At 70.1% G+C, this 44,541-nt stretch carries 47 protein-coding genes (1 of these 47 running past the window's edge); 7 read left to right on the forward strand and 40 right to left on the reverse strand.

From position 1 onward, the window contains the following. Positions 1-463: the 5' portion of an RNA polymerase sigma factor gene (locus tag AAIL17_RS09085; RefSeq protein WP_424682504.1), read on the reverse strand. It extends 119 nt beyond the left edge of the window; only the first 463 of its 582 coding nucleotides appear in the window; the start codon lies at positions 461-463; the stop codon falls past the left edge of the window. Between the two features lie 110 nt (positions 464-573). On the opposite strand from AAIL17_RS09085, the gene AAIL17_RS09090 reads away from it, so the two are divergent. Continuing rightward, the gene (locus AAIL17_RS09090; protein WP_424682505.1) at positions 574-900 is read left to right on the forward strand and encodes a DUF6249 domain-containing protein; all 327 of its coding nucleotides are present in this window, start codon (positions 574-576) and stop codon (positions 898-900) included. Positions 901-902: 2 nt separating this feature from the next. Continuing rightward, on the forward strand, positions 903-1,859 hold the full coding sequence (locus tag AAIL17_RS09095) for an aspartyl protease family protein (RefSeq protein ID WP_424682506.1): 957 nt from the start codon (positions 903-905) through the stop codon (positions 1,857-1,859). Positions 1,860-1,870: 11 nt separating this feature from the next. On the opposite strand, the gene AAIL17_RS09100 is transcribed toward AAIL17_RS09095, so the two are convergent. The 12 genes from AAIL17_RS09100 to AAIL17_RS09155 form a co-directional block, all read right to left on the reverse strand. Further along, on the reverse strand, positions 1,871-2,170 hold the full coding sequence (locus AAIL17_RS09100) for an STAS domain-containing protein (protein WP_424682551.1): 300 nt from the start codon (positions 2,168-2,170) through the stop codon (positions 1,871-1,873). Positions 2,171-2,188: 18 nt separating this feature from the next. Beyond that, positions 2,189-3,361, reverse strand: a complete 1,173-nt coding sequence (locus AAIL17_RS09105; RefSeq protein ID WP_424682507.1) for a methyl-accepting chemotaxis protein — start codon at positions 3,359-3,361, stop codon at positions 2,189-2,191. Between the two features lie 16 nt (positions 3,362-3,377). Next, on the reverse strand, positions 3,378-4,478 hold the full coding sequence (locus AAIL17_RS09110; RefSeq protein WP_424682508.1) for a protein-glutamate methylesterase/protein-glutamine glutaminase: 1,101 nt from the start codon (positions 4,476-4,478) through the stop codon (positions 3,378-3,380). 135 nt (positions 4,479-4,613) lie between these two features. Then, positions 4,614-5,264 (reverse strand): chemoreceptor glutamine deamidase CheD, encoded by a 651-nt coding sequence (gene cheD, locus AAIL17_RS09115; protein WP_424682509.1) that lies wholly within the window; start codon positions 5,262-5,264, stop codon positions 4,614-4,616. Continuing rightward, entirely contained in the window at positions 5,261-6,136 is an 876-nt protein-coding gene (locus AAIL17_RS09120) for a CheR family methyltransferase (RefSeq protein WP_424682510.1), read from the reverse strand. Before AAIL17_RS09120 ends, cheD begins: the two co-directional genes overlap by 4 nt. 2 nt (positions 6,137-6,138) lie before the next feature. After that, a complete protein-coding gene (locus AAIL17_RS09125; protein ID WP_424682511.1) occupies positions 6,139-7,872 on the reverse strand; it encodes a methyl-accepting chemotaxis protein in 1,734 nt (577 codons plus the stop codon). A gap of 13 nt (positions 7,873-7,885) precedes the next feature. After that, positions 7,886-8,389 carry a chemotaxis protein CheW gene (locus AAIL17_RS09130; protein WP_424682512.1) on the reverse strand — a complete coding sequence of 168 codons (504 nt, stop codon included), beginning with the start codon at positions 8,387-8,389 and terminating at the stop codon, positions 7,886-7,888. 103 nt (positions 8,390-8,492) lie between these two features. Beyond that, positions 8,493-9,509 carry a hypothetical protein gene (locus AAIL17_RS09135; RefSeq protein ID WP_424682513.1) on the reverse strand — a complete coding sequence of 339 codons (1,017 nt, stop codon included), beginning with the start codon at positions 9,507-9,509 and terminating at the stop codon, positions 8,493-8,495. Between the two features lie 62 nt (positions 9,510-9,571). Continuing rightward, a complete protein-coding gene (locus tag AAIL17_RS09140) occupies positions 9,572-11,263 on the reverse strand; it encodes a methyl-accepting chemotaxis protein (protein WP_424682514.1) in 1,692 nt (563 codons plus the stop codon). 164 nt (positions 11,264-11,427) lie between these two features. Further along, positions 11,428-13,398 (reverse strand): chemotaxis protein CheA, encoded by a 1,971-nt coding sequence (locus AAIL17_RS09145; RefSeq protein ID WP_424682515.1) that lies wholly within the window; start codon positions 13,396-13,398, stop codon positions 11,428-11,430. A gap of 20 nt (positions 13,399-13,418) precedes the next feature. Beyond that, positions 13,419-13,781, reverse strand: a complete 363-nt coding sequence (locus AAIL17_RS09150) for a response regulator (protein WP_424682516.1) — start codon at positions 13,779-13,781, stop codon at positions 13,419-13,421. Positions 13,782-13,798: 17 nt separating this feature from the next. After that, positions 13,799-14,113, reverse strand: coding sequence for an STAS domain-containing protein (locus AAIL17_RS09155; protein WP_424682517.1), 315 nt, complete (start codon positions 14,111-14,113; stop codon positions 13,799-13,801). A gap of 175 nt (positions 14,114-14,288) precedes the next feature. Here AAIL17_RS09155 and AAIL17_RS09160 point away from each other — a divergent pair, with 175 nt between their 5' ends. The 5 genes from AAIL17_RS09160 (at position 14,289) to AAIL17_RS09180 (ending at position 18,301) form a co-directional block, all read left to right on the forward strand. Then, positions 14,289-15,446, forward strand: a complete 1,158-nt coding sequence (locus AAIL17_RS09160; RefSeq protein ID WP_424682518.1) for a flagellar hook-length control protein FliK — start codon at positions 14,289-14,291, stop codon at positions 15,444-15,446. Further along, positions 15,443-15,709: a flagellar biosynthesis protein gene (locus AAIL17_RS09165; RefSeq protein ID WP_424682519.1), complete on the forward strand. Its 267-nt coding sequence runs from the start codon at positions 15,443-15,445 to the stop codon at positions 15,707-15,709. The genes AAIL17_RS09160 and AAIL17_RS09165 overlap by 4 nt, the downstream gene beginning before the upstream one ends. Positions 15,710-15,950: 241 nt before the next feature. Then, positions 15,951-16,613, forward strand: coding sequence for a c-type cytochrome (locus tag AAIL17_RS09170; protein WP_424682520.1), 663 nt, complete (start codon positions 15,951-15,953; stop codon positions 16,611-16,613). Further along, positions 16,610-17,530 (forward strand): c-type cytochrome, encoded by a 921-nt coding sequence (locus AAIL17_RS09175; RefSeq protein ID WP_424682521.1) that lies wholly within the window; start codon positions 16,610-16,612, stop codon positions 17,528-17,530. Before AAIL17_RS09170 ends, AAIL17_RS09175 begins: the two co-directional genes overlap by 4 nt. Positions 17,531-17,665: 135 nt before the next feature. After that, on the forward strand, positions 17,666-18,301 hold the full coding sequence (locus AAIL17_RS09180) for a DsrE family protein (protein ID WP_424682522.1): 636 nt from the start codon (positions 17,666-17,668) through the stop codon (positions 18,299-18,301). A gap of 35 nt (positions 18,302-18,336) precedes the next feature. Here the strand turns inward: AAIL17_RS09180 and AAIL17_RS09185 are convergent, their stop codons facing one another. From AAIL17_RS09185 to AAIL17_RS09315, 27 genes are all read right to left on the reverse strand, one after another. After that, positions 18,337-18,798, reverse strand: a complete 462-nt coding sequence (locus AAIL17_RS09185) for a chemotaxis protein CheW (RefSeq protein ID WP_424682523.1) — start codon at positions 18,796-18,798, stop codon at positions 18,337-18,339. Between the two features lie 28 nt (positions 18,799-18,826). Beyond that, positions 18,827-19,876: a flagellar motor protein MotD gene (gene motD / locus AAIL17_RS09190; RefSeq protein WP_424682524.1), complete on the reverse strand. Its 1,050-nt coding sequence runs from the start codon at positions 19,874-19,876 to the stop codon at positions 18,827-18,829. Then, complete coding sequence (locus AAIL17_RS09195) at positions 19,873-20,613, reverse strand: flagellar motor protein (RefSeq protein ID WP_424682525.1); 741 nt, start codon at positions 20,611-20,613, stop codon at positions 19,873-19,875. The genes motD and AAIL17_RS09195 overlap by 4 nt, the downstream gene beginning before the upstream one ends. A gap of 2 nt (positions 20,614-20,615) precedes the next feature. Continuing rightward, positions 20,616-22,550 carry a chemotaxis protein CheA gene (locus AAIL17_RS09200; RefSeq protein ID WP_424682526.1) on the reverse strand — a complete coding sequence of 645 codons (1,935 nt, stop codon included), beginning with the start codon at positions 22,548-22,550 and terminating at the stop codon, positions 20,616-20,618. A gap of 2 nt (positions 22,551-22,552) precedes the next feature. Then, positions 22,553-23,194, reverse strand: a complete 642-nt coding sequence (locus tag AAIL17_RS09205) for a protein phosphatase CheZ (RefSeq protein WP_424682527.1) — start codon at positions 23,192-23,194, stop codon at positions 22,553-22,555. After that, positions 23,191-23,598, reverse strand: coding sequence for a chemotaxis response regulator CheY (locus AAIL17_RS09210; RefSeq protein ID WP_327478884.1), 408 nt, complete (start codon positions 23,596-23,598; stop codon positions 23,191-23,193). Before AAIL17_RS09210 ends, AAIL17_RS09205 begins: the two co-directional genes overlap by 4 nt. A gap of 102 nt (positions 23,599-23,700) precedes the next feature. Beyond that, on the reverse strand, positions 23,701-24,471 hold the full coding sequence (locus AAIL17_RS09215) for an RNA polymerase sigma factor FliA (protein WP_424682528.1): 771 nt from the start codon (positions 24,469-24,471) through the stop codon (positions 23,701-23,703). Between the two features lies 1 nt (position 24,472). After that, complete coding sequence (locus AAIL17_RS09220; RefSeq protein ID WP_424682529.1) at positions 24,473-25,417, reverse strand: P-loop NTPase; 945 nt, start codon at positions 25,415-25,417, stop codon at positions 24,473-24,475. Beyond that, positions 25,414-26,826 carry a flagellar biosynthesis protein FlhF gene (flhF, locus tag AAIL17_RS09225; RefSeq protein WP_424682530.1) on the reverse strand — a complete coding sequence of 471 codons (1,413 nt, stop codon included), beginning with the start codon at positions 26,824-26,826 and terminating at the stop codon, positions 25,414-25,416. The genes AAIL17_RS09220 and flhF overlap by 4 nt, the downstream gene beginning before the upstream one ends. Before the next feature lie 120 nt (positions 26,827-26,946). Next, complete coding sequence (gene flhA / locus AAIL17_RS09230; protein WP_424682531.1) at positions 26,947-29,043, reverse strand: flagellar biosynthesis protein FlhA; 2,097 nt, start codon at positions 29,041-29,043, stop codon at positions 26,947-26,949. 12 nt (positions 29,044-29,055) lie between these two features. Further along, positions 29,056-30,192: a flagellar biosynthesis protein FlhB gene (flhB, locus tag AAIL17_RS09235; protein WP_424682532.1), complete on the reverse strand. Its 1,137-nt coding sequence runs from the start codon at positions 30,190-30,192 to the stop codon at positions 29,056-29,058. A gap of 7 nt (positions 30,193-30,199) precedes the next feature. After that, on the reverse strand, positions 30,200-30,982 hold the full coding sequence (fliR, locus tag AAIL17_RS09240) for a flagellar biosynthetic protein FliR (protein ID WP_424682533.1): 783 nt from the start codon (positions 30,980-30,982) through the stop codon (positions 30,200-30,202). A gap of 15 nt (positions 30,983-30,997) precedes the next feature. Continuing rightward, positions 30,998-31,267: a flagellar biosynthesis protein FliQ gene (gene fliQ / locus AAIL17_RS09245; RefSeq protein WP_231350878.1), complete on the reverse strand. Its 270-nt coding sequence runs from the start codon at positions 31,265-31,267 to the stop codon at positions 30,998-31,000. A gap of 64 nt (positions 31,268-31,331) precedes the next feature. Further along, complete coding sequence (gene fliP / locus AAIL17_RS09250; protein WP_424682552.1) at positions 31,332-32,096, reverse strand: flagellar type III secretion system pore protein FliP; 765 nt, start codon at positions 32,094-32,096, stop codon at positions 31,332-31,334. A gap of 47 nt (positions 32,097-32,143) precedes the next feature. Further along, on the reverse strand, positions 32,144-32,524 hold the full coding sequence (gene fliO, locus AAIL17_RS09255; RefSeq protein WP_424682534.1) for a flagellar biosynthetic protein FliO: 381 nt from the start codon (positions 32,522-32,524) through the stop codon (positions 32,144-32,146). Between the two features lie 4 nt (positions 32,525-32,528). Continuing rightward, positions 32,529-32,861, reverse strand: a complete 333-nt coding sequence (gene fliN / locus AAIL17_RS09260; RefSeq protein ID WP_424682535.1) for a flagellar motor switch protein FliN — start codon at positions 32,859-32,861, stop codon at positions 32,529-32,531. Then, on the reverse strand, positions 32,858-33,871 hold the full coding sequence (fliM, locus tag AAIL17_RS09265; protein WP_424682536.1) for a flagellar motor switch protein FliM: 1,014 nt from the start codon (positions 33,869-33,871) through the stop codon (positions 32,858-32,860). The genes fliN and fliM overlap by 4 nt, the downstream gene beginning before the upstream one ends. A 13-nt stretch (positions 33,872-33,884) precedes the next feature. Continuing rightward, positions 33,885-34,400: a flagellar basal body-associated FliL family protein gene (locus tag AAIL17_RS09270; protein WP_424682537.1), complete on the reverse strand. Its 516-nt coding sequence runs from the start codon at positions 34,398-34,400 to the stop codon at positions 33,885-33,887. Between the two features lie 595 nt (positions 34,401-34,995). Then, positions 34,996-36,006, reverse strand: a complete 1,011-nt coding sequence (locus AAIL17_RS09275) for a flagellar hook-length control protein FliK (RefSeq protein ID WP_424682538.1) — start codon at positions 36,004-36,006, stop codon at positions 34,996-34,998. A gap of 66 nt (positions 36,007-36,072) precedes the next feature. Further along, positions 36,073-36,513, reverse strand: a complete 441-nt coding sequence (gene fliJ, locus AAIL17_RS09280; protein WP_424682539.1) for a flagellar export protein FliJ — start codon at positions 36,511-36,513, stop codon at positions 36,073-36,075. Further along, positions 36,510-37,853 (reverse strand): flagellar protein export ATPase FliI, encoded by a 1,344-nt coding sequence (gene fliI, locus AAIL17_RS09285; protein ID WP_424682540.1) that lies wholly within the window; start codon positions 37,851-37,853, stop codon positions 36,510-36,512. The genes fliJ and fliI overlap by 4 nt, the downstream gene beginning before the upstream one ends. Positions 37,854-38,094: 241 nt before the next feature. Beyond that, positions 38,095-38,709 carry a flagellar assembly protein FliH gene (locus AAIL17_RS09290; RefSeq protein ID WP_424682541.1) on the reverse strand — a complete coding sequence of 205 codons (615 nt, stop codon included), beginning with the start codon at positions 38,707-38,709 and terminating at the stop codon, positions 38,095-38,097. After that, positions 38,709-39,719, reverse strand: coding sequence for a flagellar motor switch protein FliG (fliG, locus tag AAIL17_RS09295; RefSeq protein ID WP_424682542.1), 1,011 nt, complete (start codon positions 39,717-39,719; stop codon positions 38,709-38,711). Before fliG ends, AAIL17_RS09290 begins: the two co-directional genes overlap by 1 nt. Further along, positions 39,719-41,407 carry a flagellar basal-body MS-ring/collar protein FliF gene (gene fliF, locus AAIL17_RS09300; protein WP_424682543.1) on the reverse strand — a complete coding sequence of 563 codons (1,689 nt, stop codon included), beginning with the start codon at positions 41,405-41,407 and terminating at the stop codon, positions 39,719-39,721. The genes fliG and fliF overlap by 1 nt, the downstream gene beginning before the upstream one ends. A 39-nt stretch (positions 41,408-41,446) precedes the next feature. After that, the gene (gene fliE, locus AAIL17_RS09305; RefSeq protein WP_424682544.1) at positions 41,447-41,770 is read right to left on the reverse strand and encodes a flagellar hook-basal body complex protein FliE; all 324 of its coding nucleotides are present in this window, start codon (positions 41,768-41,770) and stop codon (positions 41,447-41,449) included. Positions 41,771-41,890: 120 nt separating this feature from the next. Next, positions 41,891-43,318: a sigma-54 dependent transcriptional regulator gene (locus AAIL17_RS09310; RefSeq protein ID WP_424682545.1), complete on the reverse strand. Its 1,428-nt coding sequence runs from the start codon at positions 43,316-43,318 to the stop codon at positions 41,891-41,893. 375 nt (positions 43,319-43,693) lie between these two features. Beyond that, on the reverse strand, positions 43,694-44,248 hold the full coding sequence (locus AAIL17_RS09315) for a PilZ domain-containing protein (RefSeq protein ID WP_424682546.1): 555 nt from the start codon (positions 44,246-44,248) through the stop codon (positions 43,694-43,696). Positions 44,249-44,541 lie beyond the last annotated feature (293 nt).

Below are 44,541 nucleotides of genomic sequence, written 5' to 3' on the forward strand. Positions count from 1 at the left end.
TGGCCTCCTCCAGATGGTAGAGCGTCAGCACGGTGCGCTGCACCGGCGGCAGCGCGTCGATGGCGCCATGCAGGCGGCGCGCAACCTGGGCGTCGCCGAAGGCCTGCTCCAGGTCGAACTCGTCGCCCAGGTTTTCCAACGGCGAAGGAATGTCCTCGTCGGCGGCCGGCTCGAGCAGCGGTATGCGCTTGCGCTGCAGGTGGCGCAACGCGATCGAGTAGGCCACCTGCCCGATCCAGGACTTCAGCGCGCTCTCGTAGCGGTACTGGTGCAGGCACTGGTGCACGCGCAGGAAGGTTTCCTGGCACAGCTCCCGCGCGTCCTCCGGATGGCGGACCATGCGGTAGATGATGTGCCAGCACAGGCCCTGGTAATCGCGCACCAGGCGCTCGAACGCGCCAGGCGCGCCGCGCAGCACGGCGTCGACCAGTTCACGGTCCGGGTTGGTGGGGCGCTCGTCCATCGCCCATGGGATACGCGCCAGGGGCAAACGGTTGCAAGTGTCTGCGGATGCAACCGCCAGGCCGTCCATCGTCTCTCTTGGCCCGAACCCTCAACACAGGAGCAGGACCCATGAACTTCGGCGATCTCATTCCCATCACCCTCTTCATCTGCATCACCTACGCGATCAAGGTCGTCGTCGACGCCCGCGTGCGCCGGCAGATGGTCAGCGTCGGCGGCTCGGAAGAACTGGTGCGCTCGGTGCTGCAAAGCGAGGAACTGCGCCGGCGGCATTCCTCGCTGCACTGGGGCGTGGTGCTGGTGGCGCTGGGGATCGGTTTCGCGCTGATCCAGGCGTTCGGCTGGCAGGACCTGACGCCCGGACTGGTGGCGGTGCTGGCGGTGGCGACCGGTGTCGGCAACCTGGTGTTCTACGGGATTGCGCGGCGGCTGGGTTGAACATGGACGTCGCATCGGGCCCGGACGGCCGCGGCAATACCGGCGGGCCCGTGCGGAAGACGCACAGGCGGATACCTCGCCTGGCCGGCATCGCGCTCGCCGCGCTCACCCTGCCGGTGGGCGCCCAAAGCCCGCCAGCGGCCCCGACCGGCGCATGCAGGCTCGCCGCGCTGCCCGCCGCCGACCTGCTCGTGCGCGTGCCCTTCGACGTCGTGGACGGACGCGTGTACGTGCAGGCCCGCGCCAACGGCCAGGGCCCGTTCCGGTTCGCGGTGGACACGGGCGCCAGCGGCACGGGCAGGCTCGATGCCAGCCTGGCCTCGGCGCTGCGCCTCCCCGCAGCCGCAGCGGTCGAGAACTCCGATGGCGTGCAGACGCAGGCGGCCGGTACGACGCATCTGGATATGCTGGCCCTGGGCGGGCTGGTCAGGCGCGACGTCGACCTGATCACCCGGGACTACGCCGGCAAGATGGCCCCGAAGGCCAGGTTTGCCGGCATTCTTGGCCGCGACTTCTTCGCGGACGGCCTGTTGGTGATCGACTACCCGCGCAGGACACTCTCCTTCACGCGCTCACACCGCCTGTCGCCGAGGGACGCTGGCGCGGTCACCTACCAGCGTCCGTTCCGCGTCGCGGCGAGCATCGGTCCGCTGCAGACCGAGGCCAACCTCGATACAGGCGCCAACGCGTCGCTGGTGTTGCCGGCAGCGCTCTATCCGAAGGTGGAGGCCAGCGGCCTGATGCAGGGTCCCGAGGGCAGGCTCACCAACACCGTGATCGACACCGAGCGGACCCGCCTGAAAGATCCCGTCCGCATCGGTGCGATCGCGCTGACCGGCGTCGATGCGCTCGTTTCCCGGCGCTTTCCCGAACTGCTGGTCGGCAGCCGGATCCTGAGCCGGTTCGTGCTGGTCATCGACCAGCGCAGCCGGAGCGTCGCGCTCTGCCCCGGCGACTGACCCCAAGCGGGTCAGTGCAGCACGAACAGCTTGTCGAAGCCGGCCACGCGCAGCGTGCCGCGCAGTTCGTCGCGGGCGTTGACGATGCGGATCTCGGCGCGGTCGGCGCCCGCATGCTCGCGCAACAGCAGCAGCATGCCCAACGCGGAGCTATCCATGCGGGTCACTTCGCCCAGGTCGATCACGTAGCTGCGCGCCTTGACCCCGGAGCCCAGGCAGGCGTCGTGGAAGTCGCGGTGCATGCTGAAGTCGAAGTGCTCGCCCAGATGCAGGGTCAGGCAATCGGTGTCGCTGTCGTGGTGGACATTGATGCTCATGGCGCAGGTTCCTTAAAAGAGTTCGATCTCGCCGGCGTCCATCGAGCTCTGCAGCGCGGGGCCGCGCGACCGCAGGCGGGCCTTCTCGCGCTGGATCGCCAGGCGGGCGCGCACGCGCTGGGCGCGCGCTTCCAGCGCCTCGGCGTCGATCCGGCTGCAGGCCAGCTCCTCGATGTCGCGGGTGCAGTCGGCGGTGATCTCCTGCAGCTCGACCAGGCGCGTGCGGGTCTGCTGCAGGAGCTGGCTCAGGATGTCCTCGAACTGCAGCGAGCGGATCGTGGTGGAGACGTCGCTGCCCAGGCCGCGGTTGATCTCCACCACCTGGTCGGCGACCGCGCTGGTGCGCGCGTCCGACTCGGTGACGTGGGCCATCATCGCGTCGATGCCGCCCTTGGCCGACAGCGCGACGTTGAGATCCTGCGAGGCCATCGTGCCGACCAGCCCGCGCAGTTGCTCCATCGCGGCGCGCGCACGCTCGACGTGGCTGCCGATCTGCTCGTTGAACTGGTTGGAGTTGCTGGCCAGGTTGCGGATCTCGCCGGCCACCACCGCGAAGCCGCGGCCGGATTCGCCCGCGCGCGCCGCCTCGATCGAGGCGTTCAGCGCCAGCAGGTTGGTCTCCTCGGCGATGGTGTTGACGTTCTTCAGCAGGCCGAACACCGCGTCCATTTCCTTGGCCATGCCGTCGATGCGGTAGACGATGCGCAGGCTCTCGCGCGACATCTGCACGATCATGCCGACGAAATGCTCCAGCAGGTCGCCGGTCCGCGCGGCGAAGTCCTGCACCGAGACGCCGCCGTTCTGCACGTCGATGATCTGCTTGAGCAGCGACTGCTGCAGGCCGGTCTTCTGCGACAGGCCGTCGAAGCCGCCGCCCAGTTCCTGCACCGCGTCGCGCAGCAGGTCCAGGCCCTGGTGCAGTTCGCGCGTGGCGTGACCGAGTTCGTCGACCAGCGCGCTGCGCACGTCTTCGAGCGCCTCGCGTACCGGCGTGCTGTCGACCTCGACCGGCACCTCGACCGGCGCGGTGCGGCGCGCCTCGACGATCCACGCGGCGGCCAGCGCAATCACCAGCAGCGGCGCGAGCCAGGCCGGATGCCACAGCAGGCTGACCAGCAGCGCCAGGGCGCTTGCCGAAAACCCGATCAGGTGGCGGGTGTGGAAGAAGGAGAGGATGGCGTTCATGGAATTGCTTCCGCGATCAAAGGGCGGCGGCGCGGGGTGCGCTGTCGAGGGGTTGGCGCGCCAGCCGGAGCAGGCGCGCGGCAATCTGGTCCAGCGGCAGCGCTTCGCGCGCGGCGCCGAGCTTGTAGGCGGCACCGGGCATGCCCCAAACCACCGAGGAATCTTCGTCCTGCACCAGCGTGGCGGCGCCGGCCTGGTGCAGCTCGAGCAGGCCGCGCGCGCCATCGTCGCCCATGCCGGTGAGCAGCGCGGCGACGGTGGCCTTGCCGACGCTGGCCGCCATCGAGCGGAACAGCACGTCGACCGACGGCTTGTGGCGGTTCACCGGCGGGCCGTCGTGCAGGCGGCAGACGTGCTTGGCGCCGTCCCACATCACCAGCAGGTGCTGGCTGCCGGGCGCAATGTAGGCGTGGCCCTGCTGGATCGGCTGGCCGTCGTGCGCCTCGCACACGCGCATCGCCGAGCAGTTGTCCATGCGCGTGGCGAACGGGCCGCTGAAGGCGGCGGGAATGTGCTGGGTGATCACGATCGGCGGTGCGTCCGGCGGCATCGCCTCGAGCACCACGCGGATCGCCTCGGTGCCGCCGGTGGAGGCCCCGATGGCGATGATCGGACTGCCGCCGCGCGTGCCGGCCGACTGCGACAGCGGCAACACGGCATCGGCGGACAGCCGCGGCGCCACGTCGAGCTTGCGTACCGCGGTGCGGGCGCGCGGCTTCGAGCGCGCCGCCGTCACCACCTTGGCGCAGATCTCCTGCGCACTGCCGGCGAACGTGCCGGCCAGGTCGCTGGCGGGCTTGGCGAAGAAATCCACCGCGCCCAGTTCCAGCGCGCGCAGGGTGACCTCGGCGCCCTGCTCGGTCAGCGACGACACCATCACCACTGGCATCGGCCGCAGCCGCATCAGGTTTTCCAGGAAGGTCAGCCCATCCATGCGCGGCATCTCGACGTCGAGCGTGAGCACGTCGGGGTTCAGCTGCTTGATCTTGTCGCGCGCGATCAGCGGATCGGCCGCGGTGCCGACCACCTCGATGCGCGGATCGGAGGCAAGCATGGTCGACAGGAGCTTGCGCACCAGTGCGGAATCGTCGACTACCAGTACTCGCACTTTGTCCATGCCGTTATCTCGAGCTTGCCTTGTTTTGGGTGGAGCGATGGCGCTGGGTCGTGAGGGCGTTGATCCGTCTGCACCACGGCAGGGCCGCCGCTGGACGGCGGATGCCGCGCCCCCACGGCCCAGCGCCACCCTTCGTCAGAAGAGCTCCACCTCTCCCTTTATCGGATCGTTTGCCAAACGCTTGAGGTAGAACCGCTCGCCGTCCACCAACTGGGCGTCGCGCGTGCCGCGCAACTGGCGCACGCGCACCTTGCCGCTGGCCGGGAAGTACTGGACCTGGCGCGGGTACACGTCGCCAAGGTCCGACGCCGCCACGGCCAGCTTCTCGGTGGCCAGGTAGCGCTGCACGAACTCGATGTTGCGCCGGCCCACGTCGGTCATTTGCGCCAGCACGCGGCCGCCGCCGAAGACCTTCACTTCCAGGTCCTCGCGCTGGCCGCCGGCTTTCAGGATGGCGTTGATGAGTTGCTCCATCGCATCGGAGCCGTAGCGCGCCGCGCGGCCGACCGCGGCCGACCAGGCGTCGCGCTCGCCGACCGGCTCGGGCAGCATGAAGTGGTTCATGCCACCCACGCGCCGACGCCTGTCGCGGATGCACGCGGCGATGCAGGAACCGAGCACGGTGGAGATCATCTCCTCCTGCGCGCTCACGTAGAACTCGCCCGGCAGCACCTTGGCGGTGACGCACTGGTGGGTCGGGTCCCAGAACCTGCGCAGGTGCTCGAAACCGGGTAGAGCGGGTGCGATCGCCTGGCCTCGCGGCAGGCTCGCGGCAACCTGGGTCATGCAGTCTTCTTCCGATAGATGGTGCGGCCGATCAGTTCGAACTCTTCGGAAAGACCGTGCATGGATTCGGAGTGGCCCAGGAACAGCGGCGCACCCGTGGGCAGCAGACGGGCGAAGCGGCGGAACAGCTTCTGCTTGGTCGGCTGGTCGAAATAGATCACTACGTTGCGGCAGAAGATCGCGTCGAACGGTCCCTGCATCGGCCATTCGTGCAGCAGGTTGAGCGGCAGGATGGTGGTCAGCTCGCGCAGCTTCGGGTGCACGCAGGCCAGGCCCGCGTACTCGCCCTCGCCGCGCAGGAACCAGCGCTTGCGCCGCTCGGCGTTGACGCCTTCCAGCCGTTCGACCGGATAGACGCCCTTCTGCGCCGCGGCCAGCGCCGCCGGCGAGAGATCGGTGGCGAGGATCTTCGCGTCGACGTTGCGGCCGCAGCGCTCCAGCGCCTCGGCCAGCACCATCGCCAGCGAGTAGGGTTCCTCGCCACTGGAGCAGCCGGCCGACCAGATGCGCAGGCGATCGCCCTCGCGACGTTTCTGCTCGAGCCACTGCGGCAGCATCTCGTTGGCCAGCGCCTCGAAGTGGTGCACCTCGCGGAAGAAGGCCGTGACGTTGGTGCTGATCGCGCTGGCCAGCTCCCCCAGCTCGCGCTCCGGGTCGGTGCGCAACAGTTCGCAGTAGGCGCCGAAGTCCTTCAGGCCCAGCGCACGCAGGCGCCGCGCCAGGCGACCCTGCACCAACTGGTGTTTCTGTTCGCTCAGCGCGATGCCGCAGTGCTGGTAGACGAACGTGCGCAGGAACTGGAAGTCGCGGTCGCCGAGCAACGGACCGGCGAGGCCGGCCGCAGGGTTGTCGTGGTCGACCACCGCGCTCATGCTCAGAACTCCTTCCACACGCCCGCATCGGCCACCGCGGCAGCCGGCTCGGCCACGCGCACCACGCGCGGCGCCGGAGCGCTGCGCACGGCGGCGAACACCGCCTCGGCCTCAGCCACCACGGCCGACGCGGTCGGCTTGGCGGCCGGCGCCGGCGCGGCGGCGGCATCGCTGTCCAGGCGGAAGAACGCCACCTGGCGGGCCAGCTCGTTGGCCTGCTCCTGCATCGCGCGGGCAGCGGCGGCAGCCTCCTCGACCAGCGCGGCGTTCTGCTGGGTCATCTCGTCCATCTGCGACACGGCGTGGTTGACCTGGTCGATGCCGGCCGACTGCTCCTGGCTGGCCGCGGCGATCTCGGCCACGATGTCGGTGACCTTCTTGACGCTGTCGACGATTTCCGAAAGGGCCTTGCCCGACTGGTCGACCAGTTCCGTACCGGTGCGCACCTTCTCCGCGCTGTCGTTGATCAGCGCCTTGATCTCCTTGGCCGCGCCGGCCGAGCGCTGCGCCAGGTTGCGCACCTCGGTGGCGACCACCGCGAAACCGCGGCCCTGCTCGCCGGCCCGCGCCGCTTCCACGGCCGCGTTGAGCGAGAGCAGGTTGGTCTGGAAGGCGATCTCGTCGATCAGGCTGACGATGTCGGAAATCTTGCGGCTGGAGGCGTTGATCTCCTTCATCGCCACCACCGCCTGCGAAGCCACCTCGCCGCCGCGCTCGGCCTGCTCGCGGGCGCCGCGGGCCAGCTGGTTGGCGTGGCTGGCGTTCTCGGCGTTCTGCTTGACGGTGGAGGTCATCTCCTCCATCGAGGAGGCGGTTTCCTCCAGGCTGGAGGCCTGTTCCTGCGTACGCTGGGAAAGGTCGTCGTTGCCGCGGGCGATCTGCTGCGCGGCGGTGCTCACCGCGCCGGAGCCGTGGCGCACCTCGCCGACGATCGCCGACAGGCGCTCGTCCATGCTGCGGAACGCTTCCAGCAGCTGGCCAAGCTCGTCCTTGCGGTTGCACTGGATCGCATGGCCGAGCTTGCCCTGCGCGATCTCGCGGGCGACACGGCCGGCATAGGTGAGCGTGCTGATGATCGAGCGGCTCAGCGACAGCGCCATCCAGATGGCCAGCAGCAGGCCGGCAGCCAGCGCGCCGATGCTGATGGCGCGGATCAGCCTGAAGCGCGAGACCTGGCCCTGGTAGGCGGCGAAGGCCTCGTCCCGCTGCATGGAGACGAGTTTGTCCAGCACCTCCAGGCGCATCATCATCAGCGGGCGCACTTCCATGTCGAGCACGTCGCCGGCGGCCTCGTCGTGCTGGTTCAGCGCGTCGGTCATGTCCTTCAGGCCGCTGATGTAGTCACCCTCGTCGGCCAGGTATTTCTTGTACTGCGCGGCGACCGCGTCGCTCTTGGGAGCGGCGTCGAACTCCTTCTTCTCGGCAAGGAACTTCTTTTCCAGTGCCGCGTATTCGTCCATCTTCTGCTTGAGCTGCGGCGGCTGCTTGACCAGCCGGGCCGCCTCGCCGAGCACGATGAACTGCATCAGCGAATCGGCGCGCATGCGGGAGACGGTCTGCGCCGTCACCAGCTCGTCCTGGTACATCGAGCGCATGCCCTCGTTCTGCAGCTGCATCGAGCCGATGCCGATCACGGCGCCGGCCACCAGCATCAGCATCAGCATGCCGAGCACCAGGCGCAGGCGGCCGCGCACGGTCAGGGCGGGAATCTTGAACTTGAGTTTCGGCATTTTCATCGGTCGGTCCTGGTCAGGCCACGGCTTTGACTTCGGTGGCCGCGGGCAAGGCGGCTTCGAGCATCTGCGCGTCCTGCGGCTGCAACAGCTTGTCCACGTCGAGCAGCAGCACCATGCGCTCCTCGATGGAGGTCAATCCCTTCAGGTATTCGGTATCCACCGCGGTACCCATGTCCGGCACCGGGCGCACCTTGTCGGCCTGCACGTCCAGCACGTCGGAGACGGCATCGACCACGACGCCGAACAGGCGCCCGGCCACCGTCACCACCACGGTCACCGTGGTGGCGGTGTATTCCTCGCGCGCGAGCCCGAAACGCAGGCGCAGGTCCAGCACGGGCACGATGGCGCCGCGCAGGTTGAGCACGCCCAGCACGTAGTGCGGCGCCTGCGGGATGCGGGTAACCGGCGTCCAGCCGCGGATCTCGCGCACGGCCAGGATGTCGATGCCGTACTCCTCGGGACCGAGGCTGAAGGTAAGTTGCTGTACGACCGACGCGGCCTGGGGTTCTTCTTGCATGGGACGGGTACCTGGTGTCGTGGCGGACGCTTCGCGGACGTCCTGCTTCATTCAGGATGTCGGCGCCGCGGGACGGAACTTGAGCGGCGCGCCGGGGGGCCGCTCAGAAGCTGAGTTCGCTCCAGAGCCCGACCTCGTCGGAGCTGCGCACCTCGCGCCCCTGCCGGCGCAGGGCGTTGTGCTTGGCCACCAGCGCCAGCCGCACGCGCTTGACCGGCTGCCACTCGATGCCGGCGTCGGCATAGCGGCTGCGCTGGTCCGGCGCCTGCAGGCGGCTCGGCTGCAGGCGGTCGTAGCGGGCGAACAGGCTCCAGTGCGGCGCCACGCGTACGCTGGCCCAGGCCGACCAGCTGCGGCCGCGGTCGCTGGCCGGATCGTGCAGGGAGGCCCAGTTGCTGGCGTAGGCGTAGCGCACGCCCAGGCGCCAGGTGTCGTCCGCGTAGGCGGCGAGCAGGTCGATGCGCCGGGCGGTGTGGTACAGCTCGGTCAGGTCGCCATCCTCGGCGCGCTGCCCGTCGTAGCCGCCCAGCGCCAGCACCGTATGGGCGCTGGGGTGGTAGGAGAACTGCGCCTCCACGTCGGCGCGGTTGCCCACGCTGGGCCGCTTGTAGCCGCCCCCGGTCACCACGGACAGCGCGTAGTCGAACTTCGGCGCCAGCGCGCCGCGGACGTGCACGCCCCAGTCGGCGGCGGAGTCGATCTTCTGCAGCGAGGTGGCCAGCGCATCGATGTAGCGGTAGCCGTACCACTGACTGACCAGCGCGGTCCAGGGAAGGTCGTCCGCGCCCACGCGCACCACCCCTGACTGGCCGTAGCGGCGCTGCACGTAGGCCCGCTTGAGCCACAGGTCCGGGTCGCGTTCGCCGCGTAGCCAGTTCACGTCGGCAGTGGCATGCACCGACCAGGCCGGGTCGATCGCGTAGTCCGCGTCCAGGTAGAGCCGCTTGAGATCGGCATCCACGTCGCTGCTGCGGGTGCCGGCGACGCGGTCGTGCCGGTCCAGCTGGCTGACGTCGGCGAAGGCCTTGCCGCCGAAGGTGAACTCGCCTGCATGCGCCACCGGGGCAAGCAGGGCCAGGCCCAGCGCGAGGCGCCGGGCGGTGCGGGTTGCAAGATGCATGATCGTGGGGTCCTGCGGGATGGCGCGGGACCCGCGCCATCTGTCGAAAGGGAATGCCGGGCTCAGAACTCGGTCCAGGCACCGGCAGCGGCAGCGACGGCGCGCATGGGTTCCGCCCGACGCGCGGCGGCGCGCGGCAGCACGACCTCGGCTTGCTGTTGCGCGTGCACACCGGCGGAACCGCCGTCCAGCCGGAAGAACAGCATCTGCTGGCGCAGCCCGGCCGCCTGGTCCTGCATCGCGCGCGCGGCGGCGGAGGCCTCCTCCACCAGCGCGGCATTCTGCTGGGTCACCTCGTCCATCTGGGTCACGGCACGATTGACCTGGTCGATGCCGGCCGACTGCTCCTGGCTGGCGGCGGCGATCTCGGCCACGATGTCGGTGACCTTCCTGACGCTCTCGACGATGCCCTTGAGCGCCGTTCCCGACTGGTCGACCAGCCGGCTGCCGGCCTGCACGCGCTCCACGCTCTCGCCGATCAGCGCCTTGATCTCACGGGCCGCCGCGGCGCTGCGCTGGGACAGGCTGCGTACCTCGCCGGCCACCACCGCGAAGCCGCGGCCCTGCTCGCCGGCACGCGCCGCTTCCACGGCCGCGTTGAGCGAGAGCAGGTTGGTCTGGAAGGCGATCTCGTCGATCAGGCCCACAATGTCCACCACTTTGCGGCTGGAGGCGCTGATCTCGCCCATCGCCAGCACCGCCTGCGCCACCACGGCGCCGCCGCGCTCGGCCTCTTCGCGCGCGCCGGAGGCGAGCTGGTTGGCGACGCTGGCGTTCTGCGCGTTCTGCTTGACCGTGGAGGTCATCTCCTCCATCGAGGCGGCGGTCTCCTCCAGGCTCGAGGCCTGCTCCTGCGTGCGCTGGGACAGGTCGTCGTTGCCCTTGGCGATCTGCTGGGCCGCCGTGCTCACCGCCTGGGCGCCGTGCTGCACCTCGCCGACGATCGCCGTCAGCCGTTCGCGCATGCGCACCAGTGCGCCGAGCAGGCTGCCGGACGGGAATGCCGGTTCGCCGTCCGCCACCGCCAGGTCGCCCTCGGCGATGCGTCCGGCCATGGCCACCGCGAAATCGGGCTCGCCGCCGATGCTCTGCCGGATGCTGCGCATGGACAGCCATACCACCAGGATCACCAGCAACCCGACCAGGCCCGCCTCGGACAACTGGACGGCCAGCGTGTGGCGGAAATCGGCGTCGATGTCCTCGAAGTAGTCGCCGGCCGCGAAGTTGATGTTCCACGGCTTGAACAACTGCGTGTAGGTGATCTTGTCCTTGCCGCTGCCGTCGGGCATTTTCTGCGTGTAGCGGGTCAGCGCGTGGCCGTCGCGCAGGTCGGCGTCGCGCATGATCCGGTAGTGCGGCTTGCCCTTGAAATCGGTTTCGCCGGCGATGCTCTTGCCGACCAGTTCGGGCTTGAGCGGGTGCTCGCGCATCACCAGCCCGGAATCGAAGGCGAAGATGTAGCCCTTGCCGCCCTTCCACTGCATGTCGTGGATCTGCGCCAGCGCCTGGCGCTGGGCCTCGGCTTCGCTGAGCTCGCCCTTCTGTGCGCGATCGTGGAAGCGCTGCGCGACGGAGACGGCCGACTCGATCTGGCTCTGCAGGTTGTGGGCCAGGGCCGTCATCTGCCGGTCGCGGCTGGAAAAGGCGTTGAGCACGGTCAGACCGGCCAGGCCGACCACCATCATCACCACTACCACGCCGACGCGTGCATTGAGGCTCAGCCGGCCGAGCGACCAGCGTTGGAACACGGACATGAAAAAAACCTCGTCATTCGCCTACGCGCGACCGCCGGCTCGCAGCCCGTCGCGTTGCCGCCGGCGGGATCCTGCCGGCAGGCCGTTGAAAGGAAGCCCGCGCGCTCCTGCCGCAGGGTCCAATGATTGCTTTCGTGACTGCCGCGTGCCGGCTCGCGCCGTGCTCAGGCCGCCTTGCGCCGCCCGTGCAGCCGGACCAGGCCGGCGATGTCGGTAATCAACGCCACCGAGCCGTCGGCCAGGATGGTCGCCCCGGACACGCCCTGCACGCGGCGGTAGTTGTCTTCGAGCGACTTGACCACCGCCTGCTGCTGGCCGACCAGGCCGTCGACGAACAGGCCCACGCGGGAACCGTCGCCCTCGACCACGATGACCAGGCCCTCCTCGATCGCGCGCCTGGCGCCGGCGCAGCCGAACAGCTCGTGCAGACGCAGTACCGGCAGGTACTCGCCGCGGAAGCGGAACAGCTCGCCGCCGCCGGCCACGGTCTTGAGCGATTCGGGCTTGAGCTGCACCGACTCGACGATCGACACCAGCGGCACGATGTAGCGCTCCTCGCCCACCGCGGCGGTGAGGCCGTCGATGATCGCGAGGGTGAGCGGCAAGGTGATGGTGAACACGCTGCCCTGGCCCGGCTTGCTGCGGATGGTGACCGTGCCGCCGAGGTCCGAGACGTTCCTGCGCACTACGTCCATGCCCACGCCGCGGCCGGACAGGTCGGTGGTGACCGCTGCGGTGGAGAAGCCGGGCTGGAAGATCAGCTCGCCCACCGCCTCTTCGCTCAGGCCCTCGCCGCTGGCGATCAGGCCGCGCTCGATCGCCTTGCGCACGATCGCGTCGCGGTTGAGTCCGGCGCCGTCGTCGGACACTTCCACTACGATGTTGCCGCCGCGGTGGTAGGCGTCGAGCTTGAGCGTGCCGGTGTCGTTCTTGCCGGCGGCACGGCGCTTGTCGGGCGTCTCCAGGCCGTGGTCGATGGCGTTGCGCACCAGGTGCACCATCGGGTCGCCGATCTTCTCCAGCACCGTCTTGTCCAGTTCCGTCTGCTCGCCGTGCAGCTCCAGCTTCACCTGCTTGCCGAGCTTCTGGCTCAAGTCGCGCACCAGTCGGGGGAAGCGGTTGAACACCGAGGCGATCGGCAGCATGCGGATGCCCATCACGCTTTCCTGCAGCTCGCGCGCATGGCGGGCGAGCTGGGTCAGGCCGTGCTGCAGCAAGGCCAGGCGCGAAGGGTCGAATTCCTCGCGGAAGGTGTCGAGCATGGCCTGGGTGATGACCAGTTCGCCGACCAGGTTGATCATGCCGTCGATCTTGTCGATCGACACGCGCACCGAGCCCGAATCGGCATTGGCCTCGCGCGTGCCGCGCGCGGCTGCCTCGGCGATGCTGGCCGGCGCCGGCGGCGCGGCCGGCGTCACCACGGCGCTGGGCTTGGGTTCGATGGCCAGGTCGCATTCGTCCTCGACCCAGTCGAACACCGCCTTGATGTCCTCGCGCTTGACCGGCGCCTTCAGCTCGATCGACCAGCCCAGGTGGCACTGCTCCGGATCGAGCTTGGCCAGTGCCGGCAGCCGCGACAGGTCGGCCTCGACGGCGAGTTCGCCCAGCCCGGCCAGTTCGCGGATCAGCCGCAGCGGGTCGTTGCCGCCGGCGAGCATGCCGGCGTGCGGGTGGAAATGGATGATCCAGGCCTCGGCCTGGTCGCCGGCGCGGCGGCCCTGGACGACGGATGCGGCCGGCGCGGCGCGCCCCATCATCGCCGCCAGCTCGCCGCGCACGCCGTCGGAGGTGGCGTCGTTGAGCGGCTGGCCGGCCTTGGCGCGATCGAACATGCCGCGCAGGCAGTCCACCGAGCGCAGCAGCAGCTCGATGATCGGCTTGTCGATCGCGCGCTTGCCGCCGCGGACTTCGTCCAGCAGCGACTCGGCTTCGTGGGTGAACGAGGCCATCTCCGGGAAACCGAAGGTGGCCGCGCCGCCCTTGATCGAGTGCGCGGCGCGGAAGATGGTGTGCACCAGCTCCCCGTCGCCACCCTCGTCCAGCGCGAGCAGCGAGGATTCCATCGTGTCGAGCCCTTCCAGGCTCTCCTCGATGAATACTTGTTGGAACTGCGCCAGGCCGCCCGCACTGCTCATCGGATCGCTCTCTTTGCGGCTTAGCCGAGCACGCGCTTGACGGTGGCCAGCAACTGTTCCGGATCGAACGGCTTGACCAGCCAGCCGGTGGCACCGGCCGCCTTGCCTTCCATCTTCTTGTCCGTGTGCGACTCGGTGGTCAGCATCAGGATCGGCACGCCCTTGTAGCTGGGCCGCGTGCGCAGCTCGCGCACCATGCTGATGCCGTCCATCACCGGCATGTTGACGTCCGCCAGCACCAGGTCGAACGTGCCGGCATTGGCCGCGTCCAGCGCCAGTTGGCCGTTCTCGGCCTCGGTCACCTCGTGGCCGGCGCCGCGCAGGGTGTAGGCCACCATGCCGCGCATCGACGCCGAATCGTCCACTGCAAGAATCTTCGCCATTTCATCAACCTCGTTTTTTACGCCGGCACGCTTGCCGGCAGATCCAGTGCCTTGACCAGGCCCAGCGTTTCCGCCGCCTCGCACAACGTGGTGCTCGCGCCGCGCCAGCTCACCGCGCAGCCGCGCGAGAGCGCCTCGCGGCGGAACAGCGTCAGCAGCTGCAGCGCGGCGGTGTCCACGCGCTCGACCGCGCGGCCGTCGATCTGCGTCGCCGGCGCGTCCAGCGCGCCGAGCAGATCGGCCAGCAGCGCCGACTGCGCGGCCATCCGGCAATCCGCCGGCAGGCCGATCTCGACCGCGGCCGGTGCGCCGTGTTCTCGTTTGCTGCCCATTGCTTGCCTCCGCTCGTACCGGGCCCCTGCCCAAGCCTTATCGGCGGTTCCGGTGGAGGCTTTAGTGCCGGAAAGTGACCGCCGTCACCGTCGCTCAAGTTATCGTCCGCCCGGCCGATTCCTGTACCGACTGCACGGAACCGACCACTGCCCGGCCGGCAGGCAGGAGACCCGCGTGATCATCCAACCCACCAGCCTCGCCGCGATGACCTGGGCGGGTGCCGCCTCCGGCACCGCGGCCGAGAGCTGGCGCGTGGGCACCGTGCTGGACGCCCGTCCGCTGGGCATGGGCGAGCAGGGGCGCATGGTGCTGCAGATCGGCGCGCTCACGGTGGAGGCCGACCCGCTCGGCACCCCGCTGCCCTCGCAGTTCCAGGTGCGCGTGCTGGCGATGGGCAACCCGCCGCTGCTGGAGATCCTCGCCGGCGCCGCCGCCGACCCGCGCGTGCAACAGGCCTTGCGCGAACGCCTGCCGCAGCAGAACGGCTACGCGCCGCTGCTCGCCACGCTGGGCGCGCTGGCGCAGCGCCCGGTGGTGCGCCAGTTGCCGCCGGAGGTGCGCGCCGCGCTGGCGCTGCTCGACCAGGGCGTGCGCACGCCGCAGGACATCACCCGCGCGGACGGCCTGCGCGAGGCGGTCGCCCGCAGCGGCCTGTTCTTCGAGTCGCAACTGGTCCGGCCGCGCACCAATCCGATGCCGCTGGGCGAAGAGGACTTCAAGGCCGTGCTGCTGCGCCTGGCCGCAGTGCTCGACCGGCAGCCCCGGTTGCCCGTTCACCCGCCCGCCAGCGGCGCCGACACGCCGCCGCCGCTGCGCCAGCGCGGCCTGCAGGCGCAGCCGCGCGCGCCACTCGCGGCGTCCTTCGGCGATCCCTCCGTCGACGACGACGTCGGCCAGCTGCTCGGCCGCCTGCGCGGCGACGTGCACGCCGCGCTCGCGCGGCTGGAAATCGCCCAGCTCGATGCGGCGGGGGCGCAGGCCTGGATGATCGAGATCCCGCTGCAGGGCCCGCGTGGCCGCGACGTACTGCAGCTCCACCTCGAGCACGGCCAGGACGCCGAGACCGGCGCCGGCACGTGGACCCTGGGCTTCGCTCTCGACCTGCCGTCGCTCGGCCCGCTGCAGGGCGAGCTGCAACTGCGCGACCTGCGCCTGAACGTGCGCCTGTGGGCCGAGCGCAGCGCCACCACCGAGCGGCTGGAACGCCAGTTCACCCCGCTGCGCCAGCGCCTGGCCGCCAGCGGCCTGCAACTGGACCAGTTGAGCTGCCAGACCGGCCTGCCGCAGGGCCAGGGCCATGCCAGCGCCCTGCTGCTGAAGGCCACCGCATGAGCACCGCCCTGCCGCCGCCGCAGCGGCGCGTCACCCTGCGCCTGGCCGGTCCTGAAACCAAGGCCACGCCGCTGCCGCCCGAAGCGCTGGAACTGCTGCTCGCCCGCGCCCGCGCGCTCGGCCTGCCGCTGCACCACGACCCGCAGGTCGCCTCGATCCTCGCCGCCCTGCGCCTGCGCGATGACGTGCCGGTACTGCTCTACGCCGCCGCCGCCGCGGTGCTGGCCAGCGTCTACGACGCCAGCGGCGAACCCGCCGCGTAAACCCGAGACGAGGCGCCGCTCCTGTTCTCTTTCCCTCCAGGGAGAGGGTTGGGGTGAGGGGCCCCGCGGCAAGCCCCGCCATCATCATGCGCGAAGCGCCCAACTTCGCGCTGCCGCCACCGACGCAAGCCGACCGGAAAAACAGATCCGCTGACATCGCGTGCACGTTCCGCTCGCTATTCGTTGGCCTTTGACCGGCACGGGCTTGCCTGCCGGCCTGGGGCCAAAGCGGGAATCGGGGATGCGCAACAGCGGGTTGGAAGGCATCGTGGTGGGCGTGTGGCTTGCGTTGGCGTGCGCGTCGCCCGCCGAGGCCGCGACACCGCAGACGCTGGTCAGCCAGGGCAACGGACATGGCGCGCCGCCGTGCCAGTCCTGCCACGGTGCCGATGGCGGCGGCCAGGCCACGGCCGGCTTTCCGCGCCTGGCCGGCTTGGATGCCGACTACCTGCGCCGGCAACTGGGCGACTACGCCAGGGGTACGCGCGCCAACGCCGTCATGCAGCCCATCGCCAAAGCGCTGTCGACGGACGAACGCGGCACCGTGGCGGCGTACTACGCCCGGCTGCCGGTACCGGCAAAGGCCCCGGCCGCGAAGCCGGCCGATCGCCCGGCCGACGATACGGGCGCAACGCTCGCCACACGCGGGCGCTGGTCCGCGCGGGTGCCCGCCTGCGAGCAATGCCACGGGCCCGGCGGTGTCGGCGTGGGCGCGAACTTCCCGCCGCTGGCCGGACAACCGGCCGCCTACATCGAGACGCAGTTGAAGGCCTGGCAGCAAGGCACGCGGCGCAACGATCCGCTCGAGCTGATGCAGCACCTGAGCCGCGCTCTGAGCGCGCAGGACATCGCCGCGGTGGCGCAGTGGTTCGCCGCGCAACCCACCGGGAGCGGCCACGAATGAGCACGCGCCCGATCGCCCTGGCCCTGATCCTGCTGGCCCTGACCGCATGCAGTGGCCGCATGCCGCTCGATGCGCATGCCGCCGATGCACCGCAGGCGGCGACGCCCGCGGCGAAGGCGCCCGCCTTCCGGCCGCCCGACGAATCGGCCATTCCCGCCGGCCCCTACGGCGACATGGTGCGGCGGGGCCGCGAGATCTTCGTGCACACGCGCAAGGCCGCGCCGGCGTACGTCGGCAATGGCCTGAACTGCGTCAATTGCCACCTCGACGCGGGCCGCCTGGCCGACTCCGCACCGCTGTGGGGCGCGTACGGCATGTATCCGCAGTACCGCAAGAAGAACCACCACGTGAACAGCTACGGCGAGCGGCTGCAGGGCTGCTTCATGTACAGCATGAACGGCAAGGCGCCGCCGCTGGACGACAAGGTGATCGTGGCGCTGGAGACCTATTCCTACTGGATGGCGCAGGGCGCACCGCTGGGCGTGAAGCTCGCCGGCGCCGGCTATCCGCGCGTACCCGAACCGGCGAAGGCGCCGGACTATGCGCGCGGCCAGGCGGTGTTCGGGCGCGACTGCGCGCTGTGCCACGGTGCCGACGGCCAGGGCCAGAAAGTGGCCGGCGAGTACGTTTTCCCGCCGCTGTGGGGACCGGACTCGTTCAACTGGGGCGCCGGCATGCACGAGCTGGACAAGGCCGCCGCCTTCATCAAGGCGAACATGCCGTTGAGCCGCGGCGGCATGCTGAGCGACCAGGACGCCTGGGACGTGGCGATGTTCATGGACGCGCACGAGCGTCCACAGGACCCGCGCTACCACGGCGACCTGGCGGCCACGCGCAAGGCCTACCACGACACGCCGATGTCGCTCTATGGCAAGCGCGTCAACGGGCGCCTGCTCGGCGCGTCGCCGGCGCAATGAGGCCGGCCCCTCTCAAATGTGATGCGCATCACACTCCGCGGTGCCGGGCGCGCCGCTTGCCCGGTGCTTCACACCCCCTTCCTACACTGGTCCGTTGCGCGCGACGGCCATTGGGCCGAACGGAGAACCGCACGGATGACCTACAGCAAAGCCACCACCATGCCCGACGATGACCTCGCCCGTTCGCCCATCCGCCGCGTGCTGGTCGGATGCGGCGTGGCGCTGCTGCTGATCGCCTGCGCCCTGGTGGTCGCTTTCGCCTTCTCCGAGCCGCAACCCGATCCGCGGCTGACGTACCCGCGCATCCACGGCGCCGGCGGCGTGCTGCCGGTGGGGCCCAACGCGCTGATGCCCTCGACCACCGCCCAGCATCGCCTGTACGTCGACGTGGACAGCGACGGCCCCACGCGCGACAACGACGTCGACCAGCGCCTGCACACCGTGGCCAAGCTGCTGAACCTGTACGCACTCGCCGGCGTGCCCAACGACAAGGTGCACCTGGTCGTGCTGTTCTACGGGCGCGGCGTGGACCTCGCGCTGTCCGACAAGGCCTATCGGCGGAAATTCGGTCATCCCAACCCGAACGCGCCGCTGATCAGGCAACTGCGCCAGGCCAACGTGAAGATGGTGGTGTGCGGCCAGGCGCTGGGGCACCAGAACTTCGTCACCTCCAACATCCGGCCGGGCATGACGCTGGCGCTGTCTGCATTGACGGCGCGCGAGGAACTGCAGGCAGCGGGGTACGGCGAGGTGCCGAAGGAGCCCGAGTAAGGCCAGGGCGGGCTTCGCGCCGCGGTCCCTTCACCTCACGCCGCGTCGGCCTCCGGCAGCCGGCACAGCCGGCGCACATCGAGCAGGGCGACGAAGCCGCCTTTCCACGGCAGCACCCCGATCACCGGATCGTCCACGCGCGTGGCGCGCCCGGGCGGCGGCGGGGCAGCGGCTTCGTTGCCGAGCAGCAGTTCTCCGACCGCGTCCACGCGCAGGCCGACCACGTGGCCGGCATGGCTGAGCATCACCACGCGCACACTGTCGTCGTCGTCGCCGTCGCGCGGCGGCAGGCCGAGCCGACGGCGGCCGTCGAGCACCGGCACCACGCGGCCGCGCAGGTGGCGCACGCCGAGCAGGTCGGCGGCTGCGCCGGGCACGGGCGTGACTTCGCCGATGCGGATCACCTCGCTCACCTGCGCGAGCGGCGCGGCGTAGGCCTGGCCGTCGAGCTGAAAGGTGAGCCAGTGTTGCGGATTCGGGGCGGCCGGGGCGGTCATGCCATGGGCTCCATGCAGGGAACGCGCGTCACTTGCCGCGCTCCGGGGTGACGATCAGGGGTGGTTCGATGGCGCGTGCAGGTGCTTTCGCGAGGCCGGCCTGCGCAGAGGCCTGCACCGCAGCCCTGGCGGGGACGTCCGCGGCGGGAACGGCGGCAGCGGTCGTATCGGGCACGTCGGTCGGCGACGCGCCGTCGGCCAGTTGCCCGATCCGGTCGGCATCGCCCGAATAGCGCACCGGCGTGGCGTGGTCGCTCAGCACCACCACCAGCACGCGGCGGTTGCGGTTGCGGCCTTCCGCGGTGGTGTTGTCGGCGGCCGGGCGGAACTGCCCCCAGCCGATGATGCCCAGCCGCGCGGGACTGATGCCGTGCTCGGTGAACAACCGCGCCACGCTGGCTGCGCGCGCGGCGGAGAGCTCCCAATTGGACGGATAGACGGCCGTGTTGATCGGCTTGTCGTCGGTATACCCTTCGATGCGCAGCGGGTTGCCGAACGGCGCCAGGATGCCGGCCAGGTTGCCCAGCACCGTATCGGCCGGGCGCGAGAGCTGCGCCACGCCGCTGGGGAACAGGATGTCGGTGCGGATCTCGATCTCCAGCCAGTTGGGCGTGCGGCGCACGACCACCTGCTGCTTGTCGATCAGCGGCTGCAGCGCTCGCTCGACCTCGTTCTGGATGCGCGTCAGGTTGGCCTGCCGGCGCGTCTCGGCCGCGGCCTGCACGTCGCGCATGGTCTCGTGCGGCGCGCGCACGGCGTCCATGCGCCGCGGTGCCGGCCGCAGCGGGATCGGCACCGCCACCGGCGCAGCCGCCGCACCCGGCTGGCTCTGCGGCGCGGCGATCGCCGGGTCGACGTTGTGCGGCTTGGCGTTCTGCGGCGGCATCGGCGCGATCACGTGGCTGGAGCCGTTGAACGCCTCGATGATCGACTCGGACATCACGCGGTACTTGCCCTCGTTGACCACCGACACCGCGTACATCACCACGAAGAAGGCGAGCAGCAGCGTCATCAGGTCGGCGTAGGGGATCGCCCAGGCCTCGTGGTTGACGTGGTCCTCGTGGCGCTTGCGCTTCACGACAGGTAGCCCTGCAGCTTGGCCTCGATCTGCCGCGGGTTGTCGCCTTCGGCGATCGAGACCAGGCCCTCGACCAGGATCTCGCGCATCTGCGTCTGCTTGTGCACCAGCGCCTTCAGCCGCGCCGACATCGGCAGCATCAGCAGGTTGGCCAGCGCCACGCCGTAGATGGTGGCGACGAAGGCCGCGGCGATGCCGTGGCCGAGCTTGCTCGGGTCGGCCAAATTCTGCATCACCGCCATCAGGCCCATCACCGCGCCGATGATGCCCATCGTGGGCGAATAGATGCCGGCGTTCTCGAACACCTTGGCGGCGACCAGCTCGTTGTGCTCGCGCGCCTCCAGCTCCACTTCCAGCACGCTGCGGATGGCGTCCGGCTCGCCCCCGTCGACCAGCATCTGCAGGCCCTTGCGCACGAAGCCGTCGGCCTCCTCGTCGATCTGCGGCTCCAGGCCGAGCAGGCCCTGGCGGCGCGAGATCTCGCTCCAGCCGATGATGCGGCCGATCAGGTCCGACGGATGGAACGAGGGCGGCCGGTAGACCATCGGCAGCATGCCCAGCGCGCGCCGCAGCACGCTGCCTGGCGTCTGCACCATCAGCGCGGCGAGCGTGCCGGCGAACACGATCACGAACGCGGCCGGGTTGACCAGCGCGCCGATCGTGGAGCCCTTCAGGATGGTGCCGACGATGATGACCAGGAAGGCCAGGATCGTGCCGATGAGGCTCACCGGATCCATTCTCAGCCCGCCGCCTTGAGTGACGGCAGCAACTGCCCGCCGTCGTCGGCCAGGCCGGCCAGGTCGAGCACCAGCGCGAGCTTGCCGTCGCCGGTGACGGTGGCGCCGGCGATGCCGGGCACGCCCTCGAACAGCGGGCCCAGGGGCTTGGCCATCACGTCCTCGCGGCCCAGCACCTCGTGCACCAGGCAGCCGATGCGCTGGTGGCCGATGTGCAGCACCACCACGTGGCGCGGCGCGGCGCCGAGGATGCCGGCCCAGCCGGCCAGGTCGCCCAGCGGCAACGCGCGGCCACGGTGGTTGGCGACCAGTCGGCCGTCGAGCATGCGGTCCTGCCCGACGGTGAGTTCGAACACTTCCTCCACGTTGGAGAGCGGCAGCGCGAACAGGCGGGGGCCCACGCGCACCATCAGCACGCGCAGGATGGCCAGCGTCAGCGGCACGGTCAGTTCCAGCTCGCTGCCGTGGCCGAGCCGCGAGCGCACCTGCAGGGTGCCGCCCAGCTCCGCTACGCGCGTCTTGACCACATCCATGCCGACGCCACGGCCGGAGATGTCGGAGATCTGCGCCGCGGTGGAAAAGCCCGGGCGGAAGATCAGCTCGTAGCACTCGTTCTCGGTCAGGCGCGCGGCCTGGGCTTCGTCGATGACACCCTTCTCGACCGCCTTGCGCTTGAGCACCTCGGGATTCATGCCGCGGCCGTCGTCGCTCACCGCGATGACGATGCGTTCGCCGCGCTGGCTGGCCGACAGGCGCACGGTGCCGCGGCGCGACTTGCCGGCCTTGAGCCGCTCGTCCGGCATTTCCAGGCCATGGTCGAGCGCGTTGCGCAGCAGGTGGATCAGCGGATCGGCCAGCGCCTCGACCAGGCTGCGGTCCAGGTCCGTGCCCTCGCCTTCGGTGACCAGGTCCACTTCCTTGCCGAGCTGCCGCGCAAGGTCGCGCACGATGCGCGGGAAGCGCTGGAACAGCCGCCCGACCGGCTGCATGCGCATGGAAAGCACGGCGCCCTGCATCTCGTCGGCGACGCGGTCGAGTTCGGCTGCCGCCTGCGCCAGTGTCTCGTCGCCACTCTTCTGCGCCAGGCTCTGCAGGCGATTGCGCACCAGCACCAGTTCGCCGGCGCGGTTGACCAGTGCATCCAGCCGCCCGGTGTCCACGCGCACGCTGGTTTCCGCCGGAGCGGCGGCGCGGGCGGGCGCGGGAGCGGGCGCCGGAGCAGGAGCAGATGCCGGGACCGTTACGGCACCAGGCGCGCCGCCCTTGCCGTGCAGGTTGTCCAGCAGCGCTTCGAATTCGTCGTCGGCGATGGTGCTGGCCGTCGCGGGCGCGGAGGCGCCCGGCGCGGCCGTGCCATGCAGGTTGTCGAGCAGCGCCTCGAACTCGTCGTCGTTGATCGTCGCCGGCGCGGGCGCAGCCGGCGGCACGGTGCCGGGTGCGGCGGTGCCGTACAGGCTGTCGAGCAGGGCTTCGAACTCGCTGTCGTCGATACTGCCGTCGGCCGGCGGCGCGGCCACGGGGGCAGCCGCCGGCGGCGGAGCCGGTGCCGGCGCCGCGGCGCCCGGCATCAGCCGCCGCAGCAGCGCCGGCGGCGGCATCGCCATCGACGCGCCGCTGCGCAGCGCGTCCATCATCGCATTGAGCAGGTCGAGCGCTTCGAGCAGCGCGTCCATCCGGCCTGAATCGAGCACCAGCGCGCCGTTGCGGGCGACGTTGAGCAGGTCCTCGGCATGGTGGCAAAGCTGCACCATCGGCTCGATGGCGAGGAAGCCGGCGCCGCCCTTGACCGTGTGGAAGGCGCGGAACACCGCGTTCAGCAGCTCGGCTTCGCGCGGGTTGGCCTCCAGCTCGACCAGCTGTTCCGACAGGCGCTCGACCAGTTCCCCAGCCTCGACCAGGAAATCGTCGCGCAGCTCGGCGTCGAGCGAGGGATCCATGCTCAGAATCCGAATTCGGAGAGCAGGCGGTCCGCCTCGTCCTGGCCGGAGATCTTCTCCACCACCGGCGGCGGCTCGCGGCCGGCCAGCGCGCCGGTCAGGTGCACCAGCTCCAGCAGCGAGGATTCCACCGACTCGATGAAGTTGACCACCTTCTTGATGCGCTGGCCGGACAGGTCCTGCCAGGACTGCGCCATCACCATGTCGTTGAGGCCTTCGCGGCAGTTGGCGGCGAAGGCGACGGCCTGGTTGGCCAACACGGCCGACGGATCGCCGGGCTTGGCCCAAGCCACGACCTGCTCGGCGTTCTGCGCCAGCGCGTCGGCCTCGGGGCTCATGCGCTCGGCGAAATCGATGCTGCGGTGGGCGGCCTGCGCGCTCATCTCGAGCACGTCGTTCAAGTGCTTGCGCACGTCGGCCACGCGGCCGGGCACGCCTTCCTGCGCCAGGTCGTGGCCGAGCCGGCTGACCGCACCGTGCAGGTCGCGCGCGAGCAGGCCCAGCGCGCGGAACAGGTGCTGCTCGCGCTGGCGCACCAGCGCGTCCAGCGCCTGCTCGAAGGCGGCGCCGTCGGTGCTGCTGAGCAGGTCCTTCAGTTCCGGCGGCATCGAGCCGCTGTCGAGGGTGGAGAGCACGGCACTCATGCGCTGGCTCCCGCGGCGGCGATCCGTTCGAAGATCTTGGTGAGCTTTTCCTTCAGCGTGACCGCGTTGAACGGCTTGACGATGTAGCCGTTCACGCCGGCCTGCGCCGCGGCGATGATCTGGTCGCGGTTGTTCTCGGCGGTGACCATCAGCACCGGCATTCCCTTGAGCGAGGGCTCGGCGCGGATCGCGCGCAAGAGGTCGATGCCGGTCATGTTGGGCATGTTCCAGTCGGTGACCACCAGGTCGAACGGCTGGCTCTTCAGCATGGTCAGCGCGTTGTTGCCGTCGTCGGCCTCCTGGATCAGCGGATTGCTGAAACCCAGCTCCACCAGCAGGTTCCTGACGATGCGCCGCATGGTGGAGAAGTCGTCCACCACGAGGATCTTCATGTTCTTGTCCAACGCTTTTCTCCGCTTGTCTGCGAAACGCCGCCGCAGCGATCCGCTTCGTTCCCTTCTGGCGCCCTTCCCGCGAAAGCGGGAACGGCGTCCGGTCATTCGTGGCTACTGCCGCCGTGGCGCCTTCTTCTTTTTCGGTTCCGCCTCGCCGTCGCGCCAGTCGCCCAGGCGCGCGCGCAGGCGCACGATCGCCTGGCCGTGGATCTGGCACACCCGCGACTCGGTCACGCCGAGCACGGCGCCGATTTCCTTCAAATTCAATTCCTGCTCGTAGTACAGCGACATCACCAGTTGCTCGCGCTCGGGCAGGCTGGAGATGCCGTCGATCAATGCCTGGCGCAGGCCGTCCTGCTCGATGCTCTCCGACGGCCCCAGGCTGCCCTGGTCGGCCACGTCGAAGGCGGGCGAGCCGTCGCCGTCGTCCGGCGCAGTCAGGCTCAGCAGGCGCGCACTGGCGGCGTCGGCGAGCACCTGGTGGTACTCCTCCGGGCTGACCCCCAGCCGCTTGATCACCTCGGCGTCCTCGGCGTCGGCGCCCGTCTCGATCTCGATCTGGCGCACCACCTCGGCCACTTCGCGCACCTTCCGGTGCACCGAGCGCGGGGTCCAGTCGGTCTTGCGCAGCTCGTCCAGCATGGCGCCGCGGATGCGGATGCCGGCATAGGTCTCGAAGCTGGCGGCGCGATCGGTGGCGTAGTGCCGCGCGGCCTCCAGCAGGCCGATCATGCCGGACTGGATCAGGTCGCCCACGTCCACGCTCGGCGGCAGGCGGCCCATCAGGTGATAGGCAATACGACGCACCAGTGGCGCGTGCTGGCGCACCAACTCATCTGCACTCTGTTTCTGCAGTTGGAGATATTCCGATGCCACGCTCATGTCACCACCCCGACGCCGTCACGGCCTGGCCGCCGAAAAACGCGATGCGATCCAGGCCCGCGCGCGCGGGTTCTTCCCAGTTATCGACCGCACCGGCCAATTGCTTGAATGCCTGCGACGAACGCGCCGCCGGCCATAGGTCCACCACCGCGTTCTGGCGGCGGATCGCCTGCCGCAGGCGCTCGTCCTGCGGCACGAATCCGGAGAAATCCAGCACCACGTCCAGGAAGCGGTCGCAGACCTTGGCCAGCTTCTGGTGCAGCGCGCGGGCCTCGCCGGCGTTGCGCACCAGGTTGGCCACGAAACGGAAGCGGCGCACGCCGAAGTCGCGCGAGAGCACCTTGACCAGCGCGTACGCATCGGTAAGCGAGGCTGGCTCGTCGCAGACCACCACCACCACGTCGTCGGCAGCCGCCGCGAACATGGCGACGTTGTCGGACAGGCCGGCGGCGGTGTCGACCAGCAGGTAGTCCGGCGGTTTGGGCAGTTCGTCGAAGGCGCGGATCACCGCCGCGTGCTCGCCGTTGCCAAGTTGCGCCAGGCGGCGCGCGCCGGAGCCGCCGGGGATGATCTTCAGCCCGTGCGGGGCGTCCAGCAGCAGCTCCTCCAGCGAGGCGGTGCCGTCGAGCAGGTGGCCCAGGTGGCGCGAGGGCGCCAGGCCGAGCAGCACGTCGACGTTGGCCAGGCCCATGTCGGCGTCCAGCAGCATCACTTCGCGGCCGGCCATGGCCAGGCTCATGCCCAGGTTCACCGCGACGGTGGTCTTGCCGACGCCACCCTTGCCGCCGGCCACCGCGATGGCGCGGCAGCGGCGCCGCGGCGCGCCGGTGCTGGCCGCCTGGTGCGGCCGGTGCGGAGCGGGAGGCGCCAGGTCGCGCTCGCCCGTGATCGCGTTGAACATCTCTTTCAAACCCCACGCCTGGTTCATTGCAAGAATTCCGCTCATGCCTGCGCCACCATCGCGCCGAAGCGTTCAGCCAGAAGCATTTCGTCCGCCGCCGGCGCGTTGCCCTTGAGCACCTGCGCCGCGCGGCATACCAGCAGCCGCGCGTCGGCGGCGGCGATGTCCTCGGGCACGCGCTGGCCGTCGGTGGTGTAGTCCAGCGCAAGCCGGTGGCGGATCAGCACCGACAGGGCGCCGCCGAGGCTGGGCGCCTCATCGAGCTTGGTCAGGATCGCCGCGTGCGGCCGGGCCGGCAGGTAGGCGCGCACGGCCTCCTCCAGCGACTGCGCCTGTGCATTGGCGGCCAGCACCAGGCAGACGCGCAGCTCGCCCGCCTCGCCCAGTGCATCGAGTTGTTCCTTCAGCCGTGGGTCGTTGCCGGCAAGGCCGGCAGTGTCGACCAGCACGGTGTGGCAGCCCTTCAGCAGTTCCAGCACCTGGCGCAGGCTCTGCGCGTCGTAGGCGGGGTACACGCGCACGCCGAGCAGGCGGCCGTAGTGCTCCAGCTGCGCGGCGGCGCCGATGCGGTAGTGGTCGGTGCTGACCAGCGCGACCTGCGAGGCGCCGTGGCGCACCACGGCGCGGGCCGCGAGCTTCGCCAGCGTGGTGGTCTTGCCCACACCGGTGGGACCGACCAGCGCGGTGACGCCGCCTTCGTCGGAACGGCCACGGCCGCTCACCGCCAGGCCGCGGCTCAACATGCCCAGCGGCAGGTAGCGCGCCTGTTCGGGGGTCATCTGCGCGGGCAGTTCCTCGGCCAGCGTACGGGCGACGTCCGCCTCGATGCCGAGCCGGGTCAGTTCGCGCAGCACGCGGGCGTGCAGCGGCTGGCGGCGCTCCATGTCGTTCCAGGCCAGGCTGGAGAGCTGCATCTCCAGCATTTCGCGCAGGTTGGAAAGTTCGGCGCGCATGCGCACGGTGTCCTGCGCGGCGCGTTCGATCAACGGATGCACCGCCGCGGGCTCGGCCGGGGCTTCGGCAGCCTGCGCCTGGGTCTCGGCGGGCGCCGGAACCACCGCCCGGGCGGGCCGTGCTTCCGGACGCACGGGCTTCTGTTCCTCTGCCACGACCGGGCGCGCGCTTCGCCGGACATCCGCCGCAGGCGGCACGGATGCTTCGGCCCGGGCCTGCACCGGCGTCGGCCGATTGGCGGGTGCCGGCGGTTCGACGCGGGCTTCGCGCGGCGGCGGCGGGATCGCGGCGTGCACCGGCAGTGCCGGCGGTTCGGCGGGCTGCGCGCCATGGCGCGCAGCCTCACGCACCAGCGCCTCGTCGTAGTCGACCGCGGCGATGATCTCGATGCCCTCGTCCAGCCGGCGCGTGGACAGGATCACCGCGTCGGGCCCCTGTTCCTCGCGCACTTCGCGCATCGCCTGGCGCATGTCCGGCGCCACGAAACGTTTGATCTTCATTGCTTGCTCCGCAAGCGGGAATGGGGAATGGTCAATGGGAAATGGTTGGAGCGATTCGCGCCAGCCGATGGCGTGCGCGCCTTTGCGATTCCCGATTTGCTATTCACGATTCCCCGCTCCTCAACGTCCCAGCGCCTGGACCAGCCGCACCCTGCGGTTGTCCGGCACCTCGTTGTAGGCCAGTACGTGCAGGTTCTGTGCCACGTGGCGGGTGAAGCGCGCGAGCCATGGACGAAGCTGCGGCGGCACCAGCAGCACCGCCGGCTCGCCGCCCATTTCCTGGCGGCGCGCGGCATCGGCGACGCTCTGCTGCAGGCGGTCGGCCAGGCCCGGTTCGACCGCCGCGCCGGCCACGCCGCCGCCGGCGAGCGAGTTCATCAGGATCTGCTCCAGCTCCGGCGCCAGCGTGATGACCGGCACCTCGGTGCCCAGCCCGGTGATCTCCTGCACGATCTGCCGGCCCAGCGCCACGCGCACGGCGGCGGTGAGCATGCCGGGATCCTGACTCTGCCCCGCGTGCTCCGCCAAGGTTTCGACGATCGTGCGCATGTTGCGGATCGGCACGCGCTCGGCCAGCAGGTTCTGCAGCACCTTGACCACCACGCCCAGCGCCATGCGCTTGGGGACGAGGTCCTCGACCAGCTTGGGCGCAGTCTGCGCCAGGCGGTCGAGCAGCTGCTGCACGTCCTGGTGGCTGATCAGCTCGTGCGCGTGGGTCTGCAGGATGTGCGAGAGATGCGTGGCCACCACGGTGGCCGGGTCGACCACGGTATAGCCCAGGCTCTGCGCCATCTCGCGCTGGCCCTGTTCGATCCATACCGCTTCCAGGCCGAACGCCGGGTCCTTGGTCTGGATGCCCTGCAGCGGACCGTGCACGCGGCCGGGGTTGATCGCCATCAGGCGATCGCTGTGCACCTCGGCCTCGCCCATCGGCACGCCCATCAGGGTGATGCGGTAGGTGTTGGGACCCAGGTCCAGGTTGTCGCGGATGTGTACCGCCGGGACGAGGAAGCCGAATTCCTGCGAAAGCTTGCGGCGCACCGACTTGATGCGGCCCATCAGCTCGCCGCCCTGGTGGGTGTCGACGAGCGGGATCAGCCGGTAGCCGACCTCCAGGCCCAGCGGATCGACGCTGGCGACGTCGTCCCAGCCCAGTTCCATGCGCTCGGGCGGTACCTGCGCCGCTGCAGCTTCAGGCTGGGCAATGGCTTCGGCCAGCTTCTCTTTCGTCTCGCGCTCGCGCTTGATCATCAGGTAGGCGGCGCCGCCGCAGCAGCCGCCGAGCAGCAGGAAGGCCAGGTTCGGCATGCCCGGGATCAGGCCCATCACGCCCAGCACCGCGCCGGCCACCGCCAGCGCACGCGGCTGGCCGAACACCTGGCCGATCACCTGCTTGCCCATGTCCTGCGACTTGGACACGCGGGTGACGATCACCGCGGTGGCGATCGAGAGCATCAGCGCCGGCACCTGCGCGACCAGGCCGTCGCCGATGGTCAGCAGCGTATAGGTCTTGGCCGATTCGCCGGCGCCCAGGCCGTGCTGGAACATGCCGACGAAGAAGCCGCCGATGATGTTGATGAAGAGGATCAGGATGCCGGCGGTGGCGTCGCCGCGGACGAACTTGGAGGCACCGTCCATCGAGCCGTAGAAGTCCGCTTCCTCGCGCACTTCCTGGCGGCGCTCGCGCGCCTGTTCCTGGGTCAGCAGGCCGGCGTTGAGATCGGCGTCGATCGCCATCTGCTTGCCGGGCATCGCGTCCAGGGTGAAGCGGGCGGTCACTTCCGACACGCGGGTGGCGCCCTTGGTGACGACCACGAAGTTGATGATGGTGAGGATCGCAAACACCACCAGGCCGACCGCGAAGTTGCCGCCGATCACGAACTCGCCGAACGCCTCGATCACCTTGCCGGCCGCCCCCGGGCCGTCGTGGCCGTGCAGCAGCACCACGCGGGTGGAGGCGATGTTCAGGGCGAGACGTAAAAGCGTCGCCATCAGCACGACCGTCGGAAAAGCGGCGAATTCCAGCGGCCGCATGACGTAGATCACCGCCAACAAAATGACGAGCGACAGCGCGATGTTGAAGCTGAACAGCATGTCCAGCAGGAACGGCGGCATCGGCAGCATGACCATCGCCAGCATCGCCAGCATCACCACCGGCGCGCCGACGCCGCGGCGTCCGAGCTGCTTGAGACTTTCCATTGCGCCAGCGGCGGCCATTTACGCTTCCTCTCAGAGCTTGTAGGGGCCCATCAGGTCGGGATGGACCTCGGGCCGCGGCGCCGGCGGCGGCTCGTCGCCGCGTGCCGTCGCCTGCTTCAACTGGTAGACGTAGGCCAGCACCTGCGCCACCGCCACGTACAGCGAGACCGGGATTTCCCGGCCCAGCGAGGTGGTGGCATACAAGGCGCGTGCCAGCGGCGGGGCTTCGACCATCGGGATGCGGTGGCCGCTCGCCACCAGGCGGATCTGCTGGGCCAGCACGTCCACGCCCTTGGCGATCACCCGCGGCGCGCCGGTGCCGCTCTCGTCGTACTTGAGCGCCACGGCGAAGTGGGTCGGGTTGGTCACGATCACGTCGGCCTTGGGCAGCTCTTCCATCATGCGCCGGCGCGACATCTCGAACTGCACCTGGCGGATGCGGCCCTTGAGCTCGGGGTTGCCCTCGGTTTCCTTGGCCTCGTCCTTGAGCTCCTGCCGGGTCATGCGCAGGCGCTTGGCGTGGTCGAACTTCTGGTAGAGGGCGTCGGCGCCGCCGATCAGCGCCAGCAGCGCGCCGAACAGCAGCGCCGAGCGGCCCAGCAGCGACATCGCGCGCGCCACGCCGAGCGCGACGTCGGCACGGCCCAGCGCCTGCAGCTCGTCCACCGAGTGTTTGAGCAGCAGCGCCAGCGCGCCGCCGATGAACAGCAGCTTGAGCAAGGCCTTGCCCAGCTCGACCAGGCCGCGCATGGCGAAGATGCGGCCCAGGCCGGCCACCGGGTTGAGCCGGTCGAACTTCGGCTGCAGCGCTTGGCCGCTGAAGCTGATGCCGCCCACCAGCACCGGCCCGGCAAACACGGCCAGCAGGGTCGCCACCGCCACCGGCGCGAACAGCATCAGCGCCTCGCGCACCGCCATGCCGAGCACGCGGGCGGGCAGCGCGTCGGAGAACAGCGCCTCGCGGCTGTAGTCCAGGCCCAGATGGTAGATCGTGCGCGCATGGCTCATCGCCCGTTCGCTGCCGGAGAGCAGCGCGGCCACGCCGGCCAGCGTCACCAGCGCGCCGGAAAGGTCGCGCGAGCGCGGGATGTCGCCTTTTTCGCGCGCCTCGCGGAGGCGTTTTTCCGATGGTTGTTCTGTGCGTTCCTGGTCGTCGTTCTCGGCCATGGGAGCGTCAGCCTCCCACCAGCTCGTGCATCAACGACCAGGCGCTGTCCTGCAGCGTCTCGAACGCGCCGGGCAGCGCGCGCAGGCCCAGCCACAGCGCGATCGAGCCCAGGCAGAGGGTGATCGGGAAGCCGACCGCGAACAGGTTCATCGACGGCGCCGCGCGGCTGATCGCGGCAAAGCCGATGTTCACCACCAGCAGCGCGGTGACCGCCGGCAACGCCACGCGCACCGCGCCGGCGAACAGGTGCGCGCCGAACAGCACCACCGCGTGCAGGCCATCGGCGTTGATCGCGATCGGGCCGGGCGGCAACGTGTGAAAGCTTTCTGCGAGCAACTGGATCAGCCGCAGGTGGCCGTTGAGCGCCAGGAACAGCAGCGTCACCAGCACCATGTAGAACTGGCTGAGCACCGGCGTGCTGCCGCCACCGCCGGGATTGACCACCTCGGCAAACCCCAGGCTCATGCCCTGCCCCACCAGCTCGCCGCCGAACGCCACCGCCTCGAATACCAGCTTGAGCACGAAGCCGACCGAGGCGCCAACCAGGATCTGGCTGACCATCGTAGCCACGCCCGTGGCGCTCAGCGGATCGATCGCGGCCGGCGCGAGCGGCGCCAGCACCAGCGTCAGCATCACCACCAGGCCGATGCGGATGCGCGCGGGAATCACCGTCGAACCCAGCACCGGCGCGACAAGGCACAGCCCGCCGACCCGGCCCAGCGCCCACAGCAGGCCGCCCAGCCAGTTCTCCATCTGCGCGAGGTCGACCGTGGCCACGCCGTTGCCCATTACGTCGCGGCCCCGTTACTTGACCGCACCGGGCAGCCCCTCGATCAGCTGCCGCGTGAACTGCACCAGCGTGCGCAGCATCCACGGGCCGGTGATCAGCGCGACCACCGCCATCGCGATCAGCTTGGGGATGAACGAGAGGGTCATCTCGTTGATCTGCGTGGCCGCCTGGATCACGCCGATCAGCAGGCCCACCGCCAGCGCGGTGAGCAGCAGCGGCGCGGCGATGAGCATCGCCACGTAGAGCGCGTGCTGGCCGAATTCGATGACGGATTCAGGGGTCATGGGCGTAAAGCTCGGGCACTTGGCTCCCTCTCCCCGGAGGGGAGAGGGAGCGAAAGCGGGCCGCTCATGTGTAGAAGCTTCCGGCCAGCGTGCCGATCAACAGCGTCCACCCATCCACCAGCACGAACAGCATGATCTTGAACGGCAGCGAGATGATCATCGGCGAGACCATCATCATGCCCATCGACATCAGCACGCTGGCGACCACCAGGTCGATGATCAGGAACGGGATGAACAGCAGGAATCCCATCTGGAACGCGGTCTTCAGTTCCGAGGTGAGGAACGCCGGCATCGCGACGCGGAAGGGCACGTCGTCCTTGCTGGCGTAGGGCTTCTCCTTGGCCAGTTGGGTGAACAGCTGCAGGTCCGCGTCGCGCGTCTGGTCGAGCATGAAGCGCTTGAAGGGCGCGCTCGCCGCGGGCAGCGCCTGCTCGGCGGTCATCTGGCCGTCCATATAGGGCTTCACGCCGTCGCTGTAGGCCTTGTTGAACACCGGCCCCATGACGAACAGCGTGAGGAACAGTGCCAGGCCGAGCAGCACCTGGTTGGGCGGCGTCGACTGCGTGCCCAGCGCCTGGCGCAGGAAGCCGAGCACGATGATGATCCGGGTGAACGAGGTCATCATCAAAAGGATCGCCGGGAGCAGCGTGAGGACCGTCATCAGGCCCAGCAGCTGCAGCGACAGCGTCCAGTTCTTCGCGCCGCCGGGCGCGTCGTGCACCGTCAGCACCGGGATGCCGGCCGGCGCGGTGGGACTGGCCGGCATGCTCAGCGCGGGCGCGGCCGGCGCCGACTGCGGCGCGGCGAAGGCGAACAGCGGCAGCAGCATCAGGGCCAGCGCGAGCCACCAGCGCGCGCCACGGAACGAAAGCAGTTTCACGACTTGCCTTTCCAGCGCGACAACAGTTGCGCGAAGTTGGGAGCGGCCGGCATCGGCGCCGGCGGGTTGGGCTCGACCGGAGCGGCGCCCTCGTACACGTGCAGCGTGCGCATGCCGCCCTGCCCCACGCCCACCAGCAGGCGCTTGCCGTCGGCATCGAGCAGCAGCACGCGCTCGCGCGCGCCCACCGCGAAGGTTTCCACGCAGCGGATGCGCCGCCCGCCCGGCAGCGTGCGCGCCTGCAGGCGGCGGCTCATCCAGCCGGCCACGAAGATCAACGCGATCACCGCGGCCAGGCTGAGCAGCACGCGCAGCAGTTCCCCGCCGACGTTGATGTCGGGCGCGGCGATGGGCGCGGCGAAGATCAGTGCAAGCATGGGATCAACGCAGCTTGCGCACGCGCTCGGCCGGGCTGACCACGTCGGTCAGGCGGATGCCGAACTTCTCGTTGATCACCACCACCTCGCCGTGCGCGACCAGCGTGCCGTTGACGAACACGTCCAGCGGCTCGCCGGCGGCACGGTCCAGCTCCACCACCGAGCCCTGGTTCAACTGCAGCAGGTTGCGGATGCTGATGCGGGTGCGGCCGACCTCCATGGCCAGGGTCACCGGCACGTCGAGGATCATGTCCAGGTTGACGTCGCCCTCGCCGGCAAAGCCGTTCAGGGCGTCCGATTCGATGCGGTCTACGACCGCGGCGTCGTTGGCAGTCATGCGCTTTTCTTCTCTGTGAACTCGCCGGACGCGCGCATCTCGCGGCGGCCGACATGGGCCTGGAACTGGATGGCCGTGTGGCCGTTGGTCTGGCCGTAGCGGCCGCGGAACACCGGCACGTCCTCGGCGAAGACGGTGCACAGCTCGGGCAGCACCACCGGGATCACGTCGCCGGGCTTGAGGCCCAGGAAGTCGCCGATGGACAACTGCGCCTCGAGCAGCAGCGAACTCAACTCGACCTCGGCGTCGAGCACTTCCTCGTGCAGGTGCTCGGTAAAGCGGTCGTCACGGTCGGCCAGGTCGCTCTGCACGCCGGCGTCGAGCAGCGTGCGGATCGGCTCGACCATTGCGTAGGGCAGCGTCAGGTGGATCTCGCCGCCGCCGCCGTCGAGCTCGACGTGGAAGCGCGACACCACGACCGTTTCCGTGGGGCTGACGATATTCGCGAACTGCGGGTTGATCTCGGAATTGAGGTACTCGAACTCCAGCGGCAGCACCGGGTTCCACGCCTCGGTCATGGCGCCGAAGAGTTCGGTCAGCATGATCTGGATCACGCGGTTCTCGGTCGCGGTGAAGTCGCGGCCCTCGATGCGCGCGTGGAAGCGGCCGTCGCCGCCGAAGAAGTTGTCGATCACGGTGAACACCAGCCGCGGCTCGAACACCACCAGCGCGGTGCCGCGCAGCGGCTTGATCTTCACCAGGTTCAGGTTGCTCGGCACCGCCAGGCTGTGCACGTACTCGGCGAACTTGACCATCTTCACGCCGAGCACCGACACCTCGCAGCTCTTGCGCAGCACGTTGAACACGCCCAGGCGGAAGAAGCGCGCGAAGCGGTCGTTGACCATCTCCAGCGTCGGCAGGCGGCCGCGCACGATGCGGTCCTGCTGGGTGAAGTCGTAGGACTGCACCGCTTCGGTGGGCGGCGGCTCGTCCTCGCCGGTGGCGACGCTGCCACCGGTGACACCGTCGAGCAGCGCGTCGATTTCGTCCTGGGAAAGAAGGTCGCTCATGGGCGCGATCGCCTCACTGCATCACGAAGCTGGTGAAGTACAGCGCGTCGATGCCCGGCTTGCCGGTGCGCGACGCGACGATCTTGCGCACGGCCTCCAGCGCCTCGGCCTGCAGCTTCTGCTTGCCGGCGGGGTCGGCGAGGATGGCGTAGTCCTGGCGGCTGAACAGCATCACCAGCGCGTTGCGCACCACCGGGTCGACGCTCTTGACGGTGTCCAGCGCGGCCTGGTCGTGCGCCATCAGGGTCACGCCGACCTGCAGGTAGCGCATCGATGCGTCGTCGCGGAAATTGACCACGAAGGCCGGGTCCAGCGGCAGGAACAGTTCCGGCTGCGCATCGACCGGCTTGGCGTCGGCGTCGTGCTTGCCGGCGGACGCGGTGGCTGCCTTGTCGTGGCCGCGCAGCGCGGTCAGCGCGTAGGCGCACACGCCCGACACGGCCAGCAACGCCACCGCCAGGCCGATCACCAGTGGGGAACGGCGCTTCTTCGGCACCGTCGCGACCACTTCTTCTTCCGTTGTTGCCATGCCTTACCTCGTTCCGTTTTTGTCCGTCGGGAGCGCCGGGCGCCACCTGCATGGGCTTTGTTGCAAGCCGCATGCCATGGTGGGAAGCCTTGTCTCTGCTGGTTTTGCGGCCGGAGCGGCGCTTTCTTGACGCGCGCCGGAGAAGGGACGCGTCGCGATCACGACGGGTGCCTGAAAGTCGGCGGCGCGCGTCAACGGGCGGGTGGCGAGCAGGCGGTCTCCTGCAGGGCTTCCCCCATCCGCCCTTCGGGCACCTTCCCCCGTGAACGGGGGAAGGATCAGGGTCGCGGCGCTCGCATCAGCGTTCTTTTCCCGCGAGCGGGGAAGGAATTAAAGCCGCAACGCTCACGGGCGGGGTCTTCTCTGCGAAGGGGAAGGAATCAAAGCCGCAGCACTCATGTCCGGGCCTTCCCCCGCGAACGCGGGGGAAGGTGCCGACATGCGGATGGGGGCGCTTTGGGCGCGATGCCGGACTGATACGACGGATGCCCGAAAGCCGGCTCAAGCGGCGATAGGTGCGCCCGGGTGGAAAAAGCCCGTTCGCCCTGAGCGCAGGCCGCAGACCGCAGACCGAAGTCGGAAGGCCCGCACTTCCTCAGGCAAACGTATCGAGCATCCCCAGCGACACCACCGGCGCGCTCGCCATCGCGGATTCGGGTTCGATCTCGCCGATCGTCCCGCCCGCCTCGCCGCCACGCCCGCCCTCGCCCTGCTGCTGGCGCTGGCCGACGTCGGTGTGACCCAGCGCCAGGCCGTGGTGGGCGAGCAGCGCGTCGAGCTGCAGCAGAGTCTGCTGCACCGCGTGTACGGCGGCCGGATGCTGCACGGCGAAGCTCACGTCGACGCGGTCGTGGTTGAGGCTGACCTTCACGTCCAGCGTGCCGAGGTCTTCCGGGTGCAGGCGGATGCGCGCCTGCTTGACGTCCTGCTGGCCCAGCCACATCACGTGCTGGCCCAGTTCCTGGGCGAAGGCAGGCGTGCCGGCGGGGCTGGCGATGTTGAGGGTGGCGGGGGGCGCCGCCGTGCCGGCGTTGCCAGGCGTCGGCACCTGGGTGGTGGATGCGGTGGCCATCTGCAGCGCATCCAGCGGGGCGTCCTTCTGCTCGGCGGGCTTGGCCAGCATCGGCGCCAGCGCGGCGGTGTCCAGGCCGGTCGCCGGCTTGGCGGTCGCGACCGCGGTGGCGGCTGCGGTGCCGGCCAGCAGCACGAGTGCGGCGGGTGTCTTGGCGGCCGTCCCGACGGCACCGGCCGCCTTGGCGGTGGCGGGTGCCACGGCGCCGGCCTGGGCCAGCGGCTTGGCCGGCGCGGCCTGGCCGATCAGCGCGAGCATGGCGGCGGCCAGTGCGGCGGCGTCGGGATGGCTTTCGTCCTTCGCGGGGGCATCGGTGGCCTGCGCGTGGTCGGCCTTGGCCGTCGCCGGTGCCTTGGCCGCGGGATCGTGCTCCTCGTGCGCCGGCTGTTCGTTCGCCTCGCCGTGTTGCTGGCGGGCCGCGTCCAGGTGACGGTCGAAACGGTTCTCGTCGGTGGCGGACGTGGCCGTGGCAGCGGGCCGCGACGGCGCGGGGCCCGGCGGGGCGACGGGATTCACGGTGGCGGGTGCGCTCATGGGCACTTCCTCGATGGCGTCAAGCGACTGGCGTCAGGCGCTAGGCTTGCAAGCTCCACGCCAAGCTCAGTCACGGCCGCGGGCCGGGCGGCGATGCTGCATGCGCTCGTCGACGTCGTTCTGCTCGCGGCGCTCCTCGGCCTTGCGCTCCTGCTCGCGGTAGCGGTCGATCACGTTGTCCAGCGCGGCCTCGCGGGCGTGCGCGTCGCGCCAGAGCCCACGCACCTGGTCGAGCAGGCGGCGCTGGCGTTCGATCTCGACTGTCTGCTGCTCGATCGCGCGGTCGATGCGCTCGACGAACTGCTGGCGGTTCATCAGCGCGGTGGCCGTCAAATGGCCGGCGCTGGGCGGGTTGGCGTATTCCTGGCGGTAGCCGCGCAGTTCCATCAACTGGCGCTCGGCCTTGGCCAGACGCTGCTGCTGCTCGGCGAGCTTGAGCACGGCGTCTTCGCTGCGCTGCTTGGCCTGGTCGGCGGCCGGCTGCAGGCGGTCGGCGCGCTTGCTCACTGGGCGGCCTCGGCGGCAAGGGCATCGAGGGCGGCGATGCCGTCGGCAAGATTCATCGGCTCATCCACTTCCTGCTGCAGGAACGCGCGCAGCTTCGGCCACATCACGATGGCCTGGTCGACCTGCGGGTCCGAACCCTTCTGGTAGGCGCCCACCGCGATCAGGTCGCGCTGCTGGCGGTAGGCGGAGTAGACCTGGCGGAAACGCTGTGCGGCGCGCTGGTGCTCGCGCGCGGTGACCGCTGGCATCACGCGGCTGATCGAGGCTTCGATGTCGATCGCCGGGTAATGGCCGGCTTCGGCCAGGTCGCGCGAGAGCACGATGTGGCCGTCCAGGATCGCGCGCGCGGCGTCGGCGATCGGGTCGTGGCGGTAATCGTCGCCTTCGGTCAGCACGGTGTAGAAGGCGGTGATCGAACCCACGCCCTCGGCATCGTTGCCGGCGCGTTCCACCAGCGCGGGCAGCATCGCGAACACCGACGGCGGGTAGCCCTTGGTCGCCGGCGGCTCGCCGATCGCCAGCGCGATCTCGCGCTGCGCCTGCGCGTAGCGGGTGAGCGAATCCATCAGCAGCAGCACGCGCTGGCCGCGGTCGCGGAACCACTCGGCGATCGCGGTGGCGTACTGCGCGCCGCGCAGGCGTTTGAGCGGCGGCGCGTCGGCCGGGGCGGCGACGATCACCGCGCGGCGGCGACCCTCGACGCCCAGCGTGTGTTCGACGAATTCCTTCACCTCGCGGCCGCGCTCGCCGATCAGGCCGACCACCACCACGTCGGCGTCGGTGTAGCGGGTCATCATGCCCAGCAACGTGGACTTGCCCACGCCCGAGCCGGCGAACAACCCCAGGCGCTGGCCACGGCCGACGGTGAGCAGCGCGTTGATCGCACGCACGCCGGAATCCAGCGGGGTGTCGATGGGCTTGCGCGCCATCGGGTTGATCGGTTCGGCCTTGAGCGCCGCGTGCTCGCCGGTATCGAGCGGACCCAGCCCGTCGAGCGGCACGCCGTCGGCGCCGATCACGCGGCCGAGCAGCCCCGCGCCGACCGGCAAACCGCCGGCATGGGCAAGCGGGCGTACGCGCGCGTTGGGCAGCACGCCGTGCATCTCGCCCACCGGCATCAGCAGCAGGCGTTCGTCGGCGAAGCCGACCACTTCGGTGTCGAGCGATTGTCCGTCGGCGGTGTCGACCAGGCAACGCGCGCCCAGCGCAGCTTCGCAGCCCTCGGCTTCCAGCGTGAGGCCGACCACGCGACGCAGCCGACCCTCCACGGCGAACGTGTGGGCGGCCTGCGCGCGCTGGCGGCGGCGGGCGAGCTGTTCGGTCCAGGCGGCGCGGGTCATGCGGCGACACCCTGGCGGGTGCCGGAAGGGGGCATCCGGCGGGCTTCCCCCATCCGCCTATCGGCACCTTCCCCCGCGGAGCGGGGGAAGGATTCACTGACGAGCGTTCCTACACGCTCCCTCCCCCGGGTGCGGGAGCAAGATCCAGCGGCGAGCGCCACGGTTCGATCCTTCCCCCGCGCGCGGGGGAAGGTGCCCGAAGGGCGGATGGGGGAAGCCTTGCCGCAGCCCGGCATTGCGCTCATGCGCCGGCCTCGTCGCCGAGCACGGCATCGATCATCGCGGCCAGGCGGGTTTCCAGGCGCGCGTCGAGCCGCGAGCGTTCGCTTTCCAGCAGGCAGTCGCCGCGCCCGAGTGCAGGATCGCCCACCAGTTGCCAGTGCGGCTCGGCCGCCTCCAGCTCGCGCAGCAGCGCCAGATCGTCCGGATGCAGGCGCACGCGCAGTTCGCGGGTCGCCGCCGGCAGCGCCGCGGCCGCCTGGCGCACGGTCTGCACGATCAGCTCCGGCCGGGTGGCCAGTTCGTGGGCGATCACGCGACGGGCGACCAGCAGGGCCAGTTGCGCCAGTTCCTGTTCGACTGCCGCGTCGAGCGCCTCGAGCGGACGCGCCGCCTGCGTGCAGATCGCCTCCAGCCGCGCCACGCGCTCGCGCCCCTGCGCGCGCGCTTCGGCCAGGCCCTGGGCATGGCCGGCGGCGTAGCCTTCGTCACGCGCCTGGCGCTGAAGCGCCTCCAGGTCGCTGACGGTGGGATGGTTCGCGGATTCCGCCGGCGCCGCGGCCGGGGCATCGCCGACCTGCGGCGGCTCCCAGCGCTGGTAGCCGGTGACCGCGTCGCGGTTGAGCACGGCGCTCATCAGACCAGGTCATCCCCGCCGCCGAGGGTGATCTGGCCGGCGTCGGCCAGACGGCGCGCGATGCCGAGGATTTCCTTCTGCGCGGCGTCGACCTCGGATACGCGCACGGGGCCGGCCACTTCCAGGTCGTCGCGCAGCATGTCGGCCGCGCGCTTGGACATGTTGGCGAACATCTTGTCGCGGATCGCGGGCTCCGCGCCCTTGAGCGCCACGATCAGGCGCGGCGAGGGCACTTCGCGCAGCAGCGCCTGCATCGAGCGATCGTCCAGCTCGACCAGGTCGTCGAAGACGAACATCAGGTCCTCGATCTTGCTGCCCAGCGCGGCGTCGTGGCTGCGGATGGCGGCCATCAGCTCGGCCTCGCGGCTGGTCTCCATCGCGTTGAGGATGTTGGCCGCGGCCTTCAGGCCGCCGACGCTGGCGGACTTCAACTTGTTGGTGTTGCCGGAGAACTGGCGCTCCATGATCTCGTCCAGCTCGTTCAGCGCATGCGGCTGCACGCCGTCGAGCGTGGCGATGCGCATGATCGCGTCCGAACGCGTGCGCGCCGGCAGGTAGCCGAGTACCTCGGCGGCCTGGTCGTGCTCCAGGTGCGCCAGCACCAGCGCGATGATCTGCGGGTGTTCCTGGCCGATCATCTCGGCGATGGCGCGGCCTTCCATCCACTTGAGCGATTCCAGCCCCTTGCTGGAACGGCCGAGCAGGATGCGGTCGATCAGGCTGCCGGCCTTGGTTTCGCCCAGCGCGTTGGTGAGGATCTTGCGGATGTAGTCCTCGGTGCCGACGCCGAGCGCGGTCTGCCGGCCCAGGTCGTCGTGCAGCTTGGTGAGCACCTGGTCGACCTGCTCGCGCGAGACGGAGGTGAGCACGGCCATGGCCTGGCCGACCGCCTGCACGTCGCGCGCGGACAGGTGCTTGAGCACCTCCGCGGCGTCCTGCTCGCCCAGGGTGAGCAGAAGGATCGCGGCGCGCTGGGCGCCGGTAATGGTCGTGTCTGCCTTGCCGGACATCAGCCGTCCTCACCCACCCAGTTCCTGACCACCTGAGCCACCTGCTTGGGGTTGTCGCTCACCATGCGGCGGGCCAGGCCCACCTTCTGTTCGTAGCCGAGCACCTGAGCGGGTCCGGCCAGCCGGCTGCGCTCATCCTCCTCGTCATCGGCCACGCGCACGGAAACCGTAGGCATCCTGCCGCCGGCGCCGGCCAGCGCCGGCTGCGGCGCGCTGCGCAGCAGGCCCTTGAGCAGCGGGCGCAGCAGGCCGAAGGCGACGATCAGCGCGATCAGCACGCCGATCGCCTGCTTGATCAGATCCAGCACGCCGGGACGCTGCCACAACGGCTGCTGCTCGGGCGCATCGGCGGTCGGCGCGGTGTGGAAGGCCTGGTTGATCACGCTGACGTTGTCGCCGCGTGCCTGGTCGAAGCCGACCGCGTTCTTGGCCAGCTGGGTCAGGTGGTCCAGTTCCTGCGGAGTGAACGGCACGCTGGTGTCGCCCTTGGGGCCGCTCACGGTCTTGTTGTCGACCACCACCGCCACGGTCAGGCGCGCCAGCCGGCCGGCCGGGTCGCTGGTGTGGCTGATGGTGCGGTCGAGCTCGTAGTTGCGGGTGGCGCTGGAGGAGCTGTCGCCGGTGTCGGCCTGCGCCGTGGCGGCCGCCGGCGCGGGCGTGGCGGCGGCCTTGCCGCCCGCGTTCGGGTTGGCGGCGGTCGGCTGCGCGGTCATCACCGGCGGCTGGTTGCTCAGCGCGCCCGGCACGCCGCCGTCGGCGACGCTGCCGCTGCCGCGGCGCTCGCTGCTGGTCTGCTCGCTGCGCAGCGCGGGATGGTCGTGGTCGAAGGTTTCGGTGGCCTTTTCGGTGTTGCTGAAATCGAGATCGACCGAGACCTGCGCGTGCACCTTGCCCGGGCCGACCAGCGGCGTGAGCAGTTCCTCGATGCGCTGCGCGTAGGTGTTCTCGATGCGCGTGGCCAGGCGCAGGCGGCTGTCGCCCACGGCGGCGGCGCTGTCCGGATCGCTGCCGGTGAGCAGTTGGCCCTGCTGGTCGATCACCGAGACCTGCTTGGCGTCCAAGTCCGGCACCGAAGCGGCGACCAGGTGCACGATCGCGGCCACCTGGCTCGCGTCCAGCTGCCGGCCGGGATAGAGCGTGACCAGCACCGAGGCGCTGCCCTCGTGGCTGTCGCGGATGAACGCCGACGGCTTGGCCATCGCCAGGTGCACGCGCGCGGAGCGCACGCCCTGCAGGCTGCCGATGGTGTTGCCCAGGTCGGTCTCGAGCATCTGCTGGTAGCGGGTGCGCTCGGCCAGGTCGCTCATGCCGAACGGCGAGTCGGCCTGCGGCAGCGTATTGGTGGCCGTGCCCTGCGGCAGGCCCTGCCCGGCCAGGCGCAGGCGCACCGCGGCCAGGTCGGAGGCCGGCACCATGATCGAGCCGCCGTCGTCGCCCAGCTTGTAGGGCGTGTTGGTCGACTGCAGCGCTTGCGTGATCGCGGCGGCGTCCTGCTGGCCCAGGCCGGCGTAGAGCAGGCCCCAGTTGGGGCCGCGCGACCACAGCACCACCGCCACGCCCAGCGCGACGGCCGCGGCCATGCCGACCAGCAGCAGCAACTGGCGCGAGGCGGGGCTGCGCGCGAGCTGCCTGAGGTCGAAGCGGCTGGCCGGGCTGTCGGCGGTGGTGGCGATGGCGTTGTCAGCCATGGGAAGGGTTCATCCGTAGAGCGAATGGAATGCCGTCGCTTAGACCGGCATGTTCATGATGTCCTTGTAGGCATCGACCAGCTTGTTGCGCACTTCGGTCATCGCGCGCAGCGAGAGGTCGGCCTTCTGGATCGCCACCATCGTGCGGCCCAGGTCCGCGCCCGGGTCGCCGCGCTCGAAGCTCGCCGCCATCTGCCCGGCCTGCTGCTGGCTCTGGCCCACGCTGGCGATCGATTCCTTCAGCAGCGAACCGAAATCCGCCTTCGCCGCCGGCGCCGCCTTGAACGCGGTTTCCGCCGGACGCACCTGCGAGGAGAGCTGGCGCATCTGGGCGAGCAGGTTGTTGACGTCGATGGTGCTCATGTCGGGTTTCCGGCGCGTGGCGGGTTTCGAGACTGGGGACTGCACGAGCCGTGCCAGGGCTTTGGCGGCGGCTTCGGCCTGTGCCCGTGGCAGTCGCCACGAGCGCATCGAAACCCGGGCTCAGGCCGCCAGGCTGTTCTGCAGGCCGTACTTGCGCAGCTTCTCGACCAGCGTCGTGCGCTGCATGTGCAGCAGCTTGGCCGCATGGGCGACGACGCCGCCGGTGAGGTCGAGCGCCTGGCGGATCAGCCCGACTTCGATGTCGGCCAGGTGGTCCTTAAGGTCGAGCCCGCCCTCGGGCAGCACCGTGGCATCGGCGGCATGCGTGGGGGCGGTGATCTGGGTCGGCGCCGGGGCGCCTTCCATCATCGCCAGCAGCGAGGCGGCGCCCTGCGTTTCCTCCACGGCCTGGCGGCCGCGGTATTTCTCCGGCAGGTCGCTGCCGCGGATCTCGCCGTGCGGGTAGAGGATCGCCAGCCGCTCGACCAGGTTGCACAGCTCGCGCACGTTGCCCGGCCAGGCGTACTGGTGCAGCGCGTTGAGCGCGCCGGCGGAAAACCGCACGCTGCCCAGGCCGCGGCGGGCCAGGCGCTGGTTGAACTCGCCGATCAGCACCGGCAGGTCGTCCAGGTGCTCGCGCAGCGCGGGCATTTCCAGCGGGAACACGGAGAGGCGGTAGAACAGGTCCTCGCGGAACTGGCCGTTGGCGATCGCCCGCTCCAGGTTGCGGTGGGTGGCGGCGATGATGCGCACGTCGCAGCGCTGGGTCTTGTTGCCGCCGACGCGCTCGAACATGCGTTCCTGCAACACGCGCAGCAGCTTGACCTGCATCGGCAGACTCATGTCGCCGATCTCGTCGAGGAACAGCGTGCCGCCCTCGGCCATCTCGAAGCGACCCTTGCGCGCGCTGATCGCGCCGGTGAAGGCGCCCTTTTCGTGACCGAAGAGTTCGCTTTCCAGCAGTTCGGCCGGAATCGCGCCGCAGTTGATCGCCACGAACGGCTTGTCGCGGCGCGGCGAGCACTCGTGGATGGTGCGGGCGACCATTTCCTTGCCGGTACCGGACTCGCCGAGCACCAGCACGGACGAGTCGAACGGGGCGACCTGGCGGATCAGCGCGTTGACGTGGCGCATCGGCGCCGAGTCGCCGACGAAACGCAGCTCGCCGCGGCGGCCGCCGAGCAGGCGCGCGTACAGGCTGCGCATCACCTCGGCCAGCTGCTCGTAGCGCAGCGGGAATTCCACCATGCCGATGCGCGCGGCGAACGGCGAGCTGGCGGCGCACAGGCGCGCGGCCCACTGCGAATCGCTGGCCAGCAGCACCGGCACGTGGCTGGCGGCGTCGCCCAGCAGCGCGAACTGGCGCTCGGCTTCGGTCGCGTCGTCGATGGTGCCCACGTAAACGGCACGCCAGGCGTGGGTCGATTCCTCCACGGCGGTGCAGTCCGCGCCCCGCTGCGGGTGATAACCGAGGAAATGCAACGCGGAGACGATGGATTCGGCCCGCGCCTCGTTCGACTCGATCACCAGGAAATCGACCTTGCTCATTGCATGTATCTCCGCTTCGCGACTTGAACGACGAACCGCCGACCGTCCCGCAGTGTTCGTACTTCCAGATGCCGGCTTTCCGTCACCGGGCTCGCGGAGGAGGGAGCAAGAAGAAGGCCAGCGCGGGCGCGCGTGCGGGCTGTCCGCGGACGGGCGGGTGGCCCTAATGCGTCACCTGTGAAGAATCTGTCGACGGCTTGTTAGGCGCGAGGCAAGCAACGACGACGGTTTGCCGGCGCCATGCGTCCGACGGCGGGTGACCCTGCGTGACACCGGCGCTCCGGCGACCGTCAAATCGACGACGCGCGAGCCTGCAAAAGTGTGAAGTGCTTCACGTGCGGCAGGTGCGCCGCTTCACGCGACGCCGACACGGCCTCAGCCGTTGGCCTGACGCGCACCTGCCACTTTGCGTCGGTGGTGACGAAACACGAAACGTTCGAGTGACGCAGCGACGCCATCGCCCAATGCATGGAACGCGACGAAGGCGCGGCCGTCATCGAACCGGCGCTCGATGCGCGAGGGCAATTCGAGCGGCACGCCCGGGCAGGCGTCGAATCGCAGGCGCAGCAGCAGGGCTTCCCCTGACTGCACCAGCGCAGCCGGCAGCACCGCGCCGATCGCGTTGAAGCGCAAGGGCTGCCGCGGCGGCAGCGCGTCGGCCGGGAGCGCGACGCGATTGATCATGTCGATCAGCGCGTTGAGTTTGGCGTCCAGGCGCAGCAGTTCCTGCATCACCGGGCTGTCGTCGTCGGCATTCTCGGCGCGGCGTTCTTCCAGTGCGGCGACCGAAGCGAGCGCGGCCGTATTGCGTTCGGCCAGACGCTGGGCGAGCGCGTCGGGCACCGGCCAGGCAAGCGGCTGGCTGTCGGCATGCCAGCTGTCCTCGCAGGCAAGCCGCTGCTCGAACTCGTTCCAGGCGGTGGCGGTCATGACGGTGCTCCGACGGATGGGTGGCATCGGCGGTGAGTATGCAATCCGCGGGCCGGCCGTTTCGAACGATAACGTCCGTCCGCAGGACGACGTTTGCTCCCTCTCCCCTCCGGGGAGAGGGTTGGGGTGAGGGGCCGGGGCTCGCGCGAAACTCCCTCGGGGCCGGGCTTGGCTCTCGACCCGACGACGCGAACCTGATCCGGCTTTTCCGTGGTTTCCCGCAAGCCTTGGGGCCCCCCCCCCACCCCCCCCCCCGAGGGGGGGGGGGGGAACCCCCGCGCTTTCCGATTTTT

The organism is Frateuria sp. YIM B11624 (assembly GCF_049727805.1).
In the GTDB taxonomy this organism is placed as follows: domain Bacteria; phylum Pseudomonadota; class Gammaproteobacteria; order Xanthomonadales; family Rhodanobacteraceae; genus Frateuria_A.

Bases quoted from the DNA above. Each gene is read 5' to 3' on its own strand.
- AAIL17_RS09090 (WP_424682505.1), top strand. From the start codon at position 574: ATGAACTTCGGCGATCTCATTCCCATCACCCTCTTCATCTGCATCACC.
- AAIL17_RS09095 (WP_424682506.1), top strand. From the start codon at position 903: ATGGACGTCGCATCGGGCCCGGACGGCCGCGGCAATACCGGCGGGCCC.
- AAIL17_RS09105 (WP_424682507.1), bottom strand. From the start codon at position 3,361: ATGAACGCCATCCTCTCCTTCTTCCACACCCGCCACCTGATCGGGTTT.
- AAIL17_RS09110 (WP_424682508.1), bottom strand. From the start codon at position 4,478: ATGGACAAAGTGCGAGTACTGGTAGTCGACGATTCCGCACTGGTGCGC.
- cheD (WP_424682509.1), bottom strand. From the start codon at position 5,264: ATGACCCAGGTTGCCGCGAGCCTGCCGCGAGGCCAGGCGATCGCACCC.
- AAIL17_RS09120 (WP_424682510.1), bottom strand. From the start codon at position 6,136: ATGAGCGCGGTGGTCGACCACGACAACCCTGCGGCCGGCCTCGCCGGT.
- AAIL17_RS09125 (WP_424682511.1), bottom strand. From the start codon at position 7,872: ATGAAAATGCCGAAACTCAAGTTCAAGATTCCCGCCCTGACCGTGCGC.
- AAIL17_RS09130 (WP_424682512.1), bottom strand. From the start codon at position 8,389: ATGCAAGAAGAACCCCAGGCCGCGTCGGTCGTACAGCAACTTACCTTC.
- AAIL17_RS09135 (WP_424682513.1), bottom strand. From the start codon at position 9,509: ATGCATCTTGCAACCCGCACCGCCCGGCGCCTCGCGCTGGGCCTGGCC.
- AAIL17_RS09140 (WP_424682514.1), bottom strand. From the start codon at position 11,263: ATGTCCGTGTTCCAACGCTGGTCGCTCGGCCGGCTGAGCCTCAATGCA.
- AAIL17_RS09145 (WP_424682515.1), bottom strand. From the start codon at position 13,398: ATGAGCAGTGCGGGCGGCCTGGCGCAGTTCCAACAAGTATTCATCGAG.
- AAIL17_RS09150 (WP_424682516.1), bottom strand. From the start codon at position 13,781: ATGGCGAAGATTCTTGCAGTGGACGATTCGGCGTCGATGCGCGGCATG.
- AAIL17_RS09155 (WP_424682517.1), bottom strand. From the start codon at position 14,113: ATGGGCAGCAAACGAGAACACGGCGCACCGGCCGCGGTCGAGATCGGC.
- AAIL17_RS09165 (WP_424682519.1), top strand. From the start codon at position 15,443: ATGAGCACCGCCCTGCCGCCGCCGCAGCGGCGCGTCACCCTGCGCCTG.
- AAIL17_RS09170 (WP_424682520.1), top strand. From the start codon at position 15,951: ATGCGCAACAGCGGGTTGGAAGGCATCGTGGTGGGCGTGTGGCTTGCG.
- AAIL17_RS09175 (WP_424682521.1), top strand. From the start codon at position 16,610: ATGAGCACGCGCCCGATCGCCCTGGCCCTGATCCTGCTGGCCCTGACC.
- AAIL17_RS09180 (WP_424682522.1), top strand. From the start codon at position 17,666: ATGACCTACAGCAAAGCCACCACCATGCCCGACGATGACCTCGCCCGT.
- AAIL17_RS09185 (WP_424682523.1), bottom strand. From the start codon at position 18,798: ATGACCGCCCCGGCCGCCCCGAATCCGCAACACTGGCTCACCTTTCAG.
- AAIL17_RS09195 (WP_424682525.1), bottom strand. From the start codon at position 20,613: ATGGATCCGGTGAGCCTCATCGGCACGATCCTGGCCTTCCTGGTCATC.
- AAIL17_RS09200 (WP_424682526.1), bottom strand. From the start codon at position 22,550: ATGGATCCCTCGCTCGACGCCGAGCTGCGCGACGATTTCCTGGTCGAG.
- AAIL17_RS09205 (WP_424682527.1), bottom strand. From the start codon at position 23,194: ATGAGTGCCGTGCTCTCCACCCTCGACAGCGGCTCGATGCCGCCGGAA.
- AAIL17_RS09215 (WP_424682528.1), bottom strand. From the start codon at position 24,471: ATGAGCGTGGCATCGGAATATCTCCAACTGCAGAAACAGAGTGCAGAT.
- AAIL17_RS09220 (WP_424682529.1), bottom strand. From the start codon at position 25,417: ATGAGCGGAATTCTTGCAATGAACCAGGCGTGGGGTTTGAAAGAGATG.
- flhF (WP_424682530.1), bottom strand. From the start codon at position 26,826: ATGAAGATCAAACGTTTCGTGGCGCCGGACATGCGCCAGGCGATGCGC.
- flhA (WP_424682531.1), bottom strand. From the start codon at position 29,043: ATGGCCGCCGCTGGCGCAATGGAAAGTCTCAAGCAGCTCGGACGCCGC.
- flhB (WP_424682532.1), bottom strand. From the start codon at position 30,192: ATGGCCGAGAACGACGACCAGGAACGCACAGAACAACCATCGGAAAAA.
- fliR (WP_424682533.1), bottom strand. From the start codon at position 30,982: ATGGGCAACGGCGTGGCCACGGTCGACCTCGCGCAGATGGAGAACTGG.
- fliQ (WP_231350878.1), bottom strand. From the start codon at position 31,267: ATGACCCCTGAATCCGTCATCGAATTCGGCCAGCACGCGCTCTACGTG.
- fliP (WP_424682552.1), bottom strand. From the start codon at position 32,096: ATGCTGCTGCCGCTGTTCGCCTTCGCCGCGCCGCAGTCGGCGCCGGCC.
- fliO (WP_424682534.1), bottom strand. From the start codon at position 32,524: ATGCTTGCACTGATCTTCGCCGCGCCCATCGCCGCGCCCGACATCAAC.
- fliN (WP_424682535.1), bottom strand. From the start codon at position 32,861: ATGACTGCCAACGACGCCGCGGTCGTAGACCGCATCGAATCGGACGCC.
- fliM (WP_424682536.1), bottom strand. From the start codon at position 33,871: ATGAGCGACCTTCTTTCCCAGGACGAAATCGACGCGCTGCTCGACGGT.
- AAIL17_RS09270 (WP_424682537.1), bottom strand. From the start codon at position 34,400: ATGGCAACAACGGAAGAAGAAGTGGTCGCGACGGTGCCGAAGAAGCGC.
- AAIL17_RS09275 (WP_424682538.1), bottom strand. From the start codon at position 36,006: ATGAGCGCACCCGCCACCGTGAATCCCGTCGCCCCGCCGGGCCCCGCG.
- fliI (WP_424682540.1), bottom strand. From the start codon at position 37,853: ATGACCCGCGCCGCCTGGACCGAACAGCTCGCCCGCCGCCGCCAGCGC.
- AAIL17_RS09290 (WP_424682541.1), bottom strand. From the start codon at position 38,709: ATGAGCGCCGTGCTCAACCGCGACGCGGTCACCGGCTACCAGCGCTGG.
- fliG (WP_424682542.1), bottom strand. From the start codon at position 39,719: ATGTCCGGCAAGGCAGACACGACCATTACCGGCGCCCAGCGCGCCGCG.
- fliF (WP_424682543.1), bottom strand. From the start codon at position 41,407: ATGGCTGACAACGCCATCGCCACCACCGCCGACAGCCCGGCCAGCCGC.
- fliE (WP_424682544.1), bottom strand. From the start codon at position 41,770: ATGAGCACCATCGACGTCAACAACCTGCTCGCCCAGATGCGCCAGCTC.
- AAIL17_RS09310 (WP_424682545.1), bottom strand. From the start codon at position 43,318: ATGAGCAAGGTCGATTTCCTGGTGATCGAGTCGAACGAGGCGCGGGCC.
- AAIL17_RS09315 (WP_424682546.1), bottom strand. From the start codon at position 44,248: ATGACCGCCACCGCCTGGAACGAGTTCGAGCAGCGGCTTGCCTGCGAG.